The sequence below is a fragment of the Streptosporangium sp. CA-115845 genome (assembly GCF_050943795.1).
In the GTDB taxonomy this organism is placed as follows: domain Bacteria; phylum Actinomycetota; class Actinomycetes; order Streptosporangiales; family Streptosporangiaceae; genus Streptosporangium.
In genome coordinates this window covers 6450947-6506653 of the sequence record NZ_CP191988.1, presented here as the reverse complement: position 1 = coordinate 6506653, position 55707 = coordinate 6450947, and the positions used below count along the sequence as shown (strand labels likewise).

The 55707-nt window shown below is 69.9% G+C and carries 55 protein-coding genes and 1 pseudogene (1 of these 56 running past the window's edge); 33 read left to right on the top strand and 23 right to left on the bottom strand.

The window, feature by feature from the left end:
- Positions 1 to 67: 67 nt before the first annotated feature.
- A complete protein-coding gene (locus ACQP0P_RS31400; RefSeq protein WP_433361488.1) occupies positions 68 to 979 on the top strand; it encodes a LysR family transcriptional regulator in 912 nt (303 codons plus the stop codon).
- 114 nt (positions 980 to 1093) lie between these two features.
- Complete coding sequence (locus ACQP0P_RS31395; protein ID WP_433361485.1) at positions 1094 to 1798, top strand: TetR/AcrR family transcriptional regulator; 705 nt, start codon at positions 1094 to 1096, stop codon at positions 1796 to 1798.
- A gap of 226 nt (positions 1799 to 2024) precedes the next feature.
- On the opposite strand, the gene ACQP0P_RS31390 is transcribed toward ACQP0P_RS31395, so the two are convergent.
- The 5 genes from ACQP0P_RS31390 to ACQP0P_RS31370 are packed head-to-tail and all read right to left on the bottom strand — an operon-like array spanning position 2025 to position 7033.
- The gene (locus ACQP0P_RS31390) at positions 2025 to 2834 is read right to left on the bottom strand and encodes a serine hydrolase (RefSeq protein ID WP_433361482.1); all 810 of its coding nucleotides are present in this window, start codon (positions 2832 to 2834) and stop codon (positions 2025 to 2027) included.
- 35 nt (positions 2835 to 2869) lie between these two features.
- A complete protein-coding gene (locus tag ACQP0P_RS31385) occupies positions 2870 to 4477 on the bottom strand; it encodes an N-acyl-D-amino-acid deacylase family protein (protein ID WP_433361479.1) in 1608 nt (535 codons plus the stop codon).
- Positions 4474 to 5238: an amino acid ABC transporter ATP-binding protein gene (locus tag ACQP0P_RS31380; RefSeq protein ID WP_433361476.1), complete on the bottom strand. Its 765-nt coding sequence runs from the start codon at positions 5236 to 5238 to the stop codon at positions 4474 to 4476. The genes ACQP0P_RS31385 and ACQP0P_RS31380 overlap by 4 nt, the downstream gene beginning before the upstream one ends.
- Positions 5238 to 6158 (bottom strand): amino acid ABC transporter permease, encoded by a 921-nt coding sequence (locus ACQP0P_RS31375; RefSeq protein WP_433361473.1) that lies wholly within the window; start codon positions 6156 to 6158, stop codon positions 5238 to 5240. Before ACQP0P_RS31375 ends, ACQP0P_RS31380 begins: the two co-directional genes overlap by 1 nt.
- Complete coding sequence (locus tag ACQP0P_RS31370; protein ID WP_433361470.1) at positions 6149 to 7033, bottom strand: ABC transporter substrate-binding protein; 885 nt, start codon at positions 7031 to 7033, stop codon at positions 6149 to 6151. The genes ACQP0P_RS31375 and ACQP0P_RS31370 overlap by 10 nt, the downstream gene beginning before the upstream one ends.
- 144 nt (positions 7034 to 7177) lie before the next feature.
- On the opposite strand from ACQP0P_RS31370, the gene lysA reads away from it, so the two are divergent.
- Positions 7178 to 8461: a diaminopimelate decarboxylase gene (gene lysA, locus ACQP0P_RS31365; RefSeq protein WP_433361467.1), complete on the top strand. Its 1284-nt coding sequence runs from the start codon at positions 7178 to 7180 to the stop codon at positions 8459 to 8461.
- A 76-nt stretch (positions 8462 to 8537) separates the two neighbouring features.
- On the opposite strand, the gene ACQP0P_RS31360 is transcribed toward lysA, so the two are convergent.
- A complete protein-coding gene (locus ACQP0P_RS31360) occupies positions 8538 to 9053 on the bottom strand; it encodes a MarR family winged helix-turn-helix transcriptional regulator (RefSeq protein ID WP_433361464.1) in 516 nt (171 codons plus the stop codon).
- Positions 9054 to 9092: 39 nt separating this feature from the next.
- Between ACQP0P_RS31360 and ACQP0P_RS31355 the strand changes: the two genes are divergently transcribed.
- Positions 9093 to 10019 (top strand): EamA family transporter, encoded by a 927-nt coding sequence (locus tag ACQP0P_RS31355; protein WP_433361461.1) that lies wholly within the window; start codon positions 9093 to 9095, stop codon positions 10017 to 10019.
- A 163-nt stretch (positions 10020 to 10182) separates the two neighbouring features.
- Here ACQP0P_RS31355 and ACQP0P_RS31350 read toward each other — a convergent pair whose 3' ends face one another.
- Positions 10183 to 10602: a DJ-1/PfpI family protein gene (locus ACQP0P_RS31350; RefSeq protein WP_433361458.1), complete on the bottom strand. Its 420-nt coding sequence runs from the start codon at positions 10600 to 10602 to the stop codon at positions 10183 to 10185.
- A gap of 67 nt (positions 10603 to 10669) precedes the next feature.
- Here ACQP0P_RS31350 and ACQP0P_RS31345 point away from each other — a divergent pair, with 67 nt between their 5' ends.
- The 3 genes from ACQP0P_RS31345 (at position 10670) to ACQP0P_RS31335 (ending at position 13540) form a co-directional block, all read left to right on the top strand.
- Positions 10670 to 11896 (top strand): FG-GAP repeat domain-containing protein, encoded by a 1227-nt coding sequence (locus tag ACQP0P_RS31345; protein WP_433361455.1) that lies wholly within the window; start codon positions 10670 to 10672, stop codon positions 11894 to 11896.
- Positions 11897 to 12185: 289 nt separating this feature from the next.
- The gene (locus ACQP0P_RS31340) at positions 12186 to 12761 is read left to right on the top strand and encodes a PadR family transcriptional regulator (RefSeq protein WP_433361452.1); all 576 of its coding nucleotides are present in this window, start codon (positions 12186 to 12188) and stop codon (positions 12759 to 12761) included.
- Positions 12758 to 13540 (top strand): SGNH/GDSL hydrolase family protein, encoded by a 783-nt coding sequence (locus tag ACQP0P_RS31335; protein WP_433361449.1) that lies wholly within the window; start codon positions 12758 to 12760, stop codon positions 13538 to 13540. The genes ACQP0P_RS31340 and ACQP0P_RS31335 overlap by 4 nt, the downstream gene beginning before the upstream one ends.
- 39 nt (positions 13541 to 13579) lie before the next feature.
- Here the strand turns inward: ACQP0P_RS31335 and ACQP0P_RS31330 are convergent, their stop codons facing one another.
- The gene (locus ACQP0P_RS31330; RefSeq protein WP_433360630.1) at positions 13580 to 14899 is read right to left on the bottom strand and encodes an RNA-guided endonuclease InsQ/TnpB family protein; all 1320 of its coding nucleotides are present in this window, start codon (positions 14897 to 14899) and stop codon (positions 13580 to 13582) included.
- Between the two features lie 23 nt (positions 14900 to 14922).
- Here ACQP0P_RS31330 and tnpA point away from each other — a divergent pair, with 23 nt between their 5' ends.
- Positions 14923 to 15351, top strand: a complete 429-nt coding sequence (tnpA, locus tag ACQP0P_RS31325; RefSeq protein WP_433360634.1) for an IS200/IS605 family transposase — start codon at positions 14923 to 14925, stop codon at positions 15349 to 15351.
- A 207-nt stretch (positions 15352 to 15558) separates the two neighbouring features.
- Here tnpA and ACQP0P_RS31320 read toward each other — a convergent pair whose 3' ends face one another.
- Positions 15559 to 15681: a hypothetical protein gene (locus ACQP0P_RS31320; RefSeq protein WP_433361446.1), complete on the bottom strand. Its 123-nt coding sequence runs from the start codon at positions 15679 to 15681 to the stop codon at positions 15559 to 15561.
- Positions 15682 to 15905: 224 nt separating this feature from the next.
- Positions 15906 to 16550, bottom strand: coding sequence for a TetR/AcrR family transcriptional regulator C-terminal domain-containing protein (locus tag ACQP0P_RS31315; protein WP_433361443.1), 645 nt, complete (start codon positions 16548 to 16550; stop codon positions 15906 to 15908).
- Between the two features lie 85 nt (positions 16551 to 16635).
- Here ACQP0P_RS31315 and ACQP0P_RS31310 point away from each other — a divergent pair, with 85 nt between their 5' ends.
- From ACQP0P_RS31310 to ACQP0P_RS31300, 3 genes are read left to right on the top strand one after another with little or no spacing between them, the layout of a single operon-like run.
- Positions 16636 to 18069, top strand: coding sequence for an APC family permease (locus tag ACQP0P_RS31310; RefSeq protein WP_433361440.1), 1434 nt, complete (start codon positions 16636 to 16638; stop codon positions 18067 to 18069).
- The gene (locus ACQP0P_RS31305) at positions 18066 to 19955 is read left to right on the top strand and encodes an NAD(P)-binding protein (RefSeq protein WP_433361437.1); all 1890 of its coding nucleotides are present in this window, start codon (positions 18066 to 18068) and stop codon (positions 19953 to 19955) included. Before ACQP0P_RS31310 ends, ACQP0P_RS31305 begins: the two co-directional genes overlap by 4 nt.
- Positions 19956 to 19993: 38 nt before the next feature.
- Positions 19994 to 21613, top strand: coding sequence for an amidohydrolase (locus ACQP0P_RS31300; RefSeq protein WP_433361434.1), 1620 nt, complete (start codon positions 19994 to 19996; stop codon positions 21611 to 21613).
- A 200-nt stretch (positions 21614 to 21813) separates the two neighbouring features.
- On the opposite strand, the gene ACQP0P_RS31295 is transcribed toward ACQP0P_RS31300, so the two are convergent.
- A complete protein-coding gene (locus ACQP0P_RS31295; protein ID WP_433361431.1) occupies positions 21814 to 22023 on the bottom strand; it encodes a DUF397 domain-containing protein in 210 nt (69 codons plus the stop codon).
- On the bottom strand, positions 22014 to 22409 hold the full coding sequence (locus ACQP0P_RS31290) for a DUF5753 domain-containing protein (RefSeq protein ID WP_433361428.1): 396 nt from the start codon (positions 22407 to 22409) through the stop codon (positions 22014 to 22016). The genes ACQP0P_RS31295 and ACQP0P_RS31290 overlap by 10 nt, the downstream gene beginning before the upstream one ends.
- Positions 22410 to 22588: 179 nt before the next feature.
- Between ACQP0P_RS31290 and ACQP0P_RS31285 the strand changes: the two genes are divergently transcribed.
- From ACQP0P_RS31285 to ACQP0P_RS31275, 3 genes and pseudogenes are all read left to right on the top strand, one after another.
- A complete protein-coding gene (locus ACQP0P_RS31285) occupies positions 22589 to 23050 on the top strand; it encodes a recombinase family protein (RefSeq protein WP_433361425.1) in 462 nt (153 codons plus the stop codon).
- Between the two features lie 64 nt (positions 23051 to 23114).
- Positions 23115 to 23585, top strand: coding sequence for an HAD domain-containing protein (locus ACQP0P_RS31280; protein WP_433361422.1), 471 nt, complete (start codon positions 23115 to 23117; stop codon positions 23583 to 23585).
- A gap of 136 nt (positions 23586 to 23721) precedes the next feature.
- A pseudogene (locus ACQP0P_RS31275) lies at positions 23722 to 24913 on the top strand (RNA-guided endonuclease InsQ/TnpB family protein); the annotation flags it as partial.
- 266 nt (positions 24914 to 25179) lie between these two features.
- Here ACQP0P_RS31275 and ACQP0P_RS31270 read toward each other — a convergent pair.
- Complete coding sequence (locus ACQP0P_RS31270) at positions 25180 to 25974, bottom strand: hypothetical protein (protein ID WP_433361420.1); 795 nt, start codon at positions 25972 to 25974, stop codon at positions 25180 to 25182.
- Positions 25975 to 26229: 255 nt separating this feature from the next.
- Positions 26230 to 27306 (bottom strand): IS630 family transposase, encoded by a 1077-nt coding sequence (locus ACQP0P_RS31265; RefSeq protein WP_433361417.1) that lies wholly within the window; start codon positions 27304 to 27306, stop codon positions 26230 to 26232.
- A gap of 292 nt (positions 27307 to 27598) precedes the next feature.
- Between ACQP0P_RS31265 and ACQP0P_RS31260 the strand changes: the two genes are divergently transcribed.
- Positions 27599 to 28015, top strand: coding sequence for a transposase (locus ACQP0P_RS31260; RefSeq protein ID WP_433382203.1), 417 nt, complete (start codon positions 27599 to 27601; stop codon positions 28013 to 28015).
- Between the two features lie 244 nt (positions 28016 to 28259).
- Here the strand turns inward: ACQP0P_RS31260 and ACQP0P_RS31255 are convergent, their stop codons facing one another.
- Positions 28260 to 29435 (bottom strand): DNA-directed RNA polymerase subunit alpha C-terminal domain-containing protein, encoded by a 1176-nt coding sequence (locus ACQP0P_RS31255; RefSeq protein WP_433361414.1) that lies wholly within the window; start codon positions 29433 to 29435, stop codon positions 28260 to 28262.
- 481 nt (positions 29436 to 29916) lie between these two features.
- On the opposite strand from ACQP0P_RS31255, the gene ACQP0P_RS31250 reads away from it, so the two are divergent.
- The 3 genes from ACQP0P_RS31250 to ACQP0P_RS31240 all read left to right on the top strand — a co-directional run bounded on the left by ACQP0P_RS31250 (position 29917) and on the right by ACQP0P_RS31240 (position 33786).
- Positions 29917 to 30756: a sulfurtransferase gene (locus ACQP0P_RS31250; protein ID WP_433361411.1), complete on the top strand. Its 840-nt coding sequence runs from the start codon at positions 29917 to 29919 to the stop codon at positions 30754 to 30756.
- A gap of 322 nt (positions 30757 to 31078) precedes the next feature.
- Complete coding sequence (locus ACQP0P_RS31245) at positions 31079 to 32671, top strand: MDR family MFS transporter (protein WP_433361408.1); 1593 nt, start codon at positions 31079 to 31081, stop codon at positions 32669 to 32671.
- A gap of 260 nt (positions 32672 to 32931) precedes the next feature.
- Positions 32932 to 33786, top strand: coding sequence for a LysR family transcriptional regulator (locus ACQP0P_RS31240; RefSeq protein WP_433361405.1), 855 nt, complete (start codon positions 32932 to 32934; stop codon positions 33784 to 33786).
- A 347-nt stretch (positions 33787 to 34133) separates the two neighbouring features.
- Here the strand turns inward: ACQP0P_RS31240 and ACQP0P_RS31235 are convergent, their stop codons facing one another.
- Complete coding sequence (locus ACQP0P_RS31235; RefSeq protein WP_433361402.1) at positions 34134 to 34736, bottom strand: response regulator transcription factor; 603 nt, start codon at positions 34734 to 34736, stop codon at positions 34134 to 34136.
- The gene (locus tag ACQP0P_RS31230) at positions 34733 to 36031 is read right to left on the bottom strand and encodes a sensor histidine kinase (protein WP_433361400.1); all 1299 of its coding nucleotides are present in this window, start codon (positions 36029 to 36031) and stop codon (positions 34733 to 34735) included. Before ACQP0P_RS31230 ends, ACQP0P_RS31235 begins: the two co-directional genes overlap by 4 nt.
- Before the next feature lie 170 nt (positions 36032 to 36201).
- Here ACQP0P_RS31230 and ACQP0P_RS31225 point away from each other — a divergent pair, with 170 nt between their 5' ends.
- From ACQP0P_RS31225 to ACQP0P_RS31200, 6 genes are all read left to right on the top strand, one after another.
- Positions 36202 to 36615, top strand: coding sequence for a hypothetical protein (locus ACQP0P_RS31225; RefSeq protein WP_433361397.1), 414 nt, complete (start codon positions 36202 to 36204; stop codon positions 36613 to 36615).
- Complete coding sequence (locus ACQP0P_RS31220) at positions 36608 to 37174, top strand: hypothetical protein (protein ID WP_433361394.1); 567 nt, start codon at positions 36608 to 36610, stop codon at positions 37172 to 37174. The genes ACQP0P_RS31225 and ACQP0P_RS31220 overlap by 8 nt, the downstream gene beginning before the upstream one ends.
- A gap of 276 nt (positions 37175 to 37450) precedes the next feature.
- Entirely contained in the window at positions 37451 to 37588 is a 138-nt protein-coding gene (locus ACQP0P_RS31215; protein WP_433361391.1) for a hypothetical protein, read from the top strand.
- Positions 37585 to 37836 carry a hypothetical protein gene (locus ACQP0P_RS31210; RefSeq protein ID WP_433361388.1) on the top strand — a complete coding sequence of 84 codons (252 nt, stop codon included), beginning with the start codon at positions 37585 to 37587 and terminating at the stop codon, positions 37834 to 37836. The genes ACQP0P_RS31215 and ACQP0P_RS31210 overlap by 4 nt, the downstream gene beginning before the upstream one ends.
- An 11-nt stretch (positions 37837 to 37847) precedes the next feature.
- Positions 37848 to 38666: a DUF3050 domain-containing protein gene (locus ACQP0P_RS31205; RefSeq protein ID WP_433361385.1), complete on the top strand. Its 819-nt coding sequence runs from the start codon at positions 37848 to 37850 to the stop codon at positions 38664 to 38666.
- A 106-nt stretch (positions 38667 to 38772) separates the two neighbouring features.
- Entirely contained in the window at positions 38773 to 39591 is an 819-nt protein-coding gene (locus tag ACQP0P_RS31200) for a metal-dependent hydrolase (protein ID WP_433361382.1), read from the top strand.
- A gap of 119 nt (positions 39592 to 39710) precedes the next feature.
- Here ACQP0P_RS31200 and ACQP0P_RS31195 read toward each other — a convergent pair whose 3' ends face one another.
- The 3 genes from ACQP0P_RS31195 to ACQP0P_RS31185 all read right to left on the bottom strand — a co-directional run bounded on the left by ACQP0P_RS31195 (position 39711) and on the right by ACQP0P_RS31185 (position 45830).
- Entirely contained in the window at positions 39711 to 43088 is a 3378-nt protein-coding gene (locus ACQP0P_RS31195) for a chromosome partitioning protein ParA (RefSeq protein WP_433361379.1), read from the bottom strand.
- Between the two features lie 107 nt (positions 43089 to 43195).
- Positions 43196 to 44623, bottom strand: coding sequence for a hypothetical protein (locus ACQP0P_RS31190; protein WP_433361376.1), 1428 nt, complete (start codon positions 44621 to 44623; stop codon positions 43196 to 43198).
- Positions 44613 to 45830, bottom strand: a complete 1218-nt coding sequence (locus ACQP0P_RS31185) for a hypothetical protein (protein WP_433361373.1) — start codon at positions 45828 to 45830, stop codon at positions 44613 to 44615. Before ACQP0P_RS31185 ends, ACQP0P_RS31190 begins: the two co-directional genes overlap by 11 nt.
- A gap of 237 nt (positions 45831 to 46067) precedes the next feature.
- On the opposite strand from ACQP0P_RS31185, the gene ACQP0P_RS31180 reads away from it, so the two are divergent.
- From ACQP0P_RS31180 to ACQP0P_RS31155, 6 genes are all read left to right on the top strand, one after another.
- Entirely contained in the window at positions 46068 to 46922 is an 855-nt protein-coding gene (locus ACQP0P_RS31180; protein WP_433361370.1) for a helix-turn-helix domain-containing protein, read from the top strand.
- A gap of 59 nt (positions 46923 to 46981) precedes the next feature.
- Positions 46982 to 47362, top strand: a complete 381-nt coding sequence (locus ACQP0P_RS31175; protein WP_433361367.1) for a hypothetical protein — start codon at positions 46982 to 46984, stop codon at positions 47360 to 47362.
- 235 nt (positions 47363 to 47597) lie between these two features.
- Complete coding sequence (locus tag ACQP0P_RS31170; RefSeq protein ID WP_433361364.1) at positions 47598 to 48188, top strand: dihydrofolate reductase family protein; 591 nt, start codon at positions 47598 to 47600, stop codon at positions 48186 to 48188.
- Positions 48185 to 48538 (top strand): YciI family protein, encoded by a 354-nt coding sequence (locus tag ACQP0P_RS31165; protein ID WP_433361361.1) that lies wholly within the window; start codon positions 48185 to 48187, stop codon positions 48536 to 48538. Before ACQP0P_RS31170 ends, ACQP0P_RS31165 begins: the two co-directional genes overlap by 4 nt.
- Before the next feature lie 5 nt (positions 48539 to 48543).
- The gene (locus tag ACQP0P_RS31160) at positions 48544 to 49755 is read left to right on the top strand and encodes an RNA polymerase sigma factor (RefSeq protein ID WP_433361358.1); all 1212 of its coding nucleotides are present in this window, start codon (positions 48544 to 48546) and stop codon (positions 49753 to 49755) included.
- A 318-nt stretch (positions 49756 to 50073) separates the two neighbouring features.
- A complete protein-coding gene (locus tag ACQP0P_RS31155) occupies positions 50074 to 50760 on the top strand; it encodes a response regulator transcription factor (RefSeq protein ID WP_433361355.1) in 687 nt (228 codons plus the stop codon).
- A 72-nt stretch (positions 50761 to 50832) separates the two neighbouring features.
- Here the strand turns inward: ACQP0P_RS31155 and ACQP0P_RS31150 are convergent, their stop codons facing one another.
- Together ACQP0P_RS31150 and ACQP0P_RS31145 are read right to left on the bottom strand one after the other, a co-directional pair.
- Positions 50833 to 51687 carry a hypothetical protein gene (locus ACQP0P_RS31150; protein ID WP_433361352.1) on the bottom strand — a complete coding sequence of 285 codons (855 nt, stop codon included), beginning with the start codon at positions 51685 to 51687 and terminating at the stop codon, positions 50833 to 50835.
- Between the two features lie 49 nt (positions 51688 to 51736).
- Positions 51737 to 52519, bottom strand: a complete 783-nt coding sequence (locus ACQP0P_RS31145) for a MerR family transcriptional regulator (RefSeq protein WP_433361349.1) — start codon at positions 52517 to 52519, stop codon at positions 51737 to 51739.
- A 241-nt stretch (positions 52520 to 52760) separates the two neighbouring features.
- Between ACQP0P_RS31145 and ACQP0P_RS31140 the strand changes: the two genes are divergently transcribed.
- From ACQP0P_RS31140 to ACQP0P_RS31130, 3 genes are all read left to right on the top strand, one after another.
- Positions 52761 to 53915 carry a hypothetical protein gene (locus tag ACQP0P_RS31140; RefSeq protein WP_433361346.1) on the top strand — a complete coding sequence of 385 codons (1155 nt, stop codon included), beginning with the start codon at positions 52761 to 52763 and terminating at the stop codon, positions 53913 to 53915.
- Between the two features lie 141 nt (positions 53916 to 54056).
- Positions 54057 to 54467 carry an SgcJ/EcaC family oxidoreductase gene (locus ACQP0P_RS31135; protein ID WP_433361343.1) on the top strand — a complete coding sequence of 137 codons (411 nt, stop codon included), beginning with the start codon at positions 54057 to 54059 and terminating at the stop codon, positions 54465 to 54467.
- A 129-nt stretch (positions 54468 to 54596) separates the two neighbouring features.
- Positions 54597 to 54974 carry a VOC family protein gene (locus ACQP0P_RS31130; RefSeq protein WP_433361340.1) on the top strand — a complete coding sequence of 126 codons (378 nt, stop codon included), beginning with the start codon at positions 54597 to 54599 and terminating at the stop codon, positions 54972 to 54974.
- 229 nt (positions 54975 to 55203) lie between these two features.
- On the opposite strand, the gene ACQP0P_RS31125 is transcribed toward ACQP0P_RS31130, so the two are convergent.
- On the bottom strand, positions 55204 to 55707 hold the 3' end of the coding sequence (locus ACQP0P_RS31125) for a macrolide family glycosyltransferase (protein WP_433361337.1). Its footprint extends 672 nt past the window's final position; 504 of the gene's 1176 nt are visible here — the last part of the coding sequence; its start codon lies beyond the right edge, outside the window; it ends in the stop codon at positions 55204 to 55206.

Sequence of the window (55707 nt, the reverse complement as noted above, 5' to 3'; positions counted from 1 at the left end):
CCGCGCGTGTCTTGACCAACGAGGACCCCGGCCGTCGGGCCGCTTCGCCGGTGCCGATACTGGAACGGTGCTGAGCAGCCAACGCCTGCGGGTGCTTTTGGAGATCTTCAGGACGGGGAGCATCGCGGGAGCCGCCCGTGTCCTGCGGCTCTCGCCCTCCGCGGTGTCCCACCAGCTCTCCAAGCTGGAGGAGGAGGCCGGCGTGGGCCTGGTGGAGCGGGGCGCGCAGAGCCTGCGGCTGACCGCGGCCGGGCGGCGGCTCGCGACCCGGGCGCAGGAGGTGCTCGACATCATCGAGGCGGCGGAGAAGGATCTGCTGGCGCAGGCCAGGGCCGACGCCGGGCAACTGCGGATCGGTTTCTTCGCCTCCGCGGGATACCGGTTGCTGCCGCTGGCGCTGTCGACCTTCACCGCCCGCCACCCCGCCGTGGAGCTCGACCTGGTGCTCGGCCAGCCGCACGAGCTCCTGCCCGACCTGGAGCGCGGCGCGCTGGACGTCCTGGTCGTCTTCGAGCACGCGCTCGATCCCTGGAAGCCGCCGGAGGGGGTCGAGGTCACCCACCTGTTCGACGAGCCGCAGCTTCTGGTCGTGCCGCCGGGCCATCCGGCGGGGCAGCGGCAGCGGGTACGGATCGCCGACCTGGCCGGTGAGCCGTGGATCACCACGTACGGCACCGACATCCCGGTCTCGGTGCTGGAGCGTGCCAGCGCGCTGGAGGGGTTCAGCCCGATGATCCGCTGTCGCAGCGACCACTACGAGGTCACGCTCGGACTGGTCAGGGCCGGGCTGGGGGTGGCGCTGGTGCCCAGCCTCGGCGCGCAGGGGGCCTCGGGCATCCAGGTGTGCAGGTTGGACGGGCCCCACCTCTATCGCAGGATCGGCGCCGCCACCCGTCCGACCAATCCCAACCCGGCGCTGCGCTCCTTCATCGACTACCTGCGCGACGCCTCGGCCCAGATCCGTAACGCCCTGCGCTGACTCCTCGACGATTCGGCCGGACCTGGGATCGGATTCGCGGCGCCGGGCGTGGCGGAGACCCCGCGAGCCGGCCTTCCAGGCGGGGCGGGTGAGGGCTGGAAGAAGGGAGTGCGCATGTCGGCACCGGGCGAGAAACGCCGGGGGAAGTTACGGCGAGACGCCGAGCTCAACCGGCGCAAGATCATTGCGGCGGCGCACGAGGTGTTCCGTGAGCAAGGCGTGCGCGCCACCCTGGACGACGTCGCCGAGCGCGCGGGCGTCGGCGTGGGCACCGTCTATCGGCGCTTCGCCAACAAGGAGGAGCTCGTCGACGCCCTGTTCGAGGACATGATCGACAATGTCGAGGCGATGTTGCACGAGGCCACTCTCGGCAAGGACGCCTGGAGCGCGCTGACCAGCGCTCTGGAAAAGGTGTGCGAGCTTCAGGCTTTCGATCGCGGGCTGCGCGAGGTGATGCTCGGCACCGGGCGGGGGCCCCAACGCCGCGACCAGGTGCTGAGCCGCATCGCCCCCGCCGCGGGCGACCTGCTGCAACGCGCCAAGGACGAAGGCGCCCTGCGGCCGGACGTGCAACCTTGGGATATGCCGATGATCCAGCTGATGGTGGCCGCGATCAGTGAACACACCGGGCACCCGAACCTGTGGCGGCGCTACCTGCGTCTCATCCTTGATGGCCTGCGGACGCGGCCGGACACCGGCGCCGATCTTCCGAATCCGATCACGGACGAGCTCCAGCTGCTCGTCGCCCTCGACGACGCCAGCGCTCTGCCGGCCCAGCTACGGGACCGCCCGGACCGCCGCTCAGGCGGCGCGTCGTAGTCGTTGCGCGCCACCCGCAGCGACGTTGTGCGCGCTGGGCACGGATGAGATCGGCCAGGCGGGCGAGCGTGCGGTTCGACAGCGGAATTGCGGCGGGATGAGGCGGCAACTACTGGCGACAGCGGGCGGGGCTCGCCCAAAGACCAGTTGATAGCGCCTTTGCACGCCGCCCTGGCGATCGCCGGTATGACCGGCGGGCGCCAGGGCGGCTCGCCCCGCCTCTCGGTCAGCGGCCGGGAGGCAGACCGGCCAGGCGGCCGATGGCCAGGCCGGCCTGGCGGGCACGCTCCACCAGGGCGTGCTCGCCGCCGGCGGGACCGCTGGCCAGTACGGCGTAGCCGATCCGGCGCCCGGCACCGATCATCACACCCACGTCGGCCCGCACCCCGACGTCGGTGCCGGTCTTGTTCGCCACCCACACCGTCCCGGCGGGAACGGAGCCGGGGATCTCCCGCTCCTCCGGCTCGCTCGGCAGCAGGGCGGGAACCAGGCTCCGGTCGGTGTTGCAGGCCATCCAGCCCAGCAGGAGCCGGGTCCACTCCCGCCGGCCGTCGAGCCCGGCCGCGAACCGGGCGAGCTCGCCCGCCGTGCCGACGGCGAAGGTCGGCGGGTGCGAGGGCAGGCGCGGCTCGCGGATCCGGTCGAGGATCCGCGTCCGCGCGAAGCCGAGCGCGGCGGCGCCCTCGGCGACCCGGTCCAGGCCGAGCCGGCGCAGCAGCGCGTTGGTCGCGGTGTTGTCGCTCACCGACGCGGTGAGCACGGCGAGATCTCCGATCGCCCAGCGGCGGCCGGACAGGACGCCGAGGAGCCCGGAACCCCCGCAGCGGTCATCCTCCCGCAGCTCCACGATCTCGGCGGGATCGAGCTCTCCCTCGGCGATCCCGCGCGCCACCACGGCGAGCAGCAGCAGCTTGCCGACGCTGGCGAGGGGCAGCTCGGTGTCCTCGTGGACGGAGATCAGCCCCGGCACCGACACGGCCACCCTGGAGATCACCGCGGCGGCGCCGCTCTCACCCGGCAGGTCGAACTCTGTCATCGCCTCATCCTTCCCGAGGTCAGCGTCACCGTCGATCACGTGGCCAGCACCTTCCCAGGCCGGGCGCCGGTCTGGGCACCGTCGCGGATCACGCGCTCACCGGCGACGATCACCGAGTGGACTCCCGTCGGCGGGACCAGCGGCGCGGCGAAGGTGGCGCCGTCGGCGATCGAGCCGGGGTCGAAGACGACCAGGTCGGCATGGGCGCCGTCACTGATCACGCCGCGCCCGGTCAGCCCGAACCTGGCCGCGGCCATGCCGGTCATCTTGTGCACCGCCGTCTCCAGGTCGAGCAGTCCCAGTTCCCGGGTGTAGTGCCCGAGCACGCGGGGGAACGTCCCCGCCCAGCGCGGGTGGGGACGGCCGCCGGGCTTGGGCACGCCGTCGGAGCCGATCATCGAGTACGGCGCGGTCAGCACCCGCCGTACATCGTCCTCGATCATGGAGTGGCTGATGATCGTGACCTCGCCCTGCTCGGCGACGAGCAGGGCGGCGGCCACGTCGAGGGGGTCCTGGCCGCGGGTGGCGGCCAGCTCGGCGATCGTGTGCCCCTCCGTCTCGGGGTGGCGTGGCGCGCAGGCGATCGAGATGCGGTCCCAGCCGCCGTTGCCGACGGTGTTCTCCCAGCCGGGGACGCCCTCGGCGATGGCTCGGCGCATCCGGTCGCGCTGGCCGGGGTCGGCCAGCCGCGCCATCAGCGCGGACAGCCCGCCGTCCGAGGCCCAGGGCGGGAGCATCGCGCCCAGCGCCGTGCTTCCCGCGGTGTAGGGATAGACGTCGCAGGTCACGTCCATGCCCTCGGCCCGCAGCCCGGCGATCCTGGGCAGGGTGCGCTCGGTGCGTCCCCAGGCGTACTTGCCCGCCGTCTTGTGGTGGGAGACGTGCAGCGGGGCACCGCTCCTGCGCGCGATCTCGACGGCCTCCTCCAGAGCCTCCTCCACGCGTGACATCTCATCGCGCAGGTGGGTGACGTACGGCTTGCCGTGCCCGGCCGCGACGGCGGCCAGCGCGACGACCTCGTCGGTGCTCGCGTAGGTGCCGGGGGTGTAGATGAGCCCGCTGGAGAGCCCGGCCGCGCCCGCCGAGAGCGCCCGGTCGAGCAGCGCGCACATGGTCTCCAGCTCGCCGGGGGTGGCGGCCCGATCGACGGGGCCGATCACTCCGGCGCGGAGCGTGCCGTGCCCGACGAGGGAGGCGAGGTGGTTGGCGCGGGGCACGGCCGCATGCGCGGCGGCGAACTCGGCGAAGCCCTCGTACATCCCGACATCGCCGCCGAAGTAGACCCGGCTCTCCGCGCGCATCGCGGCCAGCCGTTCCGGCAGGGCGGGGAAGAGACTGGAACCGCAGTTGCCGCAGATCTCCGTGGTGACACCCTGCAGGACGGCGGCCTGGACCATGTCGCCGCCCACCTCCCCGTCGATCAGGGTGACGCCGTCGGAGTGGGTGTGCACGTCGATGAAGCCGGGGGCGACGACGAGGCCGGTCACGTCCTCGGTGTGGCGGGAGCCGGCCGGGGTTCCCGGGGGCAGCAGCGTGAGGCGACCGGCGAGGACGCCGACGTCGGCGGGGCGGGCGGCATCGGGTGCCGCCGTACCGTCGACCACCAGGCCGCCTCGGAGCAGCAGATCGAAATGGGGGATCACAGGACCTGTCCGAGGAAGGTGCGGAAGCGTTCGTGGCGCGGGTTGGCGAGCACGTCGCGGGGATGGCCCTGCTCGACGATCACCCCGCCGTCGATGAAGACCAGGTTGTCGCCGACCTCGCGGGCGAAGCTCATCTCGTGGGTCACGACCATCATCGTCATCCCGCTGACGGCCAGGTCCCGCATGACCGCGAGCACCTCCTGGACCAGCTCGGGGTCGAGCGCGCTGGTCGGCTCGTCGAAGAGCATGAGCTTGGGGTCCATGGCCAGACTGCGGGCGATCGCCACGCGCTGCTGCTGGCCGCCGGAGAGCTGGGCGGGGTAGTGGTCCGCGCGGTCCGCCAGGCCCACCCGTTCCAGCAGTTCCAGTGCCCTCTTTCTGGCGTCCCCCTTGGAGACGCCCTTGACGACCACCGGGCCCTCCATGACGTTCTCCAGCGCCGTGCGGTGCGGGAAGAGGTGGAAGCGCTGGAACACCATGCCGATGTCCTGCCGCTGGCGGCAGAGCCGGGCGGGGCTCAGGTGGTGGAGCCGGTCACCCTGTTCGGCGTAGCCGATCAGGTCGCCGTCCACCCGGATGCGGCCGGAGTCGATGGTCTCCAGCCGGTTGACGCAGCGCAGCAGTGTCGACTTGCCGGACCCGGACGGGCCGACGACGCAGACCACGCCGCCTACCGGCACGTCCAGGCTGATGCCGTTGAGCACCTCGACGGAGCCGAAGCGCTTGCGCACCGAGCGGATGCTCACCATGGGCTCGGCCATCAGACGTTCCCCCTGCTGAACGGCCGCAGGTTGCGGCGGACCCTGACCTGCAGCGTGTGGTGGCCGCGCTCGAACCGCTTCTCGATGAAGTGCTGGCCGACGCTGGCGATGGTGGTGAGCACGATGTACCAGATGGAGGCCACGACGAGCAGCGCGATCACCTCGAAGTTGCCGAGGTAGATGCGCTGGGAGACGGTCAGCAACTCGGCCCCGGCGATGACCGAGACCATCGAGGTGGTCTTGAGCATCGAGATGAACTGGTTGCCGGTGGGCGGGATGATCACCCGCATCGCCTGGGGAAGCACCACCCGGCGAAGCACCTGCCGGTGCGACATGCCGAGCGCCTCGGCCGCCTCGCGCTGGCCGGGGTCCACCGAGCGGATGCCCGCCCGGACGATCTCGGCCATGTAGGCGCCCTCGTTGATCGCCAGACCGAGCAGGGCCGCGGTGAAGGGCGTGATCAGCTCGTTGGCCTGCCACTCGATCAGCTTGGGGCCGTCGAACGGCACGCCGATGCCGAAGGAGGGGAAGACCAGCCCGATGTTGAACCAGAAGATGAGCTGGACCAGCAGCGGGGTGCCGCGGAAGAACCAGGTGTAGAGCGCGGAGGCGCCCCGCAGCACGGGGCTGCCGGACAGCTGCATCACCGCGGCGAGGATGCCCAGCGCCAGGCCGATCACCATCGACAGCACGGTGAGCTGGATCGTGACCCACAGGCCGCCGAGGATCCTGCCGTCCATCAGGTACGCGGCGATGACGTCCCAGTGCAGGTTCTCGTTGATGATGATCGTGTAGGCCAGCCAGACCAGGACGAATCCGGCGACCGCCGCCGTGATCCACCGGCCCGGCCGCGGCGGGCGGAGCGCGTCGATCGGCAGGTGCGGATTCTCGGTGTCCGCGGCGGTTCTGGTCACTTCCACGGCTTGGTGTTGACCGTCACCTCGGGCACGGCGTTGCTCGCGACGCCGTACTTCTCCAGGACCGCCTGGTAACCGCCGTCGGCGGTCAGTTCCTGCATCGCCTTGGCCACGGCGTCGCGCAGCGCGGTGTTGCGCCGGTCGATTGCGATGCCCCAGGGACCGGCGTCGTACTGCTCGGACAGCACGTCGTACTTGCCGGTCTCCTTGGCGTACATCGCCGCGACGGGCGAGTCGACGATGGTGGCGACCGCGCGGCCGGAGTCGATGCTCAGCAGGCCGGTCGGCGCGTCCTCACTCTGCATGATCTGCATCTTCTTGGCGCACTTCTCGTCCTGCCGCTGCCCGATCGCGAGGTTCGAGCTGCCCTTGGCCAGCACGACGGTACGGCCGCACAGGTCCTCAAGGGTCTTGATGCCCTCGGGGTTGCCCTTCTTGACCATGATGGCCCCGCCGGCGTTGAAGTAGTCGACGAAGTCGACGGCCGCGCGGCGCTCCTCGGTGTCGCTCATCGAGGACATCACCACGTCCCACTGGCCTGCCTGCAGACCCGGGATCAGGCCGTCGAAGGCGGCGTTGGTCACCTTGGCCTTCAGGCCGAGCTTGGCCGCGATCGCCTCGGCGAGGTCCGGGTCGACGCCGGTGAGCTCCTGGGTACCCGGCTTGTACATCTCCATCGGAGGGTAGCCCTCCGAGGTCGCCATCCGGAGCTCGCCCTTCTTGCGGACGGCCTCGGGCACCAGGTCCTTGGCGGTCTTGCCGGCCGCCGAGCCGGCGTCCGAGCCGACGTCGGTTCCCGACGACGAGCGCCCGCAGCCGCCGGCGAATGCCGACACCGCCAGCGCGACAGCGATGACCGAATATAGGCGCTTTGTCATGAAATCTCCTAGTTTGCGAATAGTTGAGTTTATGGTGGCGACGGGAGGTAACGGCCCCAACACAGGTGAATGCTTGCGAGCCTTGGCATCGAAAACTTCGCTGCTAAGACCGGACAAAAGCCATCAGTCTCTACCTTCGACACCATGACCTTGGTGATGGAGAACGGCTGGCCGCGCACTGCGGCATGGACCGGCGGGGAACTCCGCATCGGCGGGATCGGCGTGCGGGAGCTCGCCGCCGAGTTCGGCACGCCCGCCTACGTCCTCGACGAGGAGGAGTTCCAGGACCGCTGCGCGGAGTGGCGGGAGGCGCTCCCCGACGGGGAGGTGCACTACGGCGGCAAGGCCTTCCTCTGCCCCGAGGTGGTGCGCTGGCTGGAGGCGGCCGGACTCTGCCTCGACGTGTGCACCGGGGGCGAGCTGGCCGTGGCCCTGGCCGGGGGCATGGACCCCGCGCGGGTGGTCTTCCACGGCAACAACAAGTCGGTCGCCGAGCTGCGCCGCGCCGTCACCTGGGGCGTCGGCTGCGTGGTCGTGGACTCCTTCACCGAGATCGAGCGCCTGGCCGCCCTCGCGGACGAGGCGGGGGTACGGCAGCGCGTGATGATCCGGGTCACCCCCGGGGTGGAGGCGCACACCCACGAGTTCATCGCCACCGGGGGCGACGACTCGAAGTTCGGGTTCTCGCTCAGTGCCGGACTGGCGGCCGAGGCGGTCCGCCGGGTCCTGGCCACCACCTCACTGGAGCTGACCGGGCTGCACTCGCACATCGGCTCGCAGATCACCGACCTGGGCGGTTTCACCCTGGCCGCCCGCCGGATGGCCGACTTCCTGCTGGCCTGCGAGCTTGAGCACGGCGTGACGATCCCCAAGCTCGACCTCGGCGGCGGCCTGGGCATCGTCTACCGGCCCGGCGACCCGGTCCCGCCACGCCCGGCCGAGGTGGTCGCGGCGCTGCGTGCGGCCGTACCCGCCCGGGTGCGGCTCGCCGTCGAGCCGGGCCGCTCGATCGCCGGACCCACCGCCGTCGCCCTCTACGAGGTGGGCACGGTCAAGGAGATCCCCGGTGTCAACACCTACGTCAGCGTGGACGGCGGGATGAGCGACAACCCGCGCCCCGCCATGTACGGCGCCGCCTACACCGCGCTCCTGGCCTCCCGCTCCTCGGACGCGCCCCCGCGTGAGGTCACCGTGGTCGGCAAGCACTGCGAGAGCGGCGACGTGCTCGTCCGGGACCTGCCGCTGCCCGCCGACGTACGGCCCGGCGATCTGCTGGCGATCCCCGCCTCGGGGGCCTACCAGCGGTCGATGGCGAGCAACTACAACCATGTGACGCGGCCCCCGGTGGTCGCCGTCCGCGACGGGGTCGCCAGGGCGATCGTGCGCCGGGAGACCGAGGAGGACCTGCTCCGCCTCTACCTGCGCTGACGAGTACGGGGCCGGGGCTGGACGCCACCCGTCTGACCGGCTCAGACCACGGCCGGGCCCTCGCTCCGCGAGCGGCTCAGATATCCGTCCGGAGCGGCGTTTCGAAGCGGGTCAGCCAGGTGGCGAGGAGTGATTCGAGGTGTGCGGCCTCTTCGGGGGTCAGCTCGTCGAGGAGGCGGCGTTCGTTGCGCATGTGCTCGGTGAACGCCCGGTCGATCAGCTCCTTGCCCGCGGCGGTGAGCGCGACCACCCGGCCGCGGCCGTCGCTCTCGCTCGGGCGACGGGTGACCAGCCCGTCACGTTCGAGCCGGTCGACGCGTTTGGTCATCGCGCCGGTGGTGACCATGGTGAAGGCGGCGAGCTCTCCGGGGGCGCGCTCGAACGGCGCGCCGCCGCGCCGCAGGGTGGCGAGGACGTCGAACTCTCCCTCCCCAAGCCCGTATCGCCGGTAGACGACGCAGAGCTGTTCGGTGAGGTGCCCGGCCAGGCGGTGCAGGCGCCCGATCACCCCCTGCGGGCTCACGTCCAGGTCCGGCCGCTCGCGAGCCCATTCCTGCTGGATGCGGGCTACATGATCCAGAGGTTCGCTCATGTCTGGAGTATAGCTTCCATGGAAGCTATATTACCTTCCATGGAAGTTAATTTTCGCTGGGCATTGGTCACGGCGATGGCGCCGATCGCGTGGGGGACGACCTACTTCGTCACCCACCGGTTCCTCCCGCCCGGCTACCCCCTGTACGGGGCGGTCATCAGGGCGCTGCCCGCCGGACTGCTGCTTCTCCTCATCGGCAGGAAGCTTCCCCGCGGGGCGTGGTGGTGGAAATCCCTGGTCCTCGGCACCATCAACATGAGCGCGTTCTTCGCGCTCGTCTACCTGGCGGCCCAGCTGCTTCCGACGAGCATCGCCTCGACGATCATGGCGACGTCGCCCGTCGTGATGATGCTGCTGGCCTGGTCACTGCTCTCGGAGCGCCCGAAGGTCCTGCACCTGACCGGAGCCGGCGTCGGCATCGCGGGTGTCTGCCTCATGCTGTTCACCGGCGCGGCCGCCGTCGACCCCCTGGGCGTGCTCGCGTCCGTCACGGCCATGGTGCTGTCGTCGTTCGGCTTCGTGCTGGCCAAGAGGTGGAGCGCCGAGGTCGACGTGCTGTCGTCGACCTCGTGGCAGCTCATCGCCGGGGGCGTCGTCCTGCTGCCCTTCGCCGTCGCGGTGGAGGGCTCGCCGCCGAGCCTGGACGGACCTGAGATCCTCGGGTTCGGTTATCTCAGCGTCATCGCGACGGCTCTCGCCTTCGTCGCCTGGTTCGCCGGACTGCGGCACCTGTCGGCGGGAACGGTGGGACTCGTCGGGTTGCTGAACCCGGTGACCGGGGTGCTGCTCGGCACGACGATCGCCGGAGAGGTGCTCACCGCACAACAGCTCTGCGGGCTGATGCTGACCCTCCTCGGCATCCTCCTCGGGCAGCCCGTCGCGGCCCGCCTCGTCGCGATCAGGCGGCAACGAGACCGGGAAAGGCCGACAGAGCCTGCCCGGCGTCGAGAACGAGCCGGCCGCTGACGGTGCCGTGCGGCGGCGGATGGGCGGGGAGGGCGGGCGCAGGGTGTGCCGGGCCGGGTTACCTCTGACCCGCGACGTCTCCACGGCAGGCCGGACGGATCAGCTGAACGCACGGCCGTACGGCGGCGCCGGGGGAAAGCCCGGCGCCGCGAGTGCGTACGCCTCAGGTCGGCAGCGCGTACTCCCGGAGGAGGCCGATGACCTTGCGCATCCACGCCGGGTGGGCGGGCCACGCCAGGCCCGAGACGAGGTTGTCGTCGATCACGACCTCCTCGTCGACGTATTTGGCGCCGGCGGCCTCCAGATCAGCGGCGATGGTGGGCCAGCCTGTCGTACGGCGGCCCTGGAGGGCTCCGGTGGCCGCGAGGATCAAGGGGCCGTGACACTGGACTGCGATCAGCTTCCGCTCGGTGACGAAGTGGTCGACGATGCGCCGCACATTCGTGTCGTAGCGGAGGTACTCCGGTGCCCGCCCGCCCGGGATGACCAGGGCGACGTAGTCTTCGGGCCGCACGTCGGCGAAGGCGATGTCGGCGTCCCCCAGGCGCCCGAGACAAGTTGCTCTCCTGCGCCCGTGAACCATAGGCCACGAGCTCGGGGAGGCGGACACACTAGGTCCTGTGTCTGACCTGTGGAAAGTGATGATTTGTTTGGCTTTACCCATCTTGCTGGGGGGATGCGGTGACGGGTCTCGGCCTGAGCGCCAGTCGGCCACTTCGGCCACGCCCACGGTCGCCCCTCCCTCGGCCACGCCTCGTGCGGCCGAGGGGAGGGCCGATGACGTCAACGGTGACGGTCGCGCGGACCTGGTCGTCGAAGTCGACCTGCCCCGCGCGAACGTGCACGATCTCGTGATCGTCCACGGCTCCTCGCAGGGCCTGGACCAGCGGGAGCGGACGGTCGTCTCGTCTAAGACGTTCTGGTCCTGGTTGATCGACGTGGGTGCCAGGGCCGATCTCGACGGTGACGGCTTCGGCGACATCCTGGGATACGGCCGGCCGAACGAGGCCGAGCGAACGCGTCCGCACATCTTCTGGGGCGGCCCGCGTGGCATCGATAGCGGGCTGCCGCCGACCCCGATCCCGCTGCCCGGCCGAAGCGACGTGGCGTCGTACCGTACAGTCGCCGGCGATTTCAATGGGGACGGCGCCGCCGACGTGGCGACGGCCACCTCCAGCAGCCGGAACGACACGAGCTTGACAATCCTGTACGGCCCATTCACCCGCGAGGGAGCCGCCAGTCGCGAGAGCGTCCAGCCGTCGCCGACCGGCGCGGAATTCTGGCGGATGACCGTGGACCGGATCGACGGGCGGCGGGCGACCAGGCTGATCGTGTACGAGAGCGACGACGGGGAGCAGACCTCCGGCTGGCTGCTCGACGCCGGGCCCGGCGGCCTGGCCAAGGAGGGGCGCAAGCTGCACAAGGGGATGGCGGCCGCGTTCGGCGACTTCGACGGCGACGGCACCAGGGACGTGGCCGTCGGCGACGATGGTGGCCGCAACGACGAGCCCGGCTACGAGACCGAGGCTCCCTCGGTCGACCAGACGCTGACCGTCTATTACGGGGATGGCCGTACCAAGGCGTTCAGAGGCACCGCGGGCCCGGCGGTCGCCGGCGATTTCAACGGGGACGGCCGGGACGACCTCGCCTTCGGCGGGGCGAACCGTCCGGTCCGGATTTTCTGGGGCGGCTCAGGCGGCCTGCGCGCCGGTGGCGGAATCGAGGGGGTGGGCCGGGCGGCCGCGCCGCTGGCGGCGGGGGACTACGACGGCGACGGCGACGACGAGCTCGCCTTGGCCACCCGTGACGACGGCTTCGCGGTCATCGTCACGGACGGCAGGAGAGTGCTGAGCCGGTTCGACCTGTCGCCTGGATGATCTGCGGTTTCCAGGCGCACTCCGCCGCTCCGCGGAGCGCGACGGCTTGCCCCAATCCCGGTCGCCGCACTGTAAGCATACGATTACTTTATGAAGTCGGCCGGTGAGGAGTCTTTGCCTGAGGGTGCGGTGCGATCAAGTTGGTTGCGCATGTTTCCCGGTGGGCGGCTCTGCCCGGGGCGATGGTGCGGGTTCTCGGAGTCGCGCCAGATCTGGATCCGGCCCCCCGTATCCGTACAGATTGCCAAATTTCTTGACTACTCATGGAATTTAGTAGATAGTCCGCTCCATGGCATTACGGCATGCGGTACTGGCGGCGATGTTGGACGGCGGATTCTCCGGCTACCAGCTCGCCAGGATCTTCGATGTGGGCGTGTCCAACTTCTGGTACGCCTTCCCGCAGCAGCTCTACACCGAGCTGGCGAAGCTGGAGAAGGCCGGGATGATCGCCGGCGAGCAGGTCATCCAGCTCGACCGGCCGAACAAGCGGATCTTCACGGTCACCCAGGCGGGCCTGGACGAGCTGGCCGCCTTCGCCGCCACCGCCTCCAAGCCGCTGTCGATGCGCGACGATCTGGCGGTGAAGGTCCAGGCCATCGACCATCTCGACCCGGCTCCCGTGCTGGCCCAGCTCGACGAGCGGGCCGTCGAGGCCGCCGCCAAGCTGGCCCTGTTCGAGCAGGGCATGCGCAGGCTGCGCGGCGACCTGGCTGAGGAGGAGTTCCTCCGCACGTCCCCCCGGATCGGCCCGTACCTGACCTATCTGGCCGGATGCCGCCTGGAGCGGGAGATGCGCGACTGGTGCCTGACCACCGCCGCCCTGCTCCGCTCCCGTATGGCGAGCCACCGCGAGGAGCAGCGATGACGCACTACAGCCGGTACGTCGCGCTGGGCGACAGCCAGACCGAGGGCCTCGGCGACGGTGACGAGGTCCGGGGCTATCGAGGGCTGGCCGACCGCCTCGCCGAGCACCTGGCCGGGGCGTCCCCGGAGCTGCACTACGCCAACCTGAGCGTACGAGGACGGCTCGCCTCGCAGGTCCTCGCCGAGCAGCTCGCTCCCGCGCTGCGGTTACGGCCGGACCTGGCCACGGTGATAGCCGGGATGAACGACCTGATCAGGCCCGGCTTCGACGCCCGCGCGGTGGCCGGGAGCCTGGAGGAGATGTTCGCCGCGCTCACAGGGGCGGGCGCGCACGTCCTTACGGTGACATTTCCTGACATCGGGAAGATCGCCCCCTTGGCTCGGCCGCTGCTGCCCCGCGTGCTCGCGCTCAACGAGCACATCCGCGAGGCCGCCGCCCGCCATGACGTCACCGTGGTCGACACCTTCCCGCACGCCTTCGCCACCGACGCCAGGATGTGGAGCTCGGACCGCCTGCACGCCAGCCCCCTGGGACACGCCCGGATCGCCGCCGCCTTCGCGCACGCACTCGGGCTGCCGGGCAGCGACGACACCTGGTCGGCTCCGCTCGACCCGGTCGCTCCACGGGGCCGCCTGCGCAGCACGGGGACGGAGGTCCGCTGGATCGCAGGCTTCGCCGGCCCGTGGATCTACCGCCGCATCCGGGGCAGATCCTCTGGCGACGGCCGCACCGCCAAGCGCCCCGACCTCGGACCTGTACTACTCCACGGTGAGAATTGACGTGCTCCTCCACATAAATGTGGAGGATTCCTGTGCTGCTTACGCAGCAGCTCGCAGCGCGGGTGCGGGCGAGACTGTGGAACAGGATGCTTGACGCTTCACAGGCCCCGGTATCCCGGAGTCTCCACGCCCTGTGACCGCCCGTCCGGCGGCAGAGTTGTACCGATGAAGCTGGTTTCGGGCGGCGTTGGTATCGGCGTTGCCGATCCATCCGCACGCCACGTTCTTGCACGCGAACCGCGACTGCGTTTCGCGTGATCCCGCGGTGGTGGTGTGACAGCGGTGACACTCTTGGCTGGTGCCGTGCGGGCGGACCCTGGCGACCAGACCGCCACGATCGGCGCTCTTGTAGGTCAGCAACTCCACCGCTCGGCCCCACGCCTCGCCCGCGATCGAGCGATTCAGGCCCCGCTTTTGGGCGACGTTGACCCCCGGCTCCTCCACGGTCCCACACGCCGAGGCCATCATGGTGGTGATTTTCAGGTCTTCGACCACGATCGCGCTGAATCGCCGCGCAAGGTCGGTCGTGCTCTGATGTTGCCAGTCGACGGCTCGGCGCTTGGCTGTCGCGCGGAGCCGGGCGATCTGGTCGTAGGTGCGGCGTTCCCGGTTGGAGACCGGGTCGCCTTTCTCGCGGGTGGCACGCTGACGGGCGCTTTTGCGCTCCAGACGCAAGAGCCGCTCGCTCTGCCCGCCGGTGAGCCATAGGCCGTGCCGAAGATGTTGCCCGGTGGACAGGGCCAGGGGGACCGTGATGCCCCGGTCGATGCCGACCTTCGGCCCGGTGTGCGCGACGGGGGCCGATACGAGCAGCTCGATACGGAAGACGATGTTCCACCCGTGGGCTTCTTTCACCAGGCGAGCCCCGGTGACTCTGCCCGGCGGTCCGCCCTTGGTGATGCCGGGCAGGTCTTTTGTCCACCGGAACCTCACCCGTCCGACCTTGGGCAGACTCACCGCGCCCCACCTGCGGTTGATCCGGCTGATCTGCAGGTCGCGGGCCTGGGGGACGTCCACGGCCATCCGGGATCGGGACCGAAACCGGCTCTTGAACGTCGGGCGCTTGGCCGGGTGGTCGGGGTTGAAGAAGTTCGCCCACGCCTGCCGGTAGGTTTTCAGTACGGCTTGCGCGGCCTGAGCGGGGAGTTGCCCCATCCACTCGATCTCGCGGCGTGCTTTTCGAATCGCCGCGTCGCACTCCTTCGGTGACGCGAACCGGCCCTGGCGGAAGGTCGTGAACTCATGGAGCACGTTCCACAAGGCGCGCGCGGTGTGGGCTTGACCGTCCAAAACGGCCATCTGGGCCGGATTGAGGTCGAGTCGCGCCACGTGCGCACGAGCCCGCTTCACCTTCTCCACACACTGATCATATCGTTTGGTTTATGTCACCGCGATGGAATCCGAACCCCGATGTGAGAACGGGACGACATGTCGTCTACAACCTCCACGCCCATTTGGTGTTCGTGACAAAGTACCGGCGTGGGGTGTTCACCGACGAGATGCTGATCCGCTGCGAGGAACTCATGCGCGAGGTATGCGCCGATTTCGAGGTCGAGCTGCGCGAGTTCAACGGCGAGCACGACCACGTCCACCTGCTGGTCCACTACCCGCCCAAGGTCGCCCTGTCCAAACTTGTCAACTCGCTGAAGGGGGTCTCGGCTCGGATGCTTCGTAAGGAATACAGCACACACGTCCGCGAATACCTCTGGGGCGGACATTTCTGGTCTGGCTCCTACTTCGCCGGGTCGGTCGGCGGGGCGCCGCTCACCGTGCTCAAACAGTACATCGAGCAGCAGAAACGACCTGTGTGAGTGAAGCTGCCGACAAATCCGAAAGGTCAGGGCACGCTCGCGCCCTGGCGGGCACTCCCGCGTGGGCCTTCACCCCCGGCGTGAACGCCAGAGCACTGGCCCACATTCTGGTAGACCGCATGGCGGGACTGTACGGTTTTCGGCTCTGGCTCACTTTCGGTGGTGACCGAGCGTGGTCACAGGTGATGAAGACGCGCTTGAGACGAATCAGCCGGCCAGAAGGGTGTCGTGGCGCGGTCCGGCGAGCAGGGCACGGGCGACCGCGCGGTCCCACAGGCGTCTGATGAGGAAACCGCCCAGCTCCGCGACCACGTCTGGATTTCGCAGCACCAATGCCGGGAACGCCCTCTCTTGTTCGATGGGCGAAGCATGGGCGAGTGCGGGCAGATCGGTCGCGGTGAGCGAGTCCCACGGAGAGCCTGACGTACAGAGGTCTCGGTAGTCGAGAAAGGCTACCGAGCAAGCCTCCCATATGCCGGAACTCTCAGTCGCCGGCTGACACAGGCGAGACCCTGAATCGTCTTGACGAGTCCCACAGGATCATGGCCGCGGTGTCATCCGCCCTTGGTCAAGCGCTCGCGGAAGCCGGCGAGCAGGGCCGCCAGGCCGAATTCGAAGGCGGCGTCGGCGCGGTTCTGGGGCGGGGACGCGTCCTTCGCGGCCATCAGGCGAGGATGGGCATGGGCGTCGGCCGACAGGTCGATCATCTGCTCCGGTGCCACCATGTCCAGTACGGACCCGAGCACGAACGACTCCAGCGCCGTCATCAGCCAGAGGACTTCGGAGAGCGGCCAGCCGGAATTCTCCAGCGCCACGACCACCTGCTCGTACTGGTCGAGCACCGCGGCGGTCTTGACCGGCGTGGTGGCCAGCAGTTTCACCGTGTTCGGATGGCGCGCGAAGACGGCCCGATAGGACCGGGCCCACTCGCCGAGCATCTGCTCCCAACCTGCCCGGTCCGGTATCGAGCCGCCTATCTCGGCAGCCAGCAGCCCGCGCACACCCTGGATCACCTGCTCGCGGTTGTCGACGTGGTTGTAGAGCGAGGCCATCTGAACGCCCAGTTCCTTGGCCAGTTTGACCAGGCTGAAGGCGTCGGAGCCCTCGCGGTCGAGCAGGTCGAGGGCGGCCAGGTAGATGGACGGAGCGCTGAGCAGGGTCCTGCGGGGGCGGCCCCTGCGGCGCGGCGGAGTGCTCATATCGACAGCCACATTAGGGCCTTCCCTTCGGGCTTCGGCAGGGCTAATCTCGGGCTAACTACATCCTATAGTTTTTGGAGTCAGGATGAGTGCACCCCCCACCCTTCAACGCGACGCCATCGGCACCAGTGACCTGGTGTTCTTCGTGGTGGCCGCGGCCGCTCCCCTCACCGTCATGGCCGGGGTCGCCCCGATCGGCATCGCCGTCGCCGGCCCTGGCGCCGTGGCCGGATACCTCGTCGCCGGGGTCGCCCTGCTGCTGTTCTCGGTCGGGTTCACCGCCATGAGCAGGCACATCAGCAACGCGGGCGCCTTCTACGCCTATATCGCCCAAGGTCTGGGCAAACCCGCCGGAGTCGGCGCCGCCCTCGTCGCACTGCTCTCCTACAGCGCCATCGGCATCGGCCTGTACGGCGCCCTCGGCTTCTTCGCCCAGACGACCATCGCCGACCTGACCGGGTTGGACCTTCCCTGGTGGTTCTGGGCCCTGGCCGGGGTCGCCGTGGTCTGGTTCCTCGGTTTCCGCCAGGTCTCCCTCGGGGCCAAGGTGCTCGGAATCGTCCTGCTGGCCGAGGTGGCCATTCTGGGCGTGCTGGCCGTCGCCGTACTGATCAAGGGCGGGCCGGAAGGATTCAGCCTGGCCCCGTTCAGCCCGGACAACATCTTCACCGGTGGCTTCGCCGGAGCCCTCGCCGTCACCTTCGGCGCGTTCATCGGCTTCGAGGCCACCGCCATCTACGGCGAGGAGGTGCGCGACGCCAGCCGCTCCGTCCGCAGGGCCACCTTCATCGCCGTCGGCTTCCTCGCGCTCTTCTACACCTTCATCGCCTGGATCGTGGTGACAGCCTTCGGCGCCGGCAAGATCACCGCGATCGCCCAGGACAACCCGCCCGCGCTCGTGTTCACGGCCACCAACGACTACGTGGGCGGCCTCGCGGTGAACGTGATGAACATCCTCATCATCTCCAGCGCGTTCGCCGCGATCCTGGCCTTCCACAACGCGGGCAACCGCTACTTCTACGCGCTGGGCCGTGAGCGGGTGCTGCCCGCCGTGTTCGGCTCCGTCCACCCGCGCACCCACTCGCCGTGGGTCGCCGGAGCGGTCTCCACGGCGCTGGCCCTGATCGTGGTCGTCGCCTTCGCCGTGGCCGGGCTGGACCCCTTCCTCAACCTGCTGGTCTGGCTCAACACCCCCGGCGTGATCGGGATCATGGCGCTGCAGGCCCTCTGCTCCTTCGCGGTCGCGGGCTTCTACCGGCGCAACCCCCAACTGCCCGGCAGCCAATGGGTCCGGCTCATCGCCCCCTTGCTCGGCGGGCTCGCGCTCACCGCAGGCTGCTACCTGGCGATCACCTACATCGACCTGCTCACGGCGGCGGGCACCGTCACCAACCTGATTCTCGTCCTGCCGATCCCCGTGATCTTCGTGATCGGCATCTTCGTGGCGCTGCGACTGCGCGGCACCAACCCCACCGCGTACGCACAGCTCACCACCACCGAGGTCGAGGAAACCGTATGAACGATAACGAACTGGGCATGAACCGTCGGATCACCCGGCGTGACTTCCTCGACGGCGTGGCCCTGACCGCGGGCGCACTGGCCGCGGGATCCATCCTCGGCCCCGGGACGGCACAGGCCGCCGCCGGCAAGCCGCACGGCGTCTACCCGCCCGCGCTGCTCGGCATGCGCGGCAGCCACACCGGCAGCTTCGAAGTCGCGCACGCCCTGCGCAGCGGCTCCTTCTGGAACACCGCCGGCACGCCCCAGGACACCGGAGAGGCCTACGACCTGGTCGTCGTCGGCGCCGGGATCAGCGGTCTGTCGGCCGCCCACTTCTACCTGCGTGACGTGAACCCGAACGCCAAGATCCTCATTCTCGACCCGCACGACGACTTCGGCGGGCACGCCAAGCGCAACGAGTTCCGCGTCAAGGGCAAGACCCTGATCGGCTACGGCGGATCACAGTCGATCGACTCGCCCAGCACCTACCCGCCCGAGGCCAAGCAGCTCCTCAGCGACGTGGGCATCGACGTGAACAAGTTCTATGAGTACTTCGACAGGGACTTCTACAAGCGCAACGGCGCGGGCGGCAGGGCCGTCTTCTTCTCCAAGGAGCAGTGGGGGCGCGACCACCTGGTGGTCGGCGGCGCCAAGATGGCCGACCGGCTGGCTGACGCGCCCATGGACGCGGAGTCGAAGCGGCAGCTCAGCGAGCTCTTCGATACCCCGACCGACTACCTGGCCGGCCTGAGCTCGGAGCAGAAGGTGGCGCGACTGAGCCGGCTCACCTACGGTCAGTTCCTGCAGCAGGTCGCCGGGGTGACCGGAGACGCCTACCGGTACATGCTGCGCTCGACCGCGGGCGGCGCGGGCGTCAACATCGACCAGTTCTCGGCGCTCGAAGCCGCTGCCCAGGGGTACACGGGCATGCGAGGGCTCAACCTCGACTTCTCCGGCGAGCCGTGGCCCGGCCTGAGCCACACGGGCAAGCGGTTCTGGTACTCGCAGGATCCCTATATCTTCCACTTCCCCGACGGGAACGCCTCGGTGGCACGCGCCCTGGTGCGCAAGCTCATTCCCGCCGCGTTGCCCGGGGGGACGATGGAGGACCTGGTCACCTCGGTCTGCGACTACTCCAAGCTCGACCAGCAGTCGTCCCGTACCAGGATCAGGTTGAACAGCACGGTCGTCCGCGCCACCCAGCAGGAGGTTCTCTACGTCTCCGGCGGCAGGCTCATGAAGGTGCGGACCGGAGGCGTGGTGCTGGCCTGCTGGAACGCGATGATCCCCTACATCGCGCCGGAACTGAGCGAGGCGCAGAAGGCGGCCGGGCGCGAAGCGGTCAAGTACCCCATGATGTACGCGAACGTGGCGCTCAGCAACTGGCGGGCCTGGCATCGCCTTGGGGTCAACTCGATCTCCTTCCCCGACGGCTACTGGCCGGGGGCCTCCCTCGACTTCCCGGTCAGCATGGGAAGCTACCGCTTCAACTCCAGCCCGGACGACCCGATCCTGGTGCACTTCGGCGCCGGGCTCACCGAACCCGGGATGTCGCCCCAGGCCGGCGCCAGGGCAGGGCGCGTCAAGATGTTCAGCGCCAGCTTCGCCGATCTTGAGCGGGGCATGCGCGACTCGCTCAACCGGGTGCTCGGACCGTCCGGGTTCAACCCGGCGCGAGACATCAGGGGGATCACCATCAACCGGTGGGCGCACGGCTACGCCCGCTACTACGGCCTGCCGTTCGACGCCGCTTTCTGGCCGGAGGGGCCGACCCCCGCCGACATCATCGGCACTCCCGTCGGCCGAATCACGGTGGCCTGCACCGACCAGGCCGCACACGGATTCGTGGACGGCGCCATCGAATCGGCCTACCGCGCGGTCCGTCACCTGGGCGGGCAGTCATAGACCTCGCAAAAGCCCGACCCGATGCTCGAAGGATATCGATGACAGCCGATCTGGTCCTAACCGAAACAGCGGTCCATGGTCACCCCGGCGCGGAGGCGGTAGCGATCTCGGGTGAGCGGATCTCCGCGGTGGGTTCCACCGCGGAGATCAGCGACCTGATCGGTCCGCACACGCAGGTGCGGTCGCTCCGGGGCCGCCTGGTCATCCCGGCGTTCCAGGACGCGCACGTACACCCGGTGATCGGTGGCATGGAGATGCTCCGCTGCGACCTCACCGGCCTGCGGAGCCGCGAGGACTGCCTGACCGCGATCGCCGCGTACGCCAGGGGCCGCGACGGTTGGATCACCGGTGGCGGCTGGATGATGGCGGCCTTCCCCGGCGGCACCCCGCTCGCCGCCGATCTGGACGCCATCGTGGCGGACAGGCCGGTCTTCCTGCCCAACCGCGACCACCACAGTGCCTGGGTCAACTCCCGCGCGATGGAGTTGGCCGGGATCACCGCGGACACCCCCGACCCGGGGGACGGGCGAATCGAGCGCGACGCCGGTGGAAGTCCGACCGGGGTGCTGCACGAGGGCGCGATGGCGCTGGTCGAGCGGCTGGTTCCGAAGCTTGGCCTCGAGGAGCAGGTGGAGGCGTTACTGGTCGCTCAGCGCCACCTGCACGCGATGGGTATCACCGCCTGGCAGGACGCGATCATCGGGGACTACCCCGGCGGCTCCGACCAGACCGCCGCCTACCAGGAGGTGATCTCCCGCGGTCTGCTGACCGCACGGGTGCGCGGCTGCCTGTGGTGGCGGCGCGATCGGGGGATCGAGCAGCTCGACCAACTGAGGCACCTGCGCGAACAGGCTCGGCCGGGGTTCGTGCTGGACGCTGTGAAGATCATGCAGGATGGTGTCTGCGAGAACTTCACCGCCGCCACCTTGAGCCCGTACCTGGGCGGACACGGCAGCGGGATCTCCTTCTTCGATCCGGCGGAGCTCGCCGAGGCGGTCACCGGACTGCACGGCGCCGGGTTCCAGGCGCACTTCCACACGATCGGGGAGCGAGCCGTACGAGAGGCGCTGGACGCGGTGGAGGCGGCGCTGAAGCAGCACGGTCCCCGGGACCTGCGCCACCATCTGGCCCACGTGCAGATCGTGCACCCCGACGATCTGCACAGGTTCGGCGAGCTGGGCGTGGGAGCGACCATTCAGCCGATCTGGGCCTACCACGACGACCAGATGACCGACCTGACGCTGCCGTTCCTGGGAGCGGAGCAGGCCCGCTGGCAGTATCCGTTCGCGGCGCTGGAACGGGGCGGCGCCCGGCTGGCGATGGGCAGCGACTGGCCGGTCTCCTCCCCCAACCCGCTGTACGGCATACACGTGGCCGTCAACCGGACCACCTACGACCCTGGAGCCGACCCGGCCAGAATGGCGAACCTGCCCTTCCTGCCCGAACAGCGGATCGGCCTGGAGAGCGCGCTGCGCGCCGCCACTCTGGGCTCGGCCTACGTCAACCACCTCGACACCCGGACGGGAACGATCGAGGTGGGCAAGGACGCCGACCTGGTCGTCCTGAACCACGACCCGTTCACACTCTCCCCGGCCGACCTGCACACCACGAAGGTCATGACCACCATCGCCAGGGGAACCGTGGTCCACGACTCCTGACGATCCCAACGGTCAGGACGTCCGGGCCCGTCCTGACCACCCGGGACTGTACGGTTTTCGGCTCTGTCGCAGATTCGGCTCTGGCTCACTTTCGGTGGTGACCACGCTCGGTCACCACCGAAAGTGAGCCAGAGCCGAAAACCGCAGCTCCACGGCCAACCACCCGCCGGCCGCCTACCTGACCTCTCAGGGCAGTACAACTAGTCGAAGTCGCCGGTCTTGATGCCGTTGATGAAGGTGGTCCATTGGGGTGCGGTGAAGAGGAGGGCGGGGCCGGTGGTGTTCTTGCTGTCGCGGACGGCGTGGCGTCCGCCGGAGAGCCGGGCGACCTCGACGCAGTTGCCGCCGTTGCTTGATGATCGAGTGGATTTGGTCCACGTCGCCGCTGCCAGTTCCCGGTTCAGGTCCATTGCTTGATCGTCTCCTTGATCAGCTTCAGGGATTCGCGCTGGGACAGTGCTTCGACGCGGATCGTCTCGTATCTCAATGCTAGGGCGGCGACCTCGTCAGGTCGATCGATTACCTGGCCTGTACCAGCCGAATCGATGTAAGCCGTGTTGATCACCCCTCTGCGTGTCTGGGCGATAGCGAATCCTCCGCTGAGGCCGGTTGTCGCGCGGGCTTCGATGGGGAGAATTTGGATTGCGACGTCGGGGCGCTCTCCCACTTCGGCGAGGTGCTGGATCTGCGCCGCCATCACGCCGGAGCCGCCGACAGGGCGGAGCAGGATGCCCTCGTCGAGGACCGCCCACAACATCGGGGGGTTCGTTCGGTTGAGGATGGTCTGGCGGTCCATCCGTGCCGACCCGAAACCTGATCCTCGACAGGCGCGGTGTGTACGTCTTCCCCGGGAAGAGCCGCCCCGATCCCGAACGGCAGGGGCCGCCGCCCTCCACGCCTGACGACACATGGCTGTGAGGTTCTCTCCAGGCCCGGCCCTCACCGTGGCGAGGCACCACCTGACCGATCCTCGCCATGACAAGATCCGCCGGGCAGGGCGATGGCCTGACCGCCCTGCTCACCTACGCCCGAGCGGGCGACACCATCGTGGTGCACACCCTGGACCGGCTGGGACGCAACCTTCGCGAAGTCCTCAGCCTCGTCCACGACCTGTCCGAACGCGGCATCGGTGTACGCTCCCTCGCCGACCCGCTGCCGATCAACACCACCGACGCCGGCATGGGCCGCATCGCCTTCCTGCTGCCGGCCCTGTTCGCCGAGATGGAACGCACCTTCACCGCCGAGCGCGCCACCCACGCCCGCGCCGTCGCCGAGAGCGCCGGCCGCCACATCGCGCATGCGGCCGACAAAATCGAGTACGCCCGCCTGCTGAAGGCCCAAGGCCATACCCTTGGCCAGGTCGCGGCCAAGACCGGCATCCCCAAAACCTCGCTGCACCGCTACCTCACCCCACAACCCGCAGGAGACGGATCGTGAACGCGGTTACCTCACCCTTGTCAGACCACCAGCACGACGGGCCTCCAGGTTGATGAGCCGACCGGTGTGGTTACTCGACGTCGACGGGGTGATCAACGTCTCCCGGCCCGGCTGGGGCGCCGCCCCACGCAGTGGCAATGCCTACTCCGCCGGCGATGCGTACCGTATGCGCTGGGCGCCGGCCCTGGTCGAACGTATCCGCACGCTGCACCACGCGGGCACTGCCGAGATTCGCTGGTGCAGCACCTGGTGCCCCGACGCCGACCAGGTGGAACGACTGTTCGCCCTACCCCGGCTGGACCGTGCCTGGTCCGATCACCTCACCGCCACCGCCGCGGCGGCGGCGAAACTCACCGCCGCACGCCAGGTCCTCGCCCAAGGACGACGCCTCATCTGGACCGACGACGTCGAAGTTCCCACCTCCGGGCCAGTGCACGACGAACTCACCAAAACCGGCCGAGCTCTGCTGATCGCACCCTCACCACGCCGCGGACTGCAGCCCGAACACATGGACGCGATCGAGGCATTCATCTAATAACTCCCGTGGATACCCCGGCCTTCAGGCCGGGGAGGAAACAGGAGCGGGAAGGCGCTCTAGCGCCTGAGCGTGCCTGGACCCGCACGACCCACCCCACCCAACACTTAACTGATCTTGCAGTAGGGTGTGAAACATGGCGCAGATCGTGAAGCGGGCATTCAAGTTCCGCTTCTACCCGACGGACGAGCAGGCAGCGGAGCTGTCTCGCACGTTCGGCTGCGCCCGCCTCGTCTACAACAAAGCCCTCGAACACCGCACCCGCGCCTACACCCAGGAAGGCCGCCGCGTCTCCTACGTGGAGTCCTCGGCCGCGCTCACCACGTGGAAGAAGACCGAGGACCTCGCGTTCCTGTCCGAGGTGTCCTCGGTCCCGCTCCAGCAGGCGCTTCGCCACCTGCAGGCCGCGTTCTCCAACTTCTTCGCCAAACGCGCGAAGTACCCCACGTTCAAGTCCCGTAAGAAGTCCCGGGCGAGCGCCGAGTACACCCGTAGCGCCTTCCGATGGAAGGACGGCCGGATCACCCTCGCGAAGATGAACGGGCCACTGGACATCGTGTGGTCGCGTCCGCTGCCCGAGGGGGCCGAGCCGTCCACGGTGACCGTGTCGAGGGACGCGGCCGGGCGCTGGTTCGTGTCCCTGCTGGTCGAGGAGCGCATCACCCCGCTCCCCCGGCCGCGAGTACGGTTGGGGTGGACGCGGGCCTCACCGCCCTGGTCACCCTCTCCACCGGGGAGAAGATCGTCAATCCCGGGCACGAGCGGGCCGACCGCAAGCGCCTGGCCAAGGCTCAGCGCAGCCTCGCCCGCACGGAGAAGGGGTCGAACAACCGGCGGAAGGCGAAGCTCAAGGTCGCCCGTGTCCATGCCCGGATCGGTGATCGGCGCCGTGATCACCTGCACAAGGTCACCACTCGTCTCGTCCGTGAGAACCAAACGGTCGTGATCGAGGACCTCACCGTGCGCAACATGGTGAGGAACCACAGCCTGGCCCGCGCGATCTCGGATGCGAGCCGGCGTCGGATGCGGTCCATGCTGGAGTACAAGGCCGCCTGGTACGGGCGGGAACTCCTCGTCGTGGACCGCTGGTTCCCCTCCTCCAGGCTGTGCTCGGCGTGCGGGGCGATCCAGCGGTCCATGCCGTTGGGCGTCCGGGACTGGGTGTGTGCCTGCGGCGCCGCCCATGACCGGGACGTCAACGCCGCGAAGAACATCCTCGCCGCCGGGCTGGCGGAGAGGTGAAACGCCTGTGGAGCCGGTGTAAGACCTCAAAGGGGATTTCTCCTGGCGGGCGACTGGCGGTGAAGCAGGAACCCTCACGGGCGACCGTGGGAATCCCCCTCGTTTACGAGGGGGAGGATGTCAAGTTCGTAATCTCGGAAGTGGATCGGGGCTTCTCCGCTGTCCGGGGAGGCGGAATCTCGGAAGTGCGGCGGTTTTGGCCGTACGGCAGCGGATCGCTGTTTGCCCAGCTCAACGTCTTGAAGATCAACTCATGGCCGGTTTCCCCCTATCCCAGCGTGTGCTGGACCCCTATTGGAGTTCCAGGCCATGTCCGAGAATCAATGCCGGATTCAAGGGGGGTCTCAGATCTCTACCAGTCTGCGGGTGTCACTACATCATCGGCGGGAGGAGCCGCGATGTCGGTTTCGGCGCCCCAGCCGGTCAGGCGAGCATCAACGACATACGAGACGTGGACGTCACCGTTTTCGGCAAACGGTTCGCTCCACGAACCCCAGGCCCTGCGCACCAGCTGGTCCTCGCCGAGCCAGAGCCGCCAGGAGATCTTGGCCTTCGCTTCCTTTTTGGTGGGCTTCACTACGAGGCCGAAGGGGAATCCGGGAGAGGCCTTGTAGAGCTGGCCGAGGGTGATCGTACCCTGGTAGAGCGTGGTGTGCGTGCCGTCGTAGATGCCCGCGGGGCGTTTGACCTTGGTCGTGGCCAGCACCGTCTTCAGCATGACGGGATCGGCGAGCTTGATCCAGTCAGCGCCCAATACCGGCCGGATCTCGTTGTCCTCGCTAAGAAGCCAGCTTTTACCGTTGGGCAAGGGGGTGTGATGGACATACTGGCGGCCCTCAAAGATGATCTGCCGTATGGGGTCGGTCCAGTTTCTCCGGTCGGAGTCATAGGTCATATCGATGGCCGTGATCTTGCCCTTGCCGAACTCGGCGACGGCCTCGGTCCAAAAGTGCTCCTTCTCCCCATCCGTTGTGTATGTGGAGGTGTGGACCTTCGACATCTTCACACCCCGGTTCTCGACGAGCTGGCGCTTGAGCGCGTCGATCGGGTCGGCCGGAGCGACCTGGGCGTTCGCGGTGATACCGAGACCGGCGACCACCATCGGGACAACCAGCATGACGGCTGGCGCGGCGATCCATCGCCTCACTGAGAACATCCTCCCGTTCGCGCCCTCATGGCGAAGGGCTGTAGTGCGATCTTCGCACTCCGACATCTCGCGCCAAGCACGGTGTCTCGCCACCAAGTCGGCTGCTCCGGGCCATGACCAGCCGGATGATCGCCGCTGGAGCGTTATTCTCCCGGGTGATGGCCAATGAAGCCTGCGACCTTCATACGCCCCCACCAGCAGTTTCTTACCTCAGGGACCGTCACCTCTTGGCCTACTGAGCATGAAAGCCGGGGGTTATGCCAGATCAGAGATCGTGAGCCCGGTTTCGGCGATGAAGCCGTTCAGCAGGTCGGGCCGGTACTGCAGGGGTTTGAGCCGGTTCTTGATCAGACCGGCGAGCTCGTCGATGCCGTGGACGGTAAAGTTGAACAGCTTGGTACGCAGGTTGGACCAGATGCCCTCGGCCGGGTTCAGCTCAGGCGCGTACGCCGGGAACCGATAGACCAGCAACCAGTCCTGACGGGCGGCGATCCACGCGCGCATCTCGGCGCTGACGTGCTCGGGCAGGCTGTCCCACACCAACGAGATCGGGCCGCCCAGCTGGGCGTGCGCGGCCTGTAGCAGCGCTTGGAAGTCGGCCACCGTGAAGCCCTTCGGCTCGTGCTTGCGGTGGTGGTAGGTGCGCATACGGTAGATCAGTCGCGTCCGCATCCCCGGTTTGGCGCAGATCAGCGCGGCGATCGAGACCCGCCCATGGCCGCGGTAGGCCACCTGCAACCCCGGGGTGTGCCCCTTGCGGGCCCAGGTCCTGCGCTTGGGCGGTCTGGAGGTTCTGGCCGGACTCATCGGCGAAGACGAGCCAGGAACCCCAGGCCGCCCAGGTGCTTTTAAAGCGGGCAGCACCCGCCGTTTCCAGCCGGCGAGCTCCTCGTCGTCGCGCTGGGCCGCCCGGTGCGCCGGCACCTGGAACGACCATCCCAGCCGCTCCATCAGGTAGGCCACCCCGCGCGGGGTGTAGCGGATGTGGAACCTCTCGGCGATCAGGGTGGCGATGCGTGCGCTCGTCCAGCGCTGATCGTCCCATCCGTGCGCGATCGCGCCCTCGTCCAAGAACGCCTCCAGCCGCGTCAGCTGCGCCTCGGTGAGCTTGCAGCCGGTCCCGGCGGCCCCCTTGGAGACCAGCGCGGCCTTGTCACCCTTCAGCCAGGCCCGGTGCCACTCACAGGCGGACTTACGCGTCACGCCCAGCAGCTGGGCCACCCGCGGCGGAGTGATTCCTCCGGAGAACATGTCCGCCGCCCGAAGCCGCAGCGCTTCACGCCGCTCCCGCTCCGCGCCAGACAATCCCCCGCTTCTGTCTGAGTACCTCATACCTCCAGGCTGTCACCTGGGCAAACAGTGCAGACAAGCACCCCCGGACAGCCCGTGACGCCCAACTTTCTTCGTCAGTAGGCGTAGGTGTCGGTGCCGCCGGGTCGGGCGATGGAGGTGACGGCGTTCGGCCGGACGGTGCCGGTGGGGTAGGTGTAGGTGGCGGCCTGGCCGTCCTCGGTCAGGGTGGTGATGTTGCCGACGCTGTCGTAGGCGTAGGTCTGGTTGTAGGGGTCGATGCCCTGGCCGTCGGCGGCCGAGGCGCAGGAGGAGCCGGTGGTGGTCCACGCCGCTGACAGGCGGCGGCGAGGCGATCGTCGTCACCTTCCCCACCGCCCTGTGCCGCCCGTGCCCGGTCCGCACCCTGTGCACCACCGGTAAGAAGGACAGATGCCAGATCACCATCCGTCCTCAGCCGATCCGGCAGGCACTCGATACCGCCCGCACCGAACAGGCCGGCACCGACTGGCGGGACAGGTACAAGCTCCGGGCAGGGGTCGAGGGCACCGTGGGCCAGGCCGTCGCTGCCTGCGGCATCCGGCGGGCCCGCTACCGCGGCATCAAGAAGGTCCACCTCGAACACGTCTTCTCAGCGGTCGCGCTCAACCTGATCCGTCTGGATGCCTGGTGGAACGGCCACCCCCTCGACCGGACCCGCACCAGCCACCTGGCCCGCCTCGAACTGGCGGAACTCGCCCTGGCCGCATGAAGCCGGGTTAACCAGCAGGGTCAGGAATGCGCTCAAAACCCGGTCCTCGACAGGCGCGGTGTGTACGTCTGCCTTCGGCAGAGCCGCCCCGAACTTGAATCGGCGAGGCCGCCGCCCCCACGCCGAGTGAGGCGTGGCTGTGAGATTCTCTCCAGGCACTGTCCCCACCGTGGTCAGGTGGCACCTCGCCACGGCAAGATCCGCCAGGCAGGGCCTGGTACGTTTCGACTCTCCGCTCGACGGGTCACGGATGTGGCGCTGAGATGTCCCACAGTCGTGTCGTGCCACCGCTGCCGGCGGTGGCCAGCAGGCGGCCGTCGGGATGAAAGGCCACCGAGGCGACGACCCCGGGGTGGCCGATGGACAGGGACCGGCCGGTGGTGGTGTCCCACAGTCGCGCTGTGCGATCGGCGCCTCCAGTGGCCAGCAGGTGGCCGTCGGGGTGGAAGGCCACTGACCAGATGGAGCCGGTGTGGCCGGTCAGTGGGGCGTCGGCGGGCTTTCCGGTGGTGGTGTCCCACAGCCGCACGGTGCCGTTTGCGTCGGCGGTGGCCAGCAGGTGGCCGTCGGGGTGGAAGGCCAGCGTGTGGACCCACGTGGGGTGGTCGAACAGGGCAACGGTCTGGCCGGTGGCGTCCCAAAGCCGTACGGTGCCGTCATCGCTCGCGGTGGCCAGGTAGTGGCCGTCGGGGTGGAAGGCCGCCGACTCGACGGCGCCGGTGTGTCCGGTGAACAGGGCGATGAGCCTGCAGGTGGAGACCTCCCACAGCCGTACCCCGTAATCCCAGCCCGCGGTGGCCAGTAGGTGGCCGTCAGGGTGGAAGGCCACCGAGTAGACAGATCTGATGTGGCCTGCCAGGGGGGTGCCGACGGGTTGGCCGGTGGTGGTGTCCCACAGCCGTGCTGTGTCGTCCGCACCGGCGGTGGCCAGTAGGTGGCCGTCGGGGTGGAAGGCCACCGAGTAGACGATTTCGGTGTGGCCTGCCAGGGGGGTGCCGACGGGTTGGCCGGTGGTGGTGTCCCACAGCCGCACGGTGCCGTTTGCGTCGGCGGTGGCCAGCAGGTGGCCGTCGGGGTGGAAGGCCACCGAGTAGACGAATGCCGAAGAGCCGTGCCAGATGAAGGAGACGTGCTCCCGGACGCCGTCGGGTGGGGCGGCTCCCAGGGACAGGCCGACCTCGGCAAGCCTCTGCTTGACATCTTCGGCCAGCTTGGAGCCGAAGCCCTCGATGGCCAGCAGATCCCGTTCGCTGAGGGCAGCCAGCTCGCCGCAGGTGTGGATGCCCATACGCTTGAGGCGGTTGTATGCACGGACCGTGAGGTTGAGTTCCTCGATGGGCAGAGTCAGGTCGCTGCCACCCGGCGAGTACCCCAGGCACAGTGAGTCATGGTCCGTTGTCCATGACTGACGTAGTGACACCGTGGACCTTCCTTAAGATCACACTCTCCCCGACGTGAGTCTTTCCACCATCTGCCGAGGTGTCAACCCGCGCCGCTCCGCGGGGCGCTCTCCAGGGCGGAGACACACCCTGTTCGCGCCGTGGTCGGTCGGCGCCCCAGGTGAGTTCGGCTTCGACGGGGGTGGGGGGTCGCTCCTGGGGGGTATCCGTGCGGGCCATTCGGTGGCAGGGCAAGGTCCTTGTGGACACGTTCCGGCACGGGCGTCTGTGGACTCGGATCGGGTTACGGCTTGAAACCTACTAAACCGGTATAAAGTACGGTTTTTATATTCTTGATACTGACACGTACGACGCCTGGGTGACCCACTGGTTCCAAAATCCCGGCCAAATTCAGGAAACCGGCCGCAAGGTCTGATCCACGCCGTATTCAAATGTCAGAAGGACGGAACGTTGACATCCTCCCCGCCCTGCAGGGCGGGGTCTCCACGCTGGAGGTATTTGATGAGTGAGAGCCCGACCGGACTGATCGGTGCGGACGAGCTGGCCGAACGGCTCGGGTCGGGGGCGCGCGTCCGGCTTCTCGACGTTCGCTGGCAGCTCGGTGACCCGCACGGCCACCGCGCCTATCTCGAAGGTCACCTGCCAGGGGCCGTCTTCGTCGACCTGGACACCGAGCTGGCGGCCCCGCCCTCTCCCGAGGAGGGGCGGCATCCGCTGCCGGACCTGGACACGCTCCAGCGCGCCGCCCGCCGCTGGGGGCTGGACGACGGTGACGAGGTCGTCGCGTACGACGCCGGTGGCGGCCTGTCCGCGGCGCGCGCGTGGTGGCTGCTGCGCTGGGCGGGGGTGTCCGCGGTGCGGCTGCTCGACGGCGGCCTGCGGGGCTGGACGGCGGCGGGCCATCCGGTGGAGACCGGCGAGGTCCGGCCCGAGGAGGGAAACGTGACGCTGACCTCCGGTGCCCTGCCCGTCCTCGACGCCGACGCCGCGGCCGACCTCGCCGGCACCGGCGTGCTGCTCGACGCGCGGGCGGCCGAGCGCTACCTCGGCCGTACCGAGCCGGTCGACCCGCGCGCCGGCCACATCCCCGGCGCGGTCAACGCCCCCACCGGGGAGAACCTGACGCCGGACGCGACCTTCCTCGACGCGGAGGCACTCGCCGCCCGCTTCGGCGCCCTCGGGGTGAAGGAGGACACGGCGGTCGGTGTCTACTGCGGTTCGGGGGTGACCGCCGCGCACACCGTCTTCGCGCTGGAGCGGATCGGGGTCCACGCGGCCCTGTACGCCGGGTCGTGGTCGCAGTGGTCCAACGACCCCGACCGGCCCGCGGCCACCGGCTGACGGGGAGCCGCCCACTGTGGCTCGGTGACCGCCGCCTTCGGCGCTGGCCGCCGCGCTCTCCGCGAACGGCGGGCAGGGCCGTGGCGACGATCACCTGGTCAGGAGGAGGTCATCTCGGACACGGTGCGGAAGCGGGCAAAGGGTGTGCTGTAACACATACCCAACCAGAGTGTGATAAGAGGGGCATGGGATAGTTGGAGGGACGACGGGGCGCGGTGTTGACATCGCCGCCCGTCGGTCCGGGGCGATCATGTCCCGTGCCGCGCCTCCTGCCGCCGTCACCGCCGCACAACGCGAGCGGAGACCCGCGGAGAAGTCTCTCGTGGATCATCCCCCTGTCATGCCCGGCGCCTCCGTGCGGTCCGAGGCCCTTCCTTCTTCCTCATCCCTGTCCGAGTCCCCTGTCTCGGCCTCGCCTCCAGCCCCCGCTCCCCGGCTCGGGAGGGTCTTCGTCGCCCTGCTGCTGGTCACCTTCCTGTCCGCGCTGGACCAGACGATCGTCGCCACCGCCCTGCCCGCCATCGTCGGAGAGCTCGGCGGCCTGGAACACATGTCGTGGGTCGTGGCGGCCTACGCGCTCGCCACGGCGGTCGCGATGCCGGTCTTCGGGAAGCTCGGCGACGCCCTGGGGCGCAAGTCGCTGCTGCTCGGGTCGATCGTCGTCTTCCTGGTGGCGTCGGCGCTGTGCGGCGCGGCCCAGGACATCGTCCAGCTCGTCCTGGCCCGCGCCCTGCAGGGCCTCGGCGCCGCGGGACTGATGATCCTGTCGCAGGCCGTGGTCGCCGACCTGGTCCCGCCGCGCGACCGGGGCAGGTTCCTCGGCCCGCTGGGCTCGGTCTTCGGCGTCGCCACGGTGGTCAGCCCGCTCATCGGCGGGACGCTCACCGACGGCGCCGGATGGCGCTGGATCTTCTGGATCAACCTGCCGCTGGGCATCGTGGCCCTCGTTCTCGCCGCCACCTCGCTGCGGCTGCCGAAGCGGCGGCTGTCGGCACCCCTCGACGTGACGGGCACCGCGCTGATGGCCGTCACGACGACCGCGCTCGTCCTGATCGGCACCTGGGGCGGCACGCTGCACGGCTGGACGTCCCCGACGATCCTGGGCCTGGGCGCGTTCACACTGGTGGGAACGTTCCTGTTCGTGCTCGCCGAGCGCCGTGCGGCCGACCCGCTCATCCCGCTCGGCCTCCTCGCCGACCGCACGGTCCTGGTCGCCGGTGGACTGAGCATCGTGGTCGGCGCCGGGCTGTTCAGCGTGGTCAGCTACGTGCCGTCGTACGTCCAGATGGTGTACTCGATGGGCGCCACCGCGGCGGGCCTGTTCCTGGTGCCGCTGACGCTCGGCCTGCTCGCGGCGAACATCGGCACCGGTCTCCTGATCAGCAGGTTCGGGCGCTACAAGATCTACCCGATCGTCGGCACCGCCCTCGCGGCCGCCTCGATGCTGCTGCTCGGGTCGATGACCACGCAGACGCCCTGGTGGCTGCTGGCCGCCTACCTGGTGCTGCTCGGCCTCGGGGTCGGCTGCTTCATGCAGGTCTCGATCACCGCGGTGCAGATCGCGGTGCCCCAGTCCTCGGTCGGCACCGCCACCTCGACGGTCGTCTTCGTACGGGAGATCGGCGTGACGGTCGGGGCGGCGGTGATCGGCTCGGTGTTCGCCAACCGGGTCGCCGCGGGGCTGGTCCCCGTGCTCGGCGGGGCCGGTGACCCGCACCGCCTGACGCCCGAGGTGGCCGCCGCGCTGCCGCCGGCCACCCGCGCGCTCGTCGCCGGGGCCTACGCCGACGGACTGGTGCCGATGTTCCTGTGGCTGGCGGTGGTGTTCGGGGCGGGCCTGGTGCTGGCGCTGCTACTCAGGGAACGCCCGCTCACCGCATCATCCGGCACGGCCGCCGGGGGGAGCCCTCCGTGACAGCCTGGGCGGCGACCGCGTTTGGCTTCGCTGAGCACGCCGATGTCAACGCGGCCCGTAACATCGCCTCACGCGGGGTGGCGGGCCGGGCAGTGAGTCACGCTGCCGACGACGCGGCCTGAACCGTCGAACCCGTCGACGGCCGAGAAGCCGACTGTCTCCAGGCCGCGCCGAGGTTCTCCGTGAAGCCGCGGTGTGTGCTCCTCGGCTGTTCGGAAATCTGGAACAATTCTTCAGCCAGGCTGAAGAAAGAGGGGGCGGTGGAACGTCAGGACATCGAGGTGTTCCTCGCGCTCGCCGAGGAATTGCACTTCGCGCGCACGGCCGAGCGGCTCCACGTCTCCGCCGCGACGGTCAGCCAGACCATCACCAAGCTGGAGCGCCGGTTCGGCGCGCCGCTGTTCCGCCGCACCACCCGCCGGGTCGAGTTGACCCCGCTCGGCAGGCAGTTCCTCGACGACCTGCGACCTGCCTACGCGCAGGTCCAGGCCGCGATCGCGATCGCGACCGCGGCGGGGCAAGGCATCACCGGCAGGCTGGAGCTGGGCTACATGTCGGCCGCGGTCGCACAGATCGTCCTGCCGCTCGCCGACGCCTTCCGCGACCGCATGCCCGGCTGCCAGGTGGCCATCCGCGAGACCGCGCTCGCCGATCTCTTCGGGCCCCTGCGCCGAGCCGAAGTCGACCTGTCGGTGCTGCCACTACCGGCCGACGAACCCGATCTCACCGTCGGGCCCGTGCTGCTGTCCGAGCCGGCGATGCTCGCCGTGCCCAGGGAGCACCCGCTGGCCTGCCGCCCCCATGTGAGCCACGACGACCTCGCGGGCGAGACCGTCTTCTTCGCCGATGACCTGCCCGGCTACTGGATCGACCACCACCTGCCGGTGCGCGACCGCACGATCCTGACCGTTCCCGGTTTCCAGGAGATCCTCGCCTACGTCACCTCGGGCCACGGCGTCGCCATCGTCGGCACCCAGACCGAGCGCCTCTACCCGCGTCCCGGCCTGACCTGCGTTCCCATCGCGGGCGGCACCAGGTTCGACTATGCCCTGCTCTGGCGAACCGACCGGCTCAACGCCGTCGCCGACGCCTTTCTCAGCCATGTCACCAACTGACCGGTTTCCCGCACGATCTCGCGCGGGACCGCCCATCGTCGCGTGACGGTACGCCGCCGGAGGGCGGGTGAGATCCCGCCCAGAGCAACAGGCCCGCATGCACCCGTAGCAGGTGGCCGGCATCCGTCCGGCGAGGTGGCGCCGGAACTCGCGTTCGGACCGTGCTTCAGTGATCAGGAAGTGGCCTCCGAACACGCCGACAGCCGGGGCCGGATCAGGGTGTCCGAACCATTCGGGCGTCGGAGGCATCCGGAGCGGCCGACTCGGCATCGATGAGCGTGCGCGGGAACTCCTCAGACGGCACGTTCACCGCGACGCTGCGGGCCATGACACCGTGACGACAGGACCTAGATCCAGCCCTCCTCCCAGGCGCGGTGCGCGGCGGCATGGCGGGAGCCGGCGCCGAGCTTGGCCATGGCCGCCGACAGGTAGTTCCGCACCGTGCCGGGGGCGAGGTGGACCTGCGCCGCGATCTCGTTGATCGAGGCGCCCGTCCGTGACGCGCGCAGCACCTCCAGCTCCCGTTCGGACAGCGGGCAGTCGTCCTCCGACAACGCGGAGGCGGCGATGTCCGGGTCCACGTAGCGCCGGCCGGCGGCGACGTCGCGGATGATCTCGGCCAGCCGGGTGGCGGGCGTGGTCTTGGGCACGAAACCGCTCACCCCCGCGGCCAGGGCACGGCGCAGCACGCCGGGCCGGGCGTGCCGGGTGACGAGGATGATCCGGGTGGGCAGCTCGGAGCGGATCGCCTGCGCGGCGCGCAGCCCGTCGGCGGGCGGCATCTCCAGGTCGAGCACGGCGATGTCCGGCCGTCGCTCGCGTGCCAGGCGCACCGCGTCCGTGCTGGTGGCCGCCTCGGCGACGACGTCCAGGTCATCCTCCAGCGAGAGCAGCGCCGCCAGGGCTCCCCTGATGAGGTCCTCGTCGTCGGCGATCAGCAACCGGATCACCGCGCGCCCGCCTCGGCCGGGTACGCGCGCGCATCGGCGGGCAGCGAGGCCACCGCCTCGAACCGGTCACCGTCGCACCGCCAGTCCAGCGTGCCGCCGACCCGCTCCAGCCGCTCGGCCAGGGAACGCAGCCCGGTGCCGCTGTCCGTCCCCGCCCGGGGCCGCTCGGGGTCGCCGTCGTCAGCGACCCCCAGCCGGACCCGGTCACCCACGACGCCGTCGTTGCCGACCCGGAGCCGGGCACGACCGTCCTCGACGTCGTAGGCGATGTGCGCCCGGCGGGCCCGGCTGTGGCGCAGCACGTTGGTGGTGGCCTCGCGCATCACCAGGCCCAGGACGTGGCGGGCGGGCTCCGGCAGCGTGTCCGCCCCGGTGGCCCGGTCATGGTCCACGGCCGTGTCGATGCCGGCGGCGGCCAGCACCTTCGCGGCGTTGGCGATCTCGTCCTCCAGGGTCGTGCGCCGGTATCCCTGCACCACGGCACGAGTGTCGCGGAGTGCGTCGGTCGCCAGCCGCCGCACCTCCCGCATCTCCGCGGCGGCCCGGACAGGGTCGGCCTGGGCGAGCCTCTCGGCCAGCTCGCTCTTGAGCGCGATCACCTGCAGGTGGTGTCCCTGGATGTCGTGCAGGTCGGCGGCGAACCGCAGCCGCTCGTCCTTGACCGCCAACTCGGCGGCCAGGCGCCGAGCCTGGTCCAGCCGGTCGGCGACGTCCCAGGCCCACAGCATGCCCAGCGCTATCCAGGCAACGGAGGCGACCATGCCGGCCGGGAAGGCCCCCGCGAGGAGCCACTCGGTGTCCCCTGAGGCGAGGGCCACGGACCCGCCGAGCGCCGCCGCGACGACCACCGCGCCGGCGATGAGGGTACGCCGGTGCGCCGGCCGCAGGAACATCGCCGTGATCGACACCATCACCGCCGGGGCCACCACCCACAGCCCGTCCTCGCGCAAGGCGAGCGGGACCGCGCCCAGCACGGCCGCCGCCAGGCTCCCCGTCACCAACCAGCCCACCGGCGGCCCGCCGGCCCGTTCATGCGGACCCGAGGCGCCGACCCGGTCCTGCGCGTCGCCGGGTAAGCGCGCCAGCCGGCGGCCGGGCAGCACGACGACGGCCACGACCAGCACGGCCAGGGCCAGGGCGGTGACGCCCCTGACCCAGGGGGCCACGCCCTCGTCCATGGCCCAGGCCCTGACGAAGAGCACCAGGGAGACCGTGATGCTCCCGGTGAGGCTCCACCACGTGTAGCGGCGGAAACCGCTCAGTCCCGTCCCGCGCTCGCTCGGCCCGTCACGCACGCGGCCATTGTCCCCTGCGCGACGAGGGCATGGAGCGCCCGGATGACAAATGTCATGAGATTTCGTGACATGCCCATGCCGGTACGTGCCATTTCGGCACTACTGGCGGCTCCTGTCCTCCCGCAGTCTGGTGTCGCACAGCCCGACCCCCTACACCGGAGGAGCACGACATGAGAGCAAGAGCCGCCCACGCCCACGGCTGGTGGCCTTTCTTCCGTCACTACCTGGAGATGCTCGCGGCGATGTTCGTCGGCATGGCAGTGCTCGGCGCCGCCGTGCGCGCCGGCCTGGCGCTCGCGGGCCTGGAGTTCCCGGCGCGACCGGAGGCGGCCGCCCTGGAGATGGCCGTCAACATGTCCGCCGGGATGATCGTCTGGATGCGCTACCGGGGCCACGGCTGGGCCGCGACGCTGGAGATGGCCGGGTCCATGCTCGTCCCCGCCCTCGCGCTGTTCCCGCTGCTGTGGACGGGCGTGATCTCGGGTGACGCGCTGCTCCTGCTGGAGCACGTCGTGATGCTCCCGCTCATGCTCCTGGTGATGCTCCGCCGCCGCGACGAGTACGGAGGTCCCTCCCGTGACTAGTGTCACGTCACGCCGTCCCCGCTGGAGGGCCGTGCTGCGGCGCTGGCCGACCGCCCTGGCCGTCGGGGTGTCGGCGGCGGCGCTGGCCGGAGGCCCCTCGGAAGGGGAGGTCACCTCGCTCGCCGAGGTCCTGCTGCTGCTGCCCCTGCTTTACCTCGTGGTGGCCAGGATCCGGCGGCGGGAGGCGTCGTGGCCGATGCTCCTTGCCCTCGTCGTCCTCTATCTGGTCCTGCGGGCGCTGGACGTGGTCGCCGCACCGGCCGTGTTCGCCGTTGTGGCGCTGGTCGTCCTGGTGTGGGGCGCCGTCTCCGGTGACCTGCGCCACTCGGGCGCGTTCCGGATGCAGGCCCTGGGGATGATCGGATTCGGGGCGCTGGTGCTGGCCGCGCTGGTGGTGGAGCCCGACCTGGGCCGCTATCTGGTGGCGGCGGGCTGGTTCCTGCACGGCCTCTGGGACTTCGTCCACCTCAGGAGGAACGCGGTCGTATCGCGGTCGTACGCGGAGTTTTGCGGCGGCTTCGACATCCTCGTCGCCGCGCAGCTCGTGCTTCTCGCATGAGCGGCGCGCACGGGTCCGGACCCGTGCGCGCCGCTCGAAGCCGCTCCACGTCCTGTCGTCAAAGTGTCACAGCCACATCGGCGGTCAGGGTAACGGCGGCCTTGCAGGACTCGTGTCGATGCCTTGACCTGGGGTAAAACATCGCGGGAGCCGCATCGACCGGTCCTTGCTTCGGGTAGACAGTAAGAAGAGCTCCCGGTCCGGCCCATGTCGTCGGCTGGTTTGCGCCCGGCGTCTGGCCGGGGCATCGAATGATCAATCGGAAGTCGATCCGTCATGAGTGCACACGTTCACGTCCGTCTCGACCACGGCCTGACCATGAACGAGAAGAGCGAGCTGGTCGAGCTGAAGCGCTGCCAGTGCGGCGTCGTATGGACCACGACCCACTGGGCCGGGGACGGCGACCTGGAGTGACCGCCGGGCGGCGGTGGCCGGGGACCGCACGCTCTTCTCCCTATGGGGCCGCGGCCCTCGACCCGCTGCCCGCGACCCTGCGCGAAGCACTCGCCGCCTTCGAGTCCGACGATTTCCATCCGCGGATCCTCGGCGAACACCTAACCTCGTGCCTTCGGCTGCTCAAACGGAGTGAGCCGGCCCGCTACGAGGAATGGCTCGCCAAGGCGGACCTCCTGGAACACGACGAGTACTTCCCCGTTCACTAAGGAGTCGCAACATGTCGGAATCGCGCTACAACTGGAGCGTTTCCCACCCCGGTCTCCACGAGCTGCAAAGGACCATCGAACCGATCCGGGAGAAGATCCTCGCCCACGACGTCTACAACTCGCTGAACGAGCTCGACGACGTGGTCGTCTTCATGGAGCACCACGTCTTCGCGGTCTGGGACTTCATGTCGCTGCTGAAGAACCTGCAGGGGCGGCTCACCTGCGTGCGGGTCCCCTGGATCCCGCAGGGCCCCCGGACGAGCCGGCGCCTGATCAACGAGATCGTGCTGGTGGAGGAGAGCGACGAGCTCGGAGAAGGCCACATCAGCCACTTCGAGCTGTACGTCGAGGGGATGCGGCAGGCAGGTGCCGACGTGCGGCCCATCGAGTCGTTCGTCAGCCATCTGCGAGAGGGTGGAACGGTCCAAAAGGGACTGGAGCTCCCCGGCGTGCCACCGGCGGCCGCCGACTTCGTCAGGGCCACCTGGAAGATCATCGAGTCCGCTCCCCTGCACGCCCAGGCGGCGACCTTCGCGTTCGGCAGGGAGGACCTCATCCCGGAGATGTTCGACCGCGTGTTGCGGACGGACCGGCACGCGGAGGCCCTGGAGAAGTTCCGCGACTACCTCTCTCGCCACATCGAGGTCGACGGCGAGCAGCACACGCCGATGGCCATGCAGATGCTGGTCGATCTCTGCGGGGACGACCGGCGGAAGTGGAACGACTGCGCGGCCACGCTGCGGGTGGCGCTGGAGGCGCGCCATGCCCTGTGGGACGGCATAGCGGGACGTACCTCCCCGTCCGGTGCCGCTGCCGCGAAGACCGCCTGACCGTCGAAGTCCGGACCGCGAGGCCATATCGTGTTCGGCGCGGTCCTCGCGGTCGCTTGCGGGATGACACGGAATGACACGGAACGATGGGAACCAAAGATCAGCTATGGACACACAGGTCACCTATCCACGCGGCGACGTCCACGGGGTCTCGCGGGTGGTCTCGGTCACACCGCTGGGCGGCGGCTACGGCGTGGTGACGGCGGAGACACCGTTCCATCCCCTGGACCACACCTGGCCCGACCAGCCCGCCGACCGGGGGACCGTGAACGGGCTGCCGGTCGTCGACTGCGTGACCGGCGCGTCGGACGGTGAGCGGCTCTACCTGGGGGAGGAGATCCCGGTACGCCGCGGCGCCGACGGCTGGGAATGGCTCGTGGTCCACGTGCTGAAGGAGCCGATCGCCGGGGACGCCGAGCTGGCCGTCGACGAGGCGTACCGGTCGGCGCTCTCCGCGGGGCACAGCGCGTGCCACCTCGCCGCGCTGGCCCTCAACGCGGCGCTGGCCGACCGGTGGCGCAAGGAGGTGACGCCCGACTCGCTCGGCCGGCCCGACTTCGACCAGACGGCGATCACCACGTCACGGATCGTGGAACACGGCAGTGACGACGTCTACCGCCTGGGCAAGTCGCTGCGGAGAAAGGGGTTCGACGCCGAGGGCCTCGACCTCGCGGAGCTCACCCGGCGGATCGACGACCGGCTCGGCGAGTGGATCGCGGCCGATGCGCCGATCACGATGGACAGCCTGTCCCCGTCCCTGTCCGCGCGGCGGATGTGGCACTGTTCGCTGCCCGAGGGCGAGGCGCGCATCCCCTGCGGCGGGACGCACCTCTCGCGGACCTCCGAACTGGGTTCCGTACGGGTCTCCCTCTCCCTCCAGGGCGCGGAGCTCACGATGCGCAGCGTGGTGAGCCCTCCCGCGTAGCGGCACGAGGGAGAGGTCGGCCCGCGATCACACCGGACCGGTGAACATCGGCTCACCCCGCTCACCGGTCCTCCCGCTTTCCGGTCTTCCGGCTCAACCCGCTCTTCGGTCTGCCCCGCTCACCGGCTCACCGCGGAGGCCAGGGCGCGCACCCGCTCGGCGTTCTGGTCGTGGCCGATGACGACCGGCGGCTCGTTGTACGGCATGGCGTCGGAGGAGCGACGCAGCTTGACGTACTGGCCGCAGGCGTCGACGGCGTAGGGTTCCATGTCGTCCTGGAGCGCGCCGATCACCGTGATCCCGTACGTCTCGCCGATCCGGCGGAACAGCGCCACGGCCTCCCTGCGATGCTCCTTGCCGAGGTTGCGGCCCAGCTCGTCGAGGACCAGGCACAGGTGCCCGCCACCGGAGGACGCGATCGCCGCCGCGCAGACCAGTTTCACCGCCTTCTCGTCCATCAGCGCGGTGTTGGCCCGCCGGTTGTACGGCACGAACCCCTGCCCCTCGCCCCTGCGCCACTTGGGCGTCACCCGCCACGCCCAGCGCTGCTCGGGGTCGGCGGGCGCGGGCGGCACGGGGAACTCCAGCGTCGCGCCGTAGCCTCCGTAGGAGGTGTCGAGCCTGTCGAACTCCTCGGCCACCCGGGTCAGCCGCGCCTTGATCGCGGCGGTCAGCGCGGCCCGGTGCACGGCGGTGGACTGCGCGGCCTCCTCGGCACCCTTGGCGGCGGCCGTCAGGTCGCGCTGCCGGGTGGTGATCTGCGTCTCGATCTGGCGGCGCCGGTGCCGTTCGTACTCCTCCTGGCCGCGCAGGTAGGAGGCGAGCGCCGAGCACACACCGGGGAACGTCGCCTGCTCGCGGGCGGTACGCCCGGCGCCGGGCGCGGTCCGTTCCCTGACCAGGAAGCGCAGTTCCTCGGGCATCTCCTCGTCTGTGCCGGGGGACTCGCCGGGGAAGGTGTCGCGCAGCGCCTCGTCCAGGCGGCGCTCGGCGGCCCGCCACCACTCCTCGGCCGTTAGCGGGCGCTCCTGTTCGTCCAGGGCCCCCAGCCACTCACGGGCACCGTCGACGGTGCCGCCCCAGTCGCCGGCCAGCGCGTCAAGCCTGAGCGCCTCGCGGTCGGCGGTGATTCTCGCCGCCTGCTCGGCGGCCTGGTCGCGGTCGGACTCGTGTCTGGCCCTGCGGCCCTCCAGGCGCTCGACCTCCATGCTCCTGGTACGGGCGCGGAAGTCCAGCGTGCTCGCCCGGCGCTCGGCCTCGCCCACCTTCGGCGCGACCTCGGCCAGTGCCTCGGTCAGCTCACCGAGCGTGCTCCGCCGCTCGGCCAGCCGCCGCTCGATGTCGGCCAGTTGCACCGACGCCTTGGCCCCCTCCAGCCGCCTGCCCGCCTCGGCCACGGCATCCTCGGCGGCCCGTACGGCCGCCGCGGCGTTCTCCTGGGTGTCGCGCGCCCGGTGCAGCCGCTGCTCGGCGGCCTTGATCCGGGCCTCCCTGCCGGTGACGGCCACCTCGAACGACCCCACGACGGTGACTCCCGCCGCGCTGACCAGCACCGAGCCGGGCAGCGCGTCCAGCGCCCGCGACGCGGCCTCCAGATCGGCCGCGTCGACGATCACCGCGTGCTCGTGCGGCCACCCGCGAGATCCCAGCGCGGCTGCTTTCCGCTCGGCCTCGTCCGCGCGGGCCTGCTCGGCGACATCGATCGCGTCGAGCAGGCCGGTCGCTCCGACGCCCGCCCCGGCGAGCGCGTTGAGCTGGGCCGCGGCCGGCCCGCCCTCGGCGTCGTCCAGCGCCGCCTTCGCCCCCTCGACCTCGCGGTCGGCCACGCCCAGCGCCTTCAGCGCCTCGTTCGACCGCGTCCTGGCCTCGGCCAGCTCCGCGCCCGCCGCCGCTACGTCGCGCCCGTCGGCCAGGCGGCGCTGCTCCTCAAGCCCGGGAATCCAGCCGCGCAGGTCGTCCACCGAGTTCTCCGCCACCGCCCGGTCGGCGTCCAGCTTCGCGGCGCGTGCCTGCAGGGCGGCCAGCTCCCTGCGAGCCTCGGCCAGACCGCGCTCCAGGGTGTCGTCCTTGAGCGTGGCGATCTCCGCCCTGATCTCGCCGATCGCCTCCGTGGCGCGCTCGGCCGCCGCGCCGGCCCGCTCCAGCTCCACCGCCAGCGCCTCGTCTCGCTGCCCCGCGTCGGCGAGCCTGCGCGCCAGCCGTCCCCGCCAGCAGCGCATCGCCTCGGCCAGCCGGACGCGGGCACGGTCGCGCCGGTCGAAGGTCTCCAGGAGCGTACCGGACTCGTCCTCGAACTCCCGCAGCAGCTCCATGGCCCGCGTCGCGCGCACCCGCCTGGCGTGCTCGTCGCGGCGGGCCTCCCGCTCCTGGTCGAGCTCGGCGTCCAGGCCGGTCAACGCGGCGATCGCCTCGAAGACCCGCTCCGGGGAGATCTCGTTGAGCGGCTGGGAGAGCAGGTTGGTGGCGACCTTGCTCCGTACCGAGGTGGACAGGAACGACACGCACCTGACCCGGTCGCCGTACAGGAACCTGGTCAGGTCGCGCGCCACCACGTCACGTCGTCCCGCCGAGCGGGGCAGCGCCGCCCACAGCGCGTCGGCTCGCGTCACCCGCTCCGCCTCCGAGACCGCCGACGCCAGGTGCACTCCCGGGGCCCACCTGATCTCCAGGTGCGGGGCCTCCTGGTTGACCCGCAGCCACACGGTCACCGCGTCGCCCAGCGAACCGGTGCGCGCCGGGTCGCTGTCCAGAGAGTCACTGTCCAGAGAGTCACCGTCCAGAGAGCCATCGCCCGAAGAGGCGGCGTCCGGAAGGCCGGGGTCCATGGAGCCCGTGCTCATGGAGCCCGTGTTCGGAGAGCCCGTGTGCACGGAGCCGGCCGGCGCGAAGACACCGACGATGTAGCCGTGGTCGGCGCTGGCCCAGGTCCGGCCGCCGCCGCCCGCGGCGAGTTCGGCGTTGAACAGCAGCTCCGACACCGACTTGGCGCCCGAGGCGAAACGCCACTGCTCGTCTCCGAGCAGCGCTGTGATCATCGCGATGAACGACGACTTGCCCGCGCCGTTGGAGTCCTTCGGACCGGCGCCCGCGACCACGATCAGCGTGCCCGGCACGGTCGGCACCGGGTGGGTCGAGAGCCGGGAGATGTTGACCGGCTGCACGGCGACCAGCACCCGGTCACCCACCACGTTCTCGGTCGGAGCGGTGGCACGGATCTCCACGGGGACCAGGCTCGCCTGCGTCCCGGCAGAGGCCTCGGAGGTCTCGGCTCTCGCGCCCCGGCTCCCTCCGGCCGGAACGTCCCCGGTCCGCGTGTTCGCACCTCGGTTGCCCCTGGCCGAGGTGTTCCCGGTGCGGGCCTTCCCGGCTCCGGCCTGGACGGCGTCGCCCGTGCCTGCGCCTTCGCCTGTGCCCGTGCCTTCGCCCGTGCCGGTGTCGGCGGCCTTCGCGCGGCTCCCCCGTGAACTCTTCGCGGTCTGGTTCCGCTGGTCGGTCAACCCCGTCGTTCCTTTCTTCCGTCCCGTTCCCGATACCGGGAGCGCCGGGTCCTCGGTACTTCCCGCCGGGGTCGACTCATCACGTGGTGTGGTCGCTCCACTCCCGATCACCGCCGGTTGGCCCGTACGGCCGCGGCCAGCGGGGTGTGCGGCCCCGCCGCGAGGATCAGTTCCTCCTGCAGGCGCCGCCTGGCCTGCGGGGTCAGCCGGTGGAACTGCGGTCCCGGCACGTACCCCCCGGCCTCCTCGCCCGCCTTCACCTGGGTCACCAGACCCGCGTGCCGCAGGGTGCGCAGCGCGGCCTCCAGCTCGCCGATCGGCAGCTTGGTGTGCCGCCGCAACTCGTCGATCTGGGCCGGGAACGGCGAGAGCCAGCTGTCGGTGGGCAGCAGGCCGTCGGCCCTGGGAATCGCCACCGAGTGGATCAGCACCAGCACCAGCACGGCCCGCTCGGCCTCGCCCAGCGTCGAGCCCGCCTGCGACACCGTGCCCGTTCCCGAAGCCGTGCCCGCGCCGAGTGTCTCGGCCGCGTAGCCGGAGATCCACGACTCGCGGTCGTGGATCAGGACCCGGCCGCGGCGCTCCAGCATCTCGGTGAGCGTGCGGCGCAGCACCGGGTCGCGCAGCGCGGAGAAGCGGGCCTCGTGCACCGGCTCGGCCGCGTGCTCCACCGCCATGAACGCCGCCACGATCTCGGCCCTGCGACGTTCGTCGAACGGGCCGAGCAGATCGGTGTCCACCTCGTCGGGAATCGTGACGCTCGCCCCCGCCTCAGCGTTCTCCGGGGCGCCGTCAAGGCCGTCGTCGATGACCGGGAGCACCTCCGTGCCGCCCGGGGTCTCCTCCGCGGTGGGCAGGCGGCGCATCAGCTCCCGCAGCTGGGCGTGGGACGCGGGGGGCCAGGACGCGCACCGGGGGCCGAGCCGGACAGACCCGTCCGCGACCTCCAGCCAGGCCGAGTCGTGCAGGCGGCGCAGCGCGCCGATCGCCCAGTTGCGCATCAGGTCGTCGCCGCGCCCGATCAGGGCACGGTACGCCGACAGCACGTCGTCCACCGGGGCGGGGGTGCCGGGCCACGGGTCGGCGGTCAGGTCGCTCCAGCAGCAGCGCAGCGCCGCGGCCAGCACCCGCCGGGTCTCGCCGGATCGTTCCACCGGGACCGGCGCGACCTGGTACTCCTCCAGGAGCGAGGGGGTCGCCCCGTCGGGCCAGACCGGCAGCGCCATGCCCGTTCCGTCACCGCGCCCCAGCCGAGCCATCCCCGCCGGAGCCGCCTGCCCGGCATGGAGCGCGAGAGGTCCGCCCGACCTGGCCCGGACGTGTGCCGTCGCGGACGGCTCGGCCTCCGGGGTCCGCGGGTACGTCCCGGTGGTACGGACGTGGGCCGTCGCGGACGGTTCAAGCCCGGTTTCCGGGGTCCGCGGGTACGTCTCGGTGCCGGTTTCCCTGGTCGTCACCGGGTGCTCGGGTGCCTCGGGGCCGGTGCTCGCCGATTCGGTCGCCGAGGCCGGTACGTGTCGCGGATCAGCCGACACCGCCGGTCCTTTCCAGGCGGCCGTGGGAGAGCCAGGCGGGCTCGGCGCCGGGGGTGGCGGTGAGGCCGTCGGACCAGCGCAGGCGATAGGGGGAGTCGGGGCGCAGGTCGGCCGAGACGAGGTCGGCCAGCAGGCGGCGGGCGGAGACCCACTCGCCGTCGGCGGTGAGCAACTCCTCCAGCCGGGCGGTGGAGCGCCCGGCGAGGGCGGCCTCGGCCACGGTGGTCAGGTGGTCGAGGCCGTCGGTGGCGGGGTCGTGGGTGTCGGCGGGGCCGGTGTCGGGCAGGGCCGAGCGCGGGGGAGTGGGCTGGGCGGGTGCCGGGCGGGGACTCTCGTCCACGGCCCTGACGATCGCCGCCGGGTCGTGCCAGGGGGCGGGGGCGTCGAAGACGAAGCCGTCGAGCACCGAGGCAAGCCGCTCCTTGCTCGCGGTCTGCGCGAAGGTGCGCCAGAGCTCCGCGGGGAGCAGTGTCAGGTTTCTCGTCGTGCCCGCGGAGTCGGCCAGACGCCCGGCAGCACGGCGCGAGGCGTCGCTGTAGGAGTAGATCGCGGCGCGCAGCTCGGTACAGGTGCGGTCGAGGTCGGGCCAGCGGGTGAGGATGGTGCCGTGCAGGCTCTGCGCCCGCCGGGCGATCTCCTCGGTGCCCCACAGCTTGGGGGCCTGCTCGCGCAACTCCTCGATGGTGCCGCCGGTCAGCGTGATCAGCTCCAGGGCCCAGAGCCGGAAGGCGCGCGAGAGGTTCTGCGCGCTGGCGCGGGCCTCCTCCATCGTGGTGCGGGGGTCGGCCACGTTGAGGTCTTCGAGCGCGAGCAGCCGGTGCATCTCCGACTGGCCGCCGTCGTCCATCATCCGGCGGATGAACATCAGCCCCACCACGCTGGTGAACGACGCGCGGTAGCGGAGCTGGTTGGGCTTGGGGAACACCTCGCGGATCGCGCCGAGGCCCCGCAGGACCCGGAGCCGGTTCTCGAACCGGTCGAGCGGATAGGCCCGGCAGACGTGACGCATCTGCTCGTGGGTCAGCCATTCCTCGCCGGCCTCGGCGAACGCCGCGAACAGGGTCTCGGCGATGTCGACCAGCGCGGGGTCGTCCACCACCGCGCCGCTGTCGCGGGCGAGCGCCGCGAACATGCGGCGGTAGGTCGAGAGCACGGCCTCCTCGGTGAGGGCCGAGTCGAGCGTGAGCTCATGGTTCGTCTCTGGCACGCGCCCTACCGTAAGGCTTGCGCCCGACATCCCCGACCCGCATCAGCGGAAAGCGCAGGTGGGAGGGCCGATCGTAGGTCTCTCACCGACCTCCCACGGCCTGTCGCAGGCTTCCCGGACAACGGAGTCGGAGCGCGCCCATCAGCATTCCGCAACTATTCGCAACTTTCAGGACGGATCGCAACATCCGGCGTACGGTCGGAAGATCAATCCCCCCGCGGTGACGAGGTGACGGAGATGGCGACCTCCACAGCACGCATCGACGAGGCCAAAGGCATTCTCGCCGCCAGGCTCAGGGCGCTCCGCGCCGACGCCGGGCTGACCGGGCGAGCGCTGGCGGCCAAGACCGGCCTGGACCACACCAAGATCTCCAAGATCGAGAACGCGGTCCAGATGCCCAACCAGGCCGACATCCGGACGTGGTGCGAGGCCTGCGACGCGGACGAGCAGGTGGTCGACCTGATCGCGGCCGCCCAGAACATCGACGCCATGTACACCGACTGGCGCCGCCTTGAGGAGAGCGGCCTGGGCCACGTGCAGCGTTCCTTCCAGCCGCTGTACGAGCGGACCCACCAGTTCCGCGTCTGGCAGCACTCGGCCGTCCCCGGCCTGCTCCAGACCGGTGACTACACCCGCGGCCACCTGCGCGCCATCATCGACTTCCGTGGCATCCCCGACGACATCGACGCCGCGGTCGCGGCGAGGCTGAGACAACAGGAGATCCTGCGCAACGGAAGCAAGCGGTTCGCGTTCGTCGTCGGCGAGCAGGCACTCCGCACCCCGCTGGTCGGCCCGGCGGAGATGGCCGCCCAGCTCGACCGGCTGGCGGAGCTGACCTCGGGCGTCGCGAACGTGTCCTTCGGCATCGTCCCCGCGACGATCAGGCCGCCGCTCATGCCGCCGGAGAACTTCTGGATATACGACGCCAACCGGGTCCGCGTCGACACCGTGCCGGGCCAGATCCAGCACAAGGCCCCGAGCGACGTGGGCGTGTACGAGAAGGCGTTCCGGGCACTGAGCGGTGCCGCGGTCTACGGGCAGGAGGCTCGCGCCCTGCTGCGGGCCGCGGCCGCCGCGTTCGGCGGGAAGTGAGCTCGCAACATCGCGCAACACCGTTGAGGCGGGCATCTCATGATCTCTAGTCTCGCGGCGTGACCGTTGATCACACACCCCCCGAAGACCTCGCGCCGCACCCAGCCGAACTCCGGGCCCGTGAACTGGCGGCCCTGCTGGCTCGATCCCACAACATCCCGGCGGACGTGCACCGCCTGCCGTCCGGCAAGATAGTCGTCTCCGTCTACTACGGGCTGGTCGCCCGCCTCGACGACGCCTGCCGTTTCTGGTGGGTCGTCCCGGCCTCCACCGGCCGGCACAGACCGCTGTGGACGAGCGCCGCCACCCCGGTCGCGGCCGCGTTCCGGATCGCCACCCACTACCGGGAGATACGGGCACACCCGTTGACCCACCTGATCTGCGGCGGCTACCTGCTGACCGACGTCCTGCTGGAACACCACGCCGTCGCCCCGGTCTGACGCCGCCGGGGTTCCGCCTACGAACCGATGGTGCGGCCAGCCGGACAACGTCGCGAGGCACGCCGAGACCGCCGCAGCGATCCCCAAGGTCGTCGGCGGTGTGATCAGGTCTACATCCGGCCCACGCCGCCTCCTGCTCCTTCTAAGCAGGCCCGGATCAGATCCGTTTTTCGCCCGGTGTCGATTTCGCCGTTGGTCGTTCGTGTAGCGGGTGAGACTGAAGGGAGTGCACACGATGGCCAAGATTGTTGTCACCGAGAGCGTGACGCTGGACGGCGTGATGCAGGGCCTAGGCCGTATGGATGAGGACACCCGGGGCGGATTCCGGCACGGCGGCTGGGGGACGCCTTATATGGACTCGGCGATGATGGAGGTGATGGGCAGGGGAATGGCGAGCACCGGGGCGATGCTGTTCGGCCGCCGGACCTACGAGGACTTCTTCAAGGTCTGGCATGGGCGGACCGACGGCAACCCGTTCACCGAGAAACTGGACAACACGCGGAAGTACGTCGCGTCCAGAACCTTGGCGCAGCCGCCGTCCTGGCAGAATTCCATCCTGTTGACCGGCGACGTCGTCCAGGCCGTCGAGGCCCTCAAGAAGGAACAGGACCACGACATCGCGGTGCTCGGCAGCGGGGAGCTGGTCCGGTCGCTGCTCTCGGCGGGGCTCGTCGACCGGTTCGTGCTGTCGATCCACCCGTTGGTGCTGGGGTCGGGACGGCGGCTGTTTCCCGACGACGGCCTGCTCGCCAAGTTCCGCCTGGTGGACAGCGTACCGACCGGCACCGGAGTGGTGATCGCAAGCTACGAGGTGAAGCGAGAATGAAGCGGTATCTGCTCAGCATCCACCAGCCGCAAGGCGAGCCTCCGGAGCCGGAGGGCCTGCGGAAGGTGATGGCCGAGCTTGACGTCCTGCGTCAGGAGCTGGAGTCCACCGGCTCGTGGGTGTTCGGCGACGGCCTGCACGACCCGAGCACCGCCACGGTGCTGAGGGCCCGCGAGGGCGAGGTGGTCATGACCGACGGCCCGTTCACCGAGGGCAAGGAATACCTCGGCGGATTCGTGATCATTAAGGCTCCGGACCTGGACGCCGCGCTGGAGTGGGGCCGCCGTCATGCCCTGGCCACCACGCTGCCCATCGAAGTACGTCCGTTCAGGAGCGAGGCCGCAGACTGACCGCCGTGTCCGCCTCGGAGATCGAACGGGTCTTCCGCCAGGAGTACGGCCGTGCCGTGGCCGTCCTGGTCCGCCTCGTCGGAGACATCGACACCGCCGAGGAGGCGGTCCAGGACGCCTTCACGGCCGCGGCCGAGCGATGGCAGTCCACCGGGCTGCCGCCCAGCCCGGCAGGATGGATCATCACCACCGCCCGCAACAAGGCGATCGACCGCAAGCGCCGCGAGGCGACCCGCCATGGCCGTCACACCGAGGCGCTCCTGCTGCACACCCCGGACGAACCGCCCGAGGAGGGGCCCGTGCACGACGATCGGCTGCGCCTGATCTTCACATGCTGCCATCCCGCCCTCGCCGACACCGCGCAGGTCGCCCTGACCCTCCGCCTCCTGGGCGGTCTCACCACCGCGGAGATCGCCCGCGCCTTCCTGGTGGGCGAGCCCACCGTGGCCCAGCGGATCGTCCGCGCCAAGGGCAAGATCCGCGACGCCGGTATCCCGTACCGGGTCCCTTCCGACGCCGATCTGCCCAGCCGCCTCAGTTCGGTGCTCGCCGTGGTCTATCTCATCTTCAACGAGGGCTACCTGACCGGCTCCGGCGACCGGCCTGTGCGCGAAGACCTGTGCGCCGAGGCCATCCGCCTGGGACGACTTCTGGCCGAGCTCATGCCCGACGAACCACACGTCCTGGGCCTGCTCGCCCTGATGCTCCTGATCCACTCACGCCGATCCGCCCGCACCACCCCCGACGGCTCCCTGGTCCTCCTGGCCGACCAGGACCGGACTCTCTGGGACCGCGGCCTCATCGTTGAGGGCCAAGAACTCGTCCGCCGCTGCCTCCGCCGCAACCAGCCCGGCCCCTACCAGATCCAAGCGGCGATCAACGCCGTCCACAGCGAGGCCCCCACCGCCGCCGCCACCGACTGGCGGCAGATCGTCCAACTCTATGACCAGCACATGGCCCTTGCCCCTACCCCCGTCGTGGCCCTGCACCGCGCCGTCGCCGTGGCCGAGGTCGACGGCCCGAGCGTTGCCCTGGCCCTCATCGAGAACCTGAACCTGGACACATACCACCTGTTCCACGCCCTCCGCGCCGACCTCCTGCGCCGCCTCGGCCGCATCGGCGAGGCCACCCTCGCGTACGAAACGGCCCTCGCCCGCACCCAGAACAAGGCCGAACGCGACATCCTGCACCGGAGGCTGGACCAGGCCCAGGAATGACGAGGAAAAAAGGATCGGCGTGTCCCAGGTGCGTGAGCCACCAGTTGTCGGTATATCGGCTTGCCGGCGGCGGGATGCTAAAAGTCGGCCCTTTGTTCGGGTTATATGTTCACACCTTTACGCGATCCACGAAGCGTGGCTCAGACGGAGCCGACGATGACAATCTTCTCTTGTAAGGACAATAGCCTCATGTCGGGCGTTTCGGTGTTTAACTCTGCTACGCAGTAATCGGCTGAATTCTGTGGGTAGTCTCCTCGCGTGTGGGTAGTGGCCCCGGGCCAGGCACGAGCGCACCGTGAGAGGACGGGGAGACGATCCATGATCAGCGTCCTGATCGCCGAGGACATGCATCTGGTCCGGGGGGCCATGGTCGCCCTGCTCTCCACCGAGGACGACATCAAGGTCGTGGGGGAGGTCGGTCACGGCGACGAGGTGGTCAGCTCCTGCCTGCAGCACCGGCCGGACGTCGCACTCCTCGACATCGGCCTGCCCGGCACCGACGGCCTCACCGCCGCGGCGGAACTGCACAGAAGGCTCCCCGAGTGCGCCACGGTGATCCTGACCGGGCTCGCGACCCCGGCCGCGCTGCACCGCGCGCTGGACGCGGGGGCGCGCGGTTTCGTCGTCAAGGACACCCCGGCGAGCCAGCTCGCCGACTGCGTACGCCGGGTGGCCACCGGCCAGCGGGTCGTCGACCCCGAACTGGCCGTCGCCACCCTCAACGCGAAGCCGAACCCGCTCACCCCGCGCGAGCTGGAGGTCCTGCAGGCCGCGGCCGAGGGGGCGCCGGTCGGCGAGATCGCCGACCGGCTCTGCCTGTCCGGCGGCACGGTACGCAACTACCTGGCGCGGATCCTCACCAAGGTCGACGCCCGCACGCGCGTGGAGGCGGTCAGGATCGCCAGGGAGGCGGGCTGGCTCTGGTCCGATGACCTGACCGAACTCGGCCTGATCCGCCGCCGGGACACGGGTGCTCCGGCCGGCCGGGCGAATTCGGCTCGATGAGTTTCCGCCGACCTGCCGGGTCGTCGAACCCCGACCCGGTAGATCTCGCACCTTCCCGGTCGTCTCGAATCCTCACTCAGGCTGGGCGGCCGATGCGGTCGCCCGTGCTCCGTCACGGGCCCGGCTGATCGCGGCGACGGCGGCGTCCGGGTCGTCGGCGTAGCAGCGGAGGCGCCGGGCCGTGACGACGGCCCCCAGCGGGCGCACCGCGGTCACCGGCTCCGCCAGGTCGACGACCAGGTTCGTCTGGGACGACACCGCCAGGGAGAGTTCGTCACCGGTCACCCGCAGGAGACCTTCGTGGTCGTAGCGCCGGTCCACCCGTACGGACTCGACCAGTGCCATCGGCACCCGGAGGTCGAACAGGGTACCCCAGCGGAGCCTGAGCTCGCCCGGGGCGGCGACATGGGGCCGGACGATGCCGGCGGCCGTCATCGCCAGCATCGTGACCACGGTGTACACGTCCAGGACCAGCACGACCGCGTGGACGACGGGCCAGGGCAGCAGGATGGCCAGAACCACCGTCTCGATCACGCACACCACGAGCAGGATGACCATCATGGGGGTCTGCTCGCGGGCGTAGCCGATCGCGACGGCGTCGCCGCGGACCCCCTGCCGCCGCCCGGCGACCAGATATCCGATGCTCGCCACGGCTCTCGCCTCATGCGCCGTCAACCGCAGGACCGGCTCGGGAACCAGCTCCCGCAGCGCCGCTCCGGCCGCCTCGGTGGTCCCCAGTCCCGCCGACCGGTGCCTCCTGAACGCCCCGGTCAGCAGGAACGCCTCCACCCCGACGAGAGTGGCGACGACCACCTCGGCCACCACGATCACCGGCATCGGGATGGGGACGCCCGCGACCAGGCACACCACCAGGGCCATCTCCGCGGGGAGCACCGCGTAGGCGATCGCGCGGACCAGCCGCTTCATCTGAATACCTCCAGCGTGGAGTCCCCGGGCTTCAGCCGCGGGGAGGAAGTCAGGACAGCCGCTCGCTGAGAAGCCGCAGCGTCGTGCGTACGACCTCGGCCTGGGCCGGGGGAAGATCCGCCAGGAAGGCCGCACCGAGTGGATCGGTGGAGGCCCCCGGGAGATCGGAACTGAGGAGGGCCAGCAGGTCGGCCGGGATGTGGTCGGCGAACTCGGCGGCCAGCGAGGGGATCCGCGGATCGTCGGCGGTCGCCTCGGTCAGTTCGCCGAGCCTGCGATAGAGCTCGTAGGAGCGGGCCATCGCGCCGGGGTCGGCGGCCATCGGCCGCATGGCGGCGAACAACCGCTCCCGATCCTCGGGAGTGGCGGCCGTGTCCATCAGCGCGAGCAGTTCGCGGTCCCAGGCCGCCAGCGCGGGTTCCGGCAGCTCGGCCACCGAGGTCGACATCGCGCCGAACAGTCCGGCCAGCCCGGGGGAGACCACGTCGTCGGGGTCGAGATCGGCGCCGGAGGCCTTTTCCAGCAGCACCGCCAGCCGGGACCGGCGCTCCTGGATCGCCCGCTCCTGGCGGGCGAGGTCGGCGTCCAGTTCGACGAGCACCTCGTGCAGGTCGCGGCCCCGGTCGTCGGCCAGGACGTCGCGCACCTCCTCAAGGGCCAGGCCGAGTTCGGTGAGCCGCCGTATCCGTGCCAGCTCGACCGCGTCCCGCAGGCCGTACGAGCGGTAGCCGTTGGGCCGCCGCGGTGGTTCGGGCAGCAGTCCCTGGTGGTGGTAGTGACGCACGGCGCGGGTGGTGATGCCGACCAGCGCCGCGACCTCTCCGATTCGCATGCCTGCATTACAGACGTTGACGTCGCGTCAAGGTCAAGGGCCCGCCCGGATCGCCGGGCGTCGGCGTCGCAGTGAGGCGATCGACGCGCAGCCGGTCGGCGCCGTCGGAGCCCCCGAGGCTGGGCGCGACCCTGACAGGATCATGAAGGAGTCGCGGCAACCCTCGCCGGGGAGCGGTGACACTAAGCGATCTTCCACATTGGGGTCACGCGGAGCCGGTTGTTGTACGAGGATCTGAGCCATGAGCAACGAACCGGGATGGCGGTCGGTGCTCCTGGCCCTGCTGACCGCCGGCCTGCTGGTGGGAGACGCGGCGGGCTCGGCCCCGAGACAGGCCGGTTCGACCGGCGTGCGGCAGATCGGCGAACTGGCCTCCCACTGGCACCTGAGGTACGCCGCCGCGGCCGGTGACATCACGCAACGGATCATCCCCAGCACGGGAAACCGGGCATGGCTCTTCACAACCGACAGAAGGCGGCCCGCCACGTCGTTGCTGCGTTGGAACGGCACCTCATGGAATCCGGTCGGCAGCCTGCCCAAGCAACTGCGAAAGGCCGGATATCTCGACGTCAGTGCCTCGGCGTCCGGTGACGTTGTGTTGGTGATCAACCATGTGCCAGGAAAATGGGACAGCTCGACCGAGCACCTCTGGCAATTCTCCGGCGGCCGCTGGACGCATCACCGCCCCCGTTATCTGAGCTGGACCAGCGACTTCGCCGTCGTCGACCAGAACCACGCCTGGTTCGCGCAGGGAGGCGATCCCGAAGGCCCTCCCCCGGCCATGGTTCACCGGAACGGCGCGGCCTGGCGTTGGGAAACGCCCCCGGAAGCGACGGACCTGACCGCGGTGGCGGCGGCCGGCCCCGACGATGTGTGGGTGGTGGACCACAGAGGCCGGCCCAGAACGCTGCACTGGGACGGCAGGCAATGGAAGGACGTCCCACTACCGTGCGCTCCGGCTCTCGCTCGGCGCGACTGCCATGAACGTCCCCTCCTCTCCCATCTGAGCAGTCTGGCGGTGAGGTCGAAGAACGATGTATGGGCGGTGGGGTCGGACTGGACAGGGGGTGCCCGCTCGGTCGTACTCCACTGGAACGGCACAGCGTGGAGCCAGGTGAAAATAAACGTGAGCCGGACACGGTTGGGGACCGTGCGCACCGACCCTGTCGGCGGTGTGTGGATCGCGGCGAATCCCGCGGAGGGGACGCCCTACGTGCTCAATCTACGCAATGGCAGGTGGAGTAGATCCGCTCTCCCGCGAGGCGAATCGTCCACCCGCATTCTGGACATCGCCCCGGCACCCGGCACCGCCCGCCTGTGGGTCCATGCCCGGCACGGCAACGGTCCCGGGGAAACGTCGCTGATCTACGAACTCCAGACGGCTGCTCAGCCCTGAAGGCACTCCTCGCTCAAGTGGTGACCCGGCCGGCGTGATGCCCACGTTCTCACTCTGCTCTGCCAGGGGTGTGCGGGCAGCGGCACCGCCACACAGAGACGGGTTGACCTCAAGTTATCTTGAGGTAACAGCATGGTCCGCATGAACACGACAGGAACCGGTGAACAGACCCGCGAGACCGAGATCGAGGCGATCAGGCGGGTGGTCGCCACGATTGAGCACTCCCAGAACAACGAACTCCCCGAGGAGTTTCTCGGTCTCTTCCGACCTGATGCGATCTGGACGACGAGCGCGGGCAGGCGCCTGATCGGCCGCGATGAGATCTCGGTCTTCACCCACCAGGTGCTCCCCGGCGGGATGAAGGACTCGACCGTCACCTTCGAGGTGGTGCACGTGCTGTTCATCCGCCCCGACGTCGCCGCCGTCAAGGTACGCCAGCTGTACCGGACGCCCGACGGTCCCTCCGAGGGCAGCCCGCTGTTCGTCATGTCCAAGGAGGACGGGCAGTGGCGCCTGACCGCCTGCCAGAACACCGGAGTGCTCGACTCATGACCGGATTCGTGGACGTCGACCCGGCCACGGGGGCACGGGTCGCGGCCACGAAAGCGGTGCACGGGCGTCTCGGGGCTGGAAAGCGTGGCGAGGGCGAATGCTCATGGCCCGCTGACCGGGAGAAGCACCGTGACGATCGTGAAGACTTATGCTCGTCTGCGGGCCGACGACCTCGACCGCGCTCTGCCCCTGTTGCGGGAGATGGTCGGGGCCGAACCCGACCTGCGGTTCGCCTTCGACGGCGTCGAGCTGGCCGCCATCGGCGACCTCCTCGTCGTGGCCGGACCGCAGCAGGAGCGAGCGAGGTACGCCCATGCCTCGGCGACCGTCATCGTCTCCGACCCCGATGAGCAGGTCCGCGCCCTGGAGGCGCACGGCGCCGAGATCACCACCGCGATGAGCACGAGCCCCACCGGGCGGTTCCTCTACGCCCGGCACGCCGGCGGGCCGGAGGTGGAGTACGTCGAGTGGGTACCCGAGCTGGTCGAGCGGATCATCGGGAGCTGAGCCCGGCGTGCCGCGTACGACGCGCTGAGCGGTCCGAGCGGTGAGCGCCTACTGGCGCCGGGGCAGGTCCGGCTGACCGGGAAGGACGAGGCAGGCGCCACGTGGTCACGGAAGCGGAGCCGAGCTGTCGCACCTTGAGGAGGTGTTCGGCTGCTACATGTTCCGGGTCACCGCACTGTCGTGATACCAGCCTCGCGGGGCAGGGAGCCTGCCCCGCGAGGACGAGGGGTCAGCTCAGGAACGACTCCACCGCTTGCGCAGCGCGGTCGACGCCGCCGTCAGCCCGTACAGCCGCACGGATCTCCGCCAGGCGGGCGGCCACCTCCGCTGATCCCGCGACCTCCTCGACCGTGGAGCGCAAGGCCGCCGACGTGACCTCCTCGGTGGGCAGATGCCTTCCGACACCGAGTTGTTCGAGCATGGCCGCGTTGCCGAACTGGTCCACGGCCTGGGGGATCGCCACGGTCGGCACGCCGAACCACAGCGACTCGACGCATCCGCCCATTCCCGCGTGGGTGATGAACGCCGAGGCCTCGGCCAGTACGGCCAGCTGCGGCACGGTGCGGTGCACCTCGAAGCCGTCCGGGAGCGGACCGAGATCCACAGGGTCGACACATCCGCCCACCGCGAGTACCACGTGCCAGTCCGAACCGGCGAAACCTTCGAGACACGCCCGGTAGATGTCGAGCCTGTCGTTGTAGGTGGTGCCGAACGAGACGAGCAGCACCCGCCT

Excerpts from the sequence above, each read along its gene's own strand:
- ACQP0P_RS31340 (WP_433361452.1), top strand. The coding sequence starts at position 12,186 with ATGGCATTACGGCATGCGGTACTGGCGGCGATGTTGGACGGCGGATTC.
- ACQP0P_RS31295 (WP_433361431.1), bottom strand. The coding sequence starts at position 22,023 with ATGGACCTGAACCGGGAACTGGCAGCGGCGACGTGGACCAAATCCACT.
- lysA (WP_433361467.1), top strand. The coding sequence starts at position 7,178 with ATGACCTTGGTGATGGAGAACGGCTGGCCGCGCACTGCGGCATGGACC.
- ACQP0P_RS31150 (WP_433361352.1), bottom strand. The coding sequence starts at position 51,687 with ATGAAGCGGCTGGTCCGCGCGATCGCCTACGCGGTGCTCCCCGCGGAG.
- ACQP0P_RS31370 (WP_433361470.1), bottom strand. The coding sequence starts at position 7,033 with ATGACAAAGCGCCTATATTCGGTCATCGCTGTCGCGCTGGCGGTGTCG.
- ACQP0P_RS31215 (WP_433361391.1), top strand. The coding sequence starts at position 37,451 with ATGAGTGCACACGTTCACGTCCGTCTCGACCACGGCCTGACCATGAAC.
- ACQP0P_RS31170 (WP_433361364.1), top strand. The coding sequence starts at position 47,598 with ATGGCCAAGATTGTTGTCACCGAGAGCGTGACGCTGGACGGCGTGATG.
- ACQP0P_RS31135 (WP_433361343.1), top strand. The coding sequence starts at position 54,057 with ATGAACACGACAGGAACCGGTGAACAGACCCGCGAGACCGAGATCGAG.
- ACQP0P_RS31145 (WP_433361349.1), bottom strand. The coding sequence starts at position 52,519 with ATGCGAATCGGAGAGGTCGCGGCGCTGGTCGGCATCACCACCCGCGCC.
- ACQP0P_RS31165 (WP_433361361.1), top strand. The coding sequence starts at position 48,185 with ATGAAGCGGTATCTGCTCAGCATCCACCAGCCGCAAGGCGAGCCTCCG.
- ACQP0P_RS31390 (WP_433361482.1), bottom strand. The coding sequence starts at position 2,834 with ATGACAGAGTTCGACCTGCCGGGTGAGAGCGGCGCCGCCGCGGTGATC.
- ACQP0P_RS31155 (WP_433361355.1), top strand. The coding sequence starts at position 50,074 with ATGATCAGCGTCCTGATCGCCGAGGACATGCATCTGGTCCGGGGGGCC.
- ACQP0P_RS31140 (WP_433361346.1), top strand. The coding sequence starts at position 52,761 with ATGAGCAACGAACCGGGATGGCGGTCGGTGCTCCTGGCCCTGCTGACC.
- ACQP0P_RS31380 (WP_433361476.1), bottom strand. The coding sequence starts at position 5,238 with ATGGCCGAGCCCATGGTGAGCATCCGCTCGGTGCGCAAGCGCTTCGGC.
- ACQP0P_RS31310 (WP_433361440.1), top strand. The coding sequence starts at position 16,636 with ATGAGTGCACCCCCCACCCTTCAACGCGACGCCATCGGCACCAGTGAC.
- ACQP0P_RS31355 (WP_433361461.1), top strand. The coding sequence starts at position 9,093 with ATGGAAGTTAATTTTCGCTGGGCATTGGTCACGGCGATGGCGCCGATC.
- ACQP0P_RS31315 (WP_433361443.1), bottom strand. The coding sequence starts at position 16,550 with ATGAGCACTCCGCCGCGCCGCAGGGGCCGCCCCCGCAGGACCCTGCTC.
- ACQP0P_RS31205 (WP_433361385.1), top strand. The coding sequence starts at position 37,848 with ATGTCGGAATCGCGCTACAACTGGAGCGTTTCCCACCCCGGTCTCCAC.
- ACQP0P_RS31395 (WP_433361485.1), top strand. The coding sequence starts at position 1,094 with ATGTCGGCACCGGGCGAGAAACGCCGGGGGAAGTTACGGCGAGACGCC.
- ACQP0P_RS31300 (WP_433361434.1), top strand. The coding sequence starts at position 19,994 with ATGACAGCCGATCTGGTCCTAACCGAAACAGCGGTCCATGGTCACCCC.
- ACQP0P_RS31250 (WP_433361411.1), top strand. The coding sequence starts at position 29,917 with ATGAGTGAGAGCCCGACCGGACTGATCGGTGCGGACGAGCTGGCCGAA.
- ACQP0P_RS31350 (WP_433361458.1), bottom strand. The coding sequence starts at position 10,602 with ATGGTTCACGGGCGCAGGAGAGCAACTTGTCTCGGGCGCCTGGGGGAC.
- ACQP0P_RS31265 (WP_433361417.1), bottom strand. The coding sequence starts at position 27,306 with ATGAGGTACTCAGACAGAAGCGGGGGATTGTCTGGCGCGGAGCGGGAG.
- ACQP0P_RS31285 (WP_433361425.1), top strand. The coding sequence starts at position 22,589 with ATGACAAGATCCGCCGGGCAGGGCGATGGCCTGACCGCCCTGCTCACC.
- tnpA (WP_433360634.1), top strand. The coding sequence starts at position 14,923 with ATGTCACCGCGATGGAATCCGAACCCCGATGTGAGAACGGGACGACAT.
- ACQP0P_RS31360 (WP_433361464.1), bottom strand. The coding sequence starts at position 9,053 with ATGAGCGAACCTCTGGATCATGTAGCCCGCATCCAGCAGGAATGGGCT.
- ACQP0P_RS31200 (WP_433361382.1), top strand. The coding sequence starts at position 38,773 with ATGGACACACAGGTCACCTATCCACGCGGCGACGTCCACGGGGTCTCG.
- ACQP0P_RS31305 (WP_433361437.1), top strand. The coding sequence starts at position 18,066 with ATGAACGATAACGAACTGGGCATGAACCGTCGGATCACCCGGCGTGAC.
- ACQP0P_RS31290 (WP_433361428.1), bottom strand. The coding sequence starts at position 22,409 with ATGGACCGCCAGACCATCCTCAACCGAACGAACCCCCCGATGTTGTGG.
- ACQP0P_RS31180 (WP_433361370.1), top strand. The coding sequence starts at position 46,068 with ATGGCGACCTCCACAGCACGCATCGACGAGGCCAAAGGCATTCTCGCC.
- ACQP0P_RS31225 (WP_433361397.1), top strand. The coding sequence starts at position 36,202 with ATGAGAGCAAGAGCCGCCCACGCCCACGGCTGGTGGCCTTTCTTCCGT.
- ACQP0P_RS31335 (WP_433361449.1), top strand. The coding sequence starts at position 12,758 with ATGACGCACTACAGCCGGTACGTCGCGCTGGGCGACAGCCAGACCGAG.